Source organism: Methanobrevibacter oralis (assembly GCF_001639275.1).
Taxonomy (GTDB): domain Archaea; phylum Methanobacteriota; class Methanobacteria; order Methanobacteriales; family Methanobacteriaceae; genus Methanocatella; species Methanocatella oralis.
The window spans coordinates 1-57,671 of the sequence record NZ_LWMU01000081.1; the positions used below are offsets into that span (position 1 = coordinate 1).

A 57,671-nucleotide genomic window follows, 5' to 3' on the forward strand; every position below is an offset into this window, starting at 1 on the left:
GGAAATACAATGCCCAAAGCACACAAAAAGAAATTCAGAACATTAGAAGGAATATTCAATCAAATAATGCACCAAAAAGATGGCTGGATCGAAAAACGAAAACAAGAGCTAACAAATTGACAGTCCCGACAGTCCCAGATAACTAACAATTTTATATTAAAAAAGATATAACTATTTATATTATATCTTGGGGGATTATAACATGACTGATGTAAAAGCAGGTGTTGAATATAAAATTAATATAGATGATAATTCATTCTTATTAGATAATAAGAAGTTTAAACTACTAAATTCTATTTTAGATACAGGTTCTTTAACTAAATCTGCTGAAATTATTGATGTTTCATATAGGACAGCTTTAAATTATATTGAAAAAATTGAGGATGCTCTTGATGTAAAAATTGTCAATACTACAAAAGGAGGTAAAGGCGGTGGTGGAGGAACTTCTCTTACTCAAGAGGGTTATTCTATTTTAAAAGAATGTAAGAAGATTAATGCTATTATGGAACTTCATACCGATGTTAATGAAATTGAATGTGAAGTTTGTGAAATTGATGAATCTCGTGGAGTGATGTTAATTAAATTTAATGAATCTAAAATTAGTGCTCCATTAAATAGAAATTATGAGCTTGGAGATAAATTATTAGCATTAATTAGTTATGATAATATTTTTTTGATGTTAGAACCTCAAATTTCAAGTATTCGTAATATATTGAAGGGTAAAATTGTTGAGATGAAATTAGAACATGAAATTATCCGTGTTAAAATAGATGTAGGGGGTACTATTTTATGTTCGGATATTACTGTATCTGCAGAAAAGGAGTTAAATTTGAATATTGGTAAAGAAGTTTACATTGGATTTAAAGCTATGTCAGTTGCTACTTTAAAATTATAATAGGGGTGTTTTTATTTTAGAGATCACGGTTGATGAAGATAAATGTATTGGTTGTGGTAAATGTTATGAGATTTGTCCAAAAGCGGCTAAAATTTGGAAGATTGGTAGGGTTGCACGTATATTAGATTTGAGATATTGTCATGTTTGTACATTATGTGCTATGGAATGCCCTACAGATTGTATTATTATTACACGTGATGCTCCGCAACATTAAATTATTGAAGATAAAACTAATTATTATGTGGGTTATAATATGAATAGAAATTCAAATGTTTCAAGGTGTACCTCAGAAACTGATATTACTATAGAAATGAATCTTGATGGTGAAGGCGTATACGATATTTCAACTGGTGTGAACTTTTTTAATCACATGTTAGAAGCATTTTCAAAGCATAGTATGATAGATTTAAATATTGATGCTAAAGGAGATATTGCAGTTGATGATCACCATACGGTTGAAGATGTTGGAATATTAATGGGTGAAGCTTTCAGCCAAGCTGTTGGTGATAAGAAAGGAATTAAAAGAATGGCTAATGCTATTGTACCTATGGATGACTCAGTGGCTACTGTTGCAATTGATATTAGTGGGCGTAGCTATTGTAATCTTGAAATAGATTTTAAAAATGAAAAAATAGGAGACATGACTTCAGATATTGTTATTCACTTTTTTGAATCTTTTGCAAGTTCTGCTAAATTAAATTTTTATGGAACTGTTCAAGGTGCAAATGATCACCATAAAGCCGAAGCTCTTTTTAAAGCATTTGCTAAATCATTAAAAGAAGCTATAAAAATAGAACACAATCAAATTCCTTCAACAAAAGGAATTTTATGATATTTTTTAAAAATTAAAATTAAGTAGCAAAAATGCTACTTATTCTGGTTTTGAAATTAAACAGTTTTTATAACCAAGATTCCCTTCTTTCATGTGAGGAGTTCTTAAAACTGTATCATTTGCTTTTTCAATTTCTCTTGCTTCGTGTGCTAAACTAGCAGCAGCAGAAGCCATTTCGTGTGCAGCTGCAACTAATGGAATGAAGTTTTCATATCCTTTAGTCATGAAACAACCTTTCATATCAAGGTTTGCAACAGCACCTGCCATTTCGTATGCTGCAATAGCTTTTGCTTTTGCATATGGGTTAGTAAATTCAGCAGCAGCTACAGCTTTTTCAGCAGTAATAATGAGTTTTGGTAATTCAATGTTGTCTGCTTCAGCCCCTTCAATTACAGCATCAATAGTTTTTTGCACTAATCTTAATGCTCCGGTATTAGCTAATACTTTTAAAATGTCTGCATTGAAAATAGCCATTTCAGTTGGGTCTAACCATTCTCTTTTAGCACCAATCATTGGATCAGACATTACAATAATGTAACCTAATCCTTGTTCATCCATTTCATCTGTTTTACTTTTACCTGGTGCATCACCAATAATGATAGCTGGAATGCCTTTTTCAGATAAGATTTCTCTTGCTTTAGCAGGTCCAGGAGCTCCTGGGTTTGGACTAATAAATATTGCGAAATCAGGATTAAATTGGTCAAGTTTAGGAACAACGTCTTCAACTTGTTCTGGATTCATTTTAGCTCCAGATCCAAATACTCTCACATCTATGTTAGGTCTGTCTGCTCTTTCATCAAGTAATAAATCTATTACTGGTGAAGTACCAATATTTCCACTTTTTATAATACCTATTTTTACAACCATTATTTCACCTTTTGGTTGTTTTTTATTTTATTGTATTACTTATATTAAACTTTTCATTTAATTTTCATCGAATGAATAATAGTTAATATTGACTAAGAATAGCTTAAATTTTAATTTTAATGAATTATGTAGTATTATATAAAATTTGGTAATACTTGATTTAAATAAACATATTTTTTTGTTATTAAAAAATTTTCAATTTTAGTAATAATCATGTTAAGAAAATCCATAAAACAATAAAAAATAGAATTAAATGGTTCCGACGAGATTCGAACTCGTGATCCCCTCCTTGTAAGGGAGGTATCATACCACTAGACCACGGAACCAAATCAACATTTAATATTATTAGTTAAGTTAATATATAACTTTTTCGGTTAAATATTATTCTTTTATCTAAAAATATATTACTTAATAAAAATATAAAGTAATCTGTTTAAATTAATTATGTTGTGATAAAATGGCTTGGGATGATTCAGCAAGTAAAATATGGATAGATGGAAAAATGGTTAATTGGGAAGATGCACAAATTCATGTGCTTTCTCATGTAGTTCATTATGGTACAAGCATTTTTGAAGGTATTCGTGCATATAATAATGATAATGGAACTTGTGTTTTTCGTTTAAAAGAACATGTAAAACGTTTATTTGATTCAGCAAAAATTTATAAAATTGATATTCCTTTCACTCAAGAGGATATTGAAGAAGCTATTAAAGAAACAATTAAAATAAATGACTTAAAATCTTGTTATATACGCCCTGTTGTGTTTAGAGGATATGGAGAATTAGGAGTTACTCCATTAGGTTGTCCAGTCAATTCTGTTATTGCTGCTTGGCAGTGGGGTTCTTATTTAGGTGAAGATGGGATGGCGAAAGGGGTAAATATTGGGGTTTCTTCTTGGAGAAAACCTGCTCCAAATACTTTTCCTGCATTAGCTAAATGTGGAGCAAATTATATGAACTCTCAATTAGCTAAACTTGAAGCTATTGATAATGGTTTTGATGAAGCTATCATGTTAGATTATGCCGGAAATGTTTCTGAGGGAAGTGGGGAAAACATATTCCTTGTTGAAGATAATATTTTATACACCCCATCATTGTCTTCTTCTAATCTTAAAGGAATTACTCGTGATTCTATCATGAAAGTAGCTCGTGATTTAGGACACGATGTTGTTGAGGAAACTATTTCTCGTGAAAGATTATATTTGGCTGATGAGGTCTTTTTTACAGGAACTGCAGCTGAAGTTACTCCTATTCGTTCAATTGATCATAGACTTGTCGGTGAAGGTAAGAGAGGACCTATTTGTGAAAAAATACAAAAAACTTTCTTTGACATTGTTGAAGCTAAAATTGAAGATAAATATGGTTGGTTGTCTTATATTTAATGGTGTCGTTTATGAATATAATTCAAGGGATTATTATTGGAATTGTACAAGGTTTAACTGAATTTTTACCTGTTAGTAGTTCGGCTCATTTAGTATTTATTCAAAGGATTTTAGGTGTTAAAAGTTCCCTAGCTTTCGATACTTTCCTTCATTTAGGAACATTACTTGCAGTTTTATGGTTTTTCAGAGCAGATATTTATAAAATGCTAAAATCATGGTGGTTAAGTATTGGAGATATTTTACAAGGTAGATTTAGAGAAGGATTTAAAAATGATCCTTATAAAAGACTAGCTTGGTATGTTATTTTAGCTACTATTCCTGTTGGTGTCGTAGGCATATTATTTGAAAATCAGGTAGATGCACTATTTGCTGGTGCTCTTTATGTTCCTGCATTCTTTTTATTTGTAACTGGTACTATACTTTATTTATCTCAAAGAATGAATAGTGGTAATGTTAATTATGATACTATTACTAAAAAAGAAGCCTTGTTTATGGGATTAGGTCAAGCATGTGCAATTCTTCCAGGACTTTCTCGTTCTGGTACTACAATAGCTGCAGGTCTCACAATAGGTTTGAATAAGGAATTTGCTGCAAAATTCAGCTTTATTTTATCCATTCCAGCTATTTTAGGTGCTTTTCTAGTTCAAATTAAAGATATTGGCACGGCTTTAGATGTTAACTTTGCAGCAGTTATTTTAGGATTTATTGCATCATTTGTAGCAGGGTATGTTGCTATTAAATGGATGTTAGATTTAATTCAGAAAAAAAGTTTGGATATTTTTGCTTACTATTGTTGGATGGTGGGTATAATTGTATTTATGGGTTCAATCGCCCATATATTTTAAAAAAAGATTATAGAGATTTTTAATCTCTATTTACATACTCTTTCTATTTTTTTTCTTAGTTTTTCTACAGAACTTCCACGAACAAGTGCTGTAAACATACAACCTCCTGCTCCAGCTCCTTCTTTTACAAATCCTGTAAGATAGTTTTTGAGTCCTTCATGCTCTGTATCTTCAAAACGAGGATCTACAATATGGATTGTAATACTATTATCGATTTGTTTTAAAATTCCAAATAAATCAGCAGTTTTATCTTTTGCAACAAAAACTGTTGTTGCTATGTTAATTCTTGAAAAATCGAAATTAGGTTGGATTGACTTTATAACAGCACAAACTGCTGCCATTTGAGTTCCTCCACCTAGAATTATTGGAATGTCTGATCCAATAATTAATCCTGCCATTGCAGGAATTGTGGGATCACCAACAGCTCCAATAGCTTGCATTGCATCTACATCATCATTTTCAGGATCAATATTGGCATTTTTTAAGCCTTCATCAACGATTTTTCTTTTTAAATCATGGGGGTTATGGGGCATACTTCCACTAACTTTTTCATTAGCTTCGTAACCTAGAGCTTTTAATACTCCAAGAGCAGTAGTTGTACCTGCAGGTATGCTTTCACCAATAATGAGCATTTCATGTCTTCTAGATAATTCTGCACCTAAATCTTTTCCATTTTCAAATATTTCTAATGGATTTAAAACACCTTTTCCACTTCTAATATCTCTTCCATATTCTTTTCCAAAGCTTACATATTCTACATCAGGTCTTATTTTTGAACCTGCATTTATAATTACAAATGGGATATTAGCAAGTTCTAATGCTGCTTTTGAAAGCAGGGCCGGGGTTGGTGCAACAGATTCTCCAACAACAGTTTGTGGAACATTATCCATGCAATGTACATTATTTAAAATCATTAATTCAACATCTGCTGCTGGGGTGTATTCAGTTAAATCTTCTGATGCTCCAGCTCCAGAAAGTCCTGGAATTAATGAAGTTTCTGTTGTACCTATTGTACATAAGAACACAGGGTCTTCGGTTTGTTTTAGGGTATCTATTAGGCTATTATTACCGTAAGTAGTTATTCCATCTATCATATTATCTCCTTAACTTTTTTATCTCTTCAATAATAATTTTATTTTGATTAATAATTTTTTGGTTTTGAAGCATGATTTTGTTTAATAATTCTTTATCTTCACTATTAAAACTTTTAGCATCTCTAGCTCTTGGTGGGATTTTAATTTGTTCTTTTGGGGGGAGAGTACTGTCTCCTTTAGGCGGAATCATGTTCTTTTTTTGAGAATTTGCAATATTATACCTTTCAATATAGTCATGTGAAACTTCTTTTTTAGATTTTTCATTTAAAAGTTCCATTAATCTCTCATCAACCTTTTCGCTACCTTTTATTTGTTCTTCTTCAACTTCAAATCTTAATCTTTTTTGAATATTATAAGCATCCCAAATAGGGATTCCTCGCTCATTACATTCAGCTTTAAATGCATCTGAGATGTTAATATCTCCAGTTAACTTAGTAACTCTTTTTTGTTCTATCGTGTTTTCACTATAAAATCCCATAGTATCTACTTTATTTTTTAAATTAAAATATATTTTTATATTTATAAATAGTAATATAGTAATTAATAAAATTATTTTTAGTTGATTATTTTGATATGTTTAGGTATTGAGGGAACAGCAGAAAAAACTGGTGTAGGGGTTGTTGATAGTGATGGGAATATTCTAGCTATAACTGGAAAGCAGTTATTTCCCGAAGAAGGAGGTATTCATCCAAGAATCGCTGCTGAACATCATGCAAAATGGATTCCTAAGTTAATTCCCGAAGCTATAATGGAAGCAGGAATTAATTACGATGACATTGATTTAATTTCATTTTCACAGGGTCCAGGATTAGGTCCAGCTTTGAGAATTGTAGCTACATCTGCTAGATCACTTGCTTTATCTTTAAATAAACCAATTATTGGAGTTAATCATTGCATTGGGCATGTTGAAGTTGGAAAATTAGATACTGGTGCAGTTAATCCTGTTTCACTTTATGTTAGTGGTGGAAATAGTCAAGTTATTGCATATGAAAGTGGAAGATACAGGATTTTTGGTGAAACCCTGGATATAGCTATTGGTAATTGCTTAGACCATTTTAGTCGTGAATGTGGTTTAGGCCATCCTGGAGGACCTATTATTGAAAAATTAGCTAAAAATGGTTCTTATATTGATTTACCTTACATTGTCAAGGGAATGGATTTTTCATTTTCTGGATTGTTGTCTGCTGCATTAAGACAGGCACAAAAGGGAACTCCTATGGAAGATATTTGTTTTTCTCTTCAAGAAACTGCTTTTGCAATGCTTGTTGAGGTTACGGAAAGAGCACTTTCACATACACAAAAAGATGAGGTTATGTTGTGTGGAGGGGTTTCTGCAAATTCTAGGCTTCGAAAAATGATTAAGTCCATGGCATTTGAACATGGGGCTAAATTTTACATGCCTGAGATGAAATTATGTGGAGATAATGGTGTCATGATTGCATGGTTAGGTTTGTTAATGTATAATCAATTTGGGCCAATGAATATTAAAGATACAAATATTATTCAAAAGTTTAGAACTGATGAAGTAGATATTCCCTGGATTGATAATAATAAAAATTATTTAAAGCTAGATGATAACTTAATTGCAAAAGGAGCAGAATCCAACATTGTTAAAACTAGTTATTTAGGTTTAAATGCAGTTTTAAAAGATAGAATTCCTAAAAAATATAGAATTTCTGAGATTGATAATAAAATTAGAAAACAAAGATGTAAACTTGAAGCTAAATTATTATCTGATGCAAAAAGAGCAGGAGTAGTTACTCCAGTATTATATGATGTTGATTTAAAATTTAAAGCGATTTTAATGGAAAAAATTAATGGATCAATGCTTAAAGAGGTTATCAATGAAGATTTAGCATATAATCTGGGTAAATATATTGCTAGATTACATATGGCAAATATTATTCATGGAGATATAACCTCATCTAATATAATGCTTAATGATAAAAATCAGTTAGTTTTCCTTGATTTTGGTTTAGGTAGGTATTCAAATTTAGATGAAGATAAAGCCGTTGATTTACTTGTTTTAAAGAAATCACTACAAAGTATTAATTATGAACTTGCTTTAAAATATTTTAAAAGTGTTTTAAAAGGTTATGGGGATGATAAAATATTGAATAAAATTTTAGATATTGAATCTAGAGGGAGGTATACTCATTAAAATTTTAAAAAAATATATAAAAACTTTATTATATAATTAATTTCATGATAACATTTATAACTGGAAACAAACATAAAGTTATAGAAGCAGAGAATATTTTCAAAGATTATGACATTAACTTAGAGCATATTGATTTTGGTTACTGCGAACCTCAAGGAACACTTGAAGAGGTAGCTATATCAGGCGCAAAATATGCTAGTCGTAAACTTGATAGACCTGTGATAGTTGAAGATGCTGGTTTATTCATTAAAGCTTTAAAAGGTTTTCCTGGAACTTATTCATCATATGTTCAAGATACAATAGGAAATAAAGGTATTTTAAAGTTATTAACAGATACTGATAATCGTTGTGCCGAATTCAGGTCAGTTATTGGGTACTGTGCCCCCAATTCTGAGCCCAAGATCTTTTTAGGCAAAGTATCAGGTGAAATCGCAGTTGAAGAGAGAGGAAATTTAGGATTTGCTTTTGATCCGATTTTTTATGTTCCTAGTGAAGATAAAACATTTGGAGAATTAACAACTGATGAAAAAAACAGATTTTCACATAGAAAAAACTCTTTAGAAAAATTTATTAAATGGTATTCTAGCCAAAAGTAGATTTTTTTTCTAAGAATTTATTTATAATATTTATTGGGCTAATTAAATAAAAATATGAGGTAATTACATGGCAAGACCAGAATGGGTAACTTATAGTGATGAAGAAATTGAAGAAATGATTTTAAAATTTAACAGAGAAGGTAAAAGTACATCTCAAATAGGTATTTTATTAAGAGATCAATATGGAATTCCTAGTGTAAAAGATGTTACTGGTGAGAGAATCACAGAAATTTTAATTAGAAATAATCAAGCTGGATTGTATCCTGAAGATTTATTAAACTTAATTAGAAGAGCAGTAAACATTAGAGATCATTTAACTGAAAATCCTAAAGACTTACATTCTAAAAGAGGTTTAACAATTATTGAATCTAGAATTAGAAGATTAGCCTCTTACTATGTAAGTGAAGGTAAATTACCAGAAGGTTGGAGATACGATCCACAAGAAGCAGCACTCCTTGTTAAGTAGAGCTAGTGAAGCTACTAATATGCTTAAAGAGCATATGGAAAAGGATGAGGTTATAAGAATTATTTCTCATCATGATGCTGATGGAATTTCATCAGCGGCAGTGATAGCGAATGCTTTAGCCGAAGAAGGTGTTCAATATCACACAACTATTATTCCACGCTTAAAACCAGATATTGTAAATGAATTAAGGCATGAAAAATATAATTTATTTATTTTTTCAGACATGGGCAGTGCATTTATAAAAGATTTTAACACTTATAAAAGCGATGTAATTGTTGCAGATCACCATCAGGTATGTGGTAGCGAAGCAGAAAGCAATGTTGTTCATTTAAACCCACATTTATTTGGAATTGATGGAAGTAAAGATTTAAGTGGAGCAGGTTCTAGCTATTTAGTTATAAGAGATTTAAATAAAAAGCATTTAGCTCATTTTGCATTAATCGGTGCATTTGGAGATATGCAGGGTCAAAAAGGATTTACTGGAGTTAATAGATTAATTTTAGATGATGCTCTTGAAAGTGGCAGATTAGAGATTCATGAAGGTTTAAAAATTGTTTCTAAATCCTCAGAACCTCTTTACAAATCATTATCTTATACTTTTTCGCCACCTCTTCCTAAAATTAGTGGAGACTTTGAAGGTTCAATCGAGTTTTTAGAGAGAATGGGATTATCTTATGGTATTAAATTCTCTGATTTAGGTGAAGAAGAAAGAGATATTCTTAAAAACGAGCTTATTAAAATAAATCCAGATATTTTTGCTGATTGTTATACTCTTCCAAAAGAAATTCCATTTTTACGTGATTTAGAAGAGTATTCTTATATTCTTGATGCATGCGGTAAAAATAAGAAATTTGGTCTTGGGTTAAGTATAGCTCTTGGAGAACGCGAAAAAGCACTAGAAACTGCTATAGGCTTACAGAAAAAGTACCGTGATCAAATTGTTAAAGGACTTGAATGGGTTAAAAGAGAAGGCACTGTTCAACTTTCAAATTCACAATACTTGTATAGTGATGATAAAGTTTTAAAATCTGTTATGGGAACAATTGCAAGTATTGGATTATCTGTTGAGTTAATAGACAATTCAAAACCAGTTATTGGACTTTCTAGACTACATAATGATATAAAAATTTCTGGTAGGACAACAAGGTCTATGGTGGAAAAAGGAGTAGATTTAGGGAAAGCCTTACAAGACAGTTCTAATAACTTTGGTGGTCAAGGTGGAGGTCATGATATAGCTGCTGGAGCGTTAATTCCTTATGAAAGTAAACATAACTTTTTACATTTAGTGGATGATATGATTGGATTCCAACTAGGCAATGATTAATATGTTTTTAACAAAAGATGAAGAGAAAATGTGTGATGGGGAGTTTGGAGAAACTGTCCGTAAAAGCATGGATATTTTAGTTGCTTTAGGAGATATTTATGGGGCATCTAAACTAGTAGATATTACTTCAGCTCAAGTATCTGGTGTTTCTTATAAGACAATAGGAGATGCAGGTTTGGAATATCTTGAAGACTTAGCCAAAGGAGATTTAATAGATTCTAATATTAATGCATCACTAAATCCTCCAGGAACAGATTTAAATAATTGGAAAGAACTTGGTTTTCCAGAGGAGTTTTCAATTAAACAAAATCAAATAGTAGATGCATATGCTAAACTTGGAATCTCAAAAACCTGTACCTGCACGCCTTATCTTGTAGGAAACGTTCCAAGATTTGGCGACCATGTTTCATGGTCTGAATCATCAGCAGTTGCATATGTAAACTCGGTTATTGGTGCAAAAACAAATCGTGAAGGAGGACCTGCTGCTTTAGCTGCAGCTATTGTTGGGAAAACTCCTTTATATGGTTTTCATTTAGATTATAATAGAAAAGCTAATTTAATTGTTAATGTTGAATGTGGGCTTAAAGGTGCTGATTTTGGAGCATTAGGATATATCATTGGCAAAGCTGTTGGAGGAGGCGTTCCATATTTTAAACTTAAAAACACTCCAAATAATAATGATTTAAAAACATTAGGAGCAGCATTAGCTTCATCTGGTTCAGTAGCACTTTATCACATGGAAAATATCACACCAGAGTTTAAAAATGCTAATAAAAAAGAAGTTGAAGACATCATTTTTATTTCTAAAAAAGACATTTTAGAAACAAGAGATAATTTATCTACTACAAATAAAGAAGCAGATTTAATTTGTCTTGGTTGTCCTCATGCCTCTCTTGAAGAGATTAAACAAGTAGCTAATATAGTTCAAGGAAAAACTATTAAAAACAAACTATGGATTTGTACATCAATTAGTGTAAAAGCTACAGCAGATAGAATGGGATATACAGACATTATTGAAAAAGCTGGAGGTAATGTTGTCTGTGATACTTGTATGGTTGTAGCTCCTATTGAAGATATGGGCTTTGAAGTTATTGGTGTAAATTCAGCAAAAGCAGCAAATTATGTTCCGTCAATGTGTGGACTTGATGTTGTTTATGATGATACAGAAAATCTAATTCAATTTGAATAGATTTTTTATTTTCAAACATGTAAAAAATACAAATCAATTTATATCGGAAAAGACATTCTTAAAAAGAATACAAATCCAGTAAATATTGAAAATTAATTCTCCCAACTTTTTTTTCATTTTTAAAATTTAAATTTTCTTTAAATGATAATAAGATGCTATTTCATCTGAAGATTTTTTTAATGAGATATAAAAACTTATATATGATTTTTTTCATTAATTTAATTATATCGGAGTGAAAGTATGATATATAAATGTCTTATTTGTGGCCACATTCATAATGAAGAAGCAACTGGAGTATTGTTGAAAGATTTAGATAAATGTCCTACTTGTAAACAGGACATATCTAATTTTGTTGAAGTTGAAAATTCAGATTCAATTTCTGAAATTCAAAAAGAAACTTTAGATCTATCTTATCCAAAAGAATTTGCTAAAAGTGATAAAGATATTAGACAAATGGATGCTATTCATCAAATGGCTATTTCTGGTCAATCATTAATAGCTGCAATGTATACAGACTTACCAATGCCCAATTGGGATGATATTTTACTTTTAGGATGCCAACTAAATCCACAACCGTTAGAATCTGATATTGATGTTAACACAACAACAGTAATTGGGAAAACAGCTAAAAAGCCATTAGTTATTGAAAGTCCAATTTATATAACTCACATGTCTTTTGGTGCTTTATCAAGAGAAAGTAAAATAGCTCTTTCAAAGGGAAGTGCAGGTATTAAAACAGCTCAATGCAGTGGTGAAGGGGGCATTTTACCTGAAGAAATGGAAAATGCTTACAAGTATATTTTTGAATATGTTCCAAACAAATACTCATTAAGTGATGAGAATTTGAAAAATTCCGATGCTATTGAAATAAAGATAGGACAATCTACAAAACCAGGCTTGGGTGGACAACTACAAGGAGAAAAAGTAACCTCTGAAATTGCAAATATTAGAAATAAATCTGTAGGTCAAGATATTCATTCTCCAGCTACAATCCCTGAAGTCAATTCTAAGGAAGATTTAAAAGAATTAGTTTCACATTTAAGAAAAAAATCTGAAGGTCGCCCAATTGGGTTAAAATTTGCAGCAGGAAGAATTGAAGATGATTTAGAATATGCATGTTATGCTAAACCTGATTTTATTACTATTGATGGTAGGGGTGGATCAACTGGTGCAAGTCCTAAAATTATTCGTGATTCAACATCAGTTCCTACAATTTATGCATTAAGTAGAGCTAGAGAGTACCTAGACAATCATAATAGTAATATTACACTAACAATCACTGGTGGTTTACGTATTTCATCGGATTTTGCTAAAGCATTGGCATTGGGTGCAGATGCGATAGCTATTGGAACAGGGGCATTAATTGCATCAGCATGTCAACAATATAAAGTTTGCCACACTGGATATTGTCCAGTTGGTGTTGCAACTCAAAATCCTGAAAATCGTAAAAGATTAAAAATTGAATCCTCTGCAAAAAGAGTTGAAAACTATTTAAAAGTTTCTACAGAAGAATTAAAACAATTCGCAAGAATTACTGGACATAATAATGTTCATGATTTGGATATTAATGATTTATGCACAATAAACTCTGAAATTTCTAACTATACAAACATTAAACATGCGTAATTAATCTTGTTAATAAACATAAATCTTTATTTTTAAGAAAATTTATTCTCTCTTAGATTTAAAGGCGATTATAATTAAACTTATAAATTTAATAAAGTCAATATATTAATATATTAATTTATTTTTTGAGGAAATTTCATGAATTATTTAGTTGTAGGTGCGGGAAATGCTGGAAGACCGGTTGCAAGGTTGCTTAATAATCAAGGCCATAAAGTTATAATTACAGATCCAAAAGAATTATCTGATTTTAAAGTAGAATTTCAAAGATTTCTAATACAAATGGAAAAAGAAGGAGTTATCCTAGATTTAGGTAATCCAGATCCTTCTTTAGATGGAATTGACATTGTTTATAAGGCTCCTACTTTACCAGATAGTGCTCCTATTGCTAAAAAAATAGCTGAAGCTAATGTGGATGTTTTATCAAATGAAGAGTTTTCAATAATGCTTAATGATTTAATTCCTGTTGATATTATTGGAATAACTGGCACTATGGGTAAAACAACAACAACATTTATTACTACTAGCTTATTTAAACAAGCAGGTTATAAAGTTTGGTCATGTTCTTCTTTAGTTAATAATTTAGTTAGTGAGGCTATTATCGACGGTGTTGTTAAAGGTGAAGCAGAAAATTGTGATATAGCTATTTTTGAACTTCCTCATGGAACTATTGGACTTTTAAATAAATTGGATTTAAAAATAGGTCTTTTAACTAATATTGCTGAGGATCATTTATCTGAGTTTGATGGTTCTCTTGAAAAGTATCAACAACGTAAACTGATTTTAGAGGCGATGAGTGAAACATTTATTTCAAATGATTCTTGTAGGAGCATTATTTCAAAAGTAAGAAATGATGCTATTTACTATGCATTAGATAAGGATGTTGACTTTAAAGGTATTGTTGGAGATGAGTCATTAACTATTGAGTATGGTGAAGATAAATTCACAGCCCCTTTTAATATGATGAGTTATTTCTTTGAAAATGCACTTGCAGCATCAGCTTTGGCTTTAACATATGGTATTAAAAAAGAGGATATTATTACTGCATTAACAGAATTTAGAGGACTGCCTGCTCATATGGAATATGTTGGTGATTATAATGGAAGAGATGTAATTCTAGATTCTGCATTTTTATATGATGGTATGAAAATTACATTAGAATATTTTAAAGACGATAACGTGATTTTATTTTTAGATCACTTTGACACGCTTTCTAAAAGGGATAAAGCCGAAGTTGGCAAGCTAGTAGGAGAATATGTGGATGTTATAATAGCTAGTGGATTTAATGAGGTTACTCAGGAAGTGGAGATTGAAGCAGCACATGAAATATTGGATGCTATTGAAAATCCTAATGCTATAAAAGTTGCTGTAGAAACAATAGAAAAAGCAGCAGAGCTTACTTTTAAATATTCTAAACCAGGAGATATTATTTTACATATGGGTCCACTTATAGCTTATGATAGACTAACTACTGTTGATAAAATTATGAAAGGGCTTGAAGAGGGAAGTAGGAAATATGAATGAGTCTGATTTTGATAAAAACACTATTTTTGGTGTAATTGGTGTTTGTGGAGCAAATAATAATCTAATAGCTAGAATACTTTGTGAAAGAGGTTTCAAAGTTATTGGAACCGATTTGTCTCAAAAAAAAGATTGTAAGTTTGCAAATGCTTTAAATGCATATGATATAGATGTTTTTTATGGTAAAACACCAAATGCATTTTTCAATAAGGCAGATTATATTATTCCACCAGCAAGTTTACCTAAGGATTCTGATATTTTTAAAAGAATAAATAAACCAATTTTAGAATTAAATGACATAATTGAAATATTTAAACCAAACAAAGCAGTTTTTGGAATAACTGGTACTAATGGTAAAACAACATCAACAACATTGCTTAAAAAAATAGCTTTTGATAATGGTATTGTTCCTTGTGAACATAATTTAGATGGAATGCAAGGTAATGCAGAATTTATCCCGATTTTGCAATCAAGATTAAATGCGGATGTGGGAATTTTGGAAGTTGGAACATTCGGAGTACCTGGCACAGTTGGCAGAATAGTAAAAAGTTCTGACATGTGCGGTGGTTTGATTACCAATATTACTCCAGATCATTTAAATGACCTGGGAAGTTTTATGGATTATGCAAATGTAAAAGGAGAATTTATATCTGAATTAAATAATCGTAAATTAATAGTAAATGGAAATGATCCAACAATAATTGGACTTTTAAGAGAATTAAATTATCAAGGAGAACTTATTACATTTGGAGTTGATGAACTTCCAGATTCTCTAGGAATTAAAGAATGTGTTTGTGGAGAAGATATTGCCGTTAAAGAAATTATTTCCGGTTGTGGATATTACTACTGCCAATGTGGAATTACAACTCCTCAATTTGATTATGTTGCAACAAATGTTGATTTAACAAACAGGACTTTTGATTTATACACTCCAAGTGAAAAACTAACAGTAAAAATGGGAATCGATGGACTTCACAATGTATATAATATTACTGGAGTTATTATAGCTGCTCATGAATTCTTAAAGTTACCTTTTGATAAAATTTTAAAATCAGTTGCAACTTTCACAGGTGTTAAAGGCAGAATGGAAAAAGTAGCAAAAATAAATTCAAAAAACATTTTCATAGATTATGCTCACAATCCTGCAGGAGTCCAAACAGTTTTAGGGGAATTTAAAAAATTATTCGGGGACTTTACAACAGTTATTACAGTTTCTTCTGAATCAGGTCTTGAAGGAGATTTAGAGATTTTTAATAGTGTAGTTAAATTTTCAAAATTTATTGTTCCAGCATCATCTGCTTCTCAAAAAATTGCAAGTGAAAAATTAAAAGAAAACCCAAAATTAAACGATAAAATATTTTTAAATCATATAAGCGAATTTGAAAAAAAAGGAACTCTTGGAGCTAGCGAAAATAATGTGCGGGATGGAATAAAAAAAGCTTTAAATTTAGATTGTGACATGATTGTAGCTATTGGAGAGGCAGCTATTAAGTTTAAAAATGTTATTTATGAGTTATAATTTACGTAATGGATAAAAAAAGAAAAAGATGGAAGTTTATAAACTTCCTTATTTTTTAACTTTTATAGTTACTTTTTTACTTAATGCTTGGTAGTATGCATTACCTGCAAATTTAACAGTAGCTTTGTAAGAACCTTTTTTAGTTAATTTAGTTAATTTGAAAGTAGCTTGACCTTTACTGTTTGTTTTAGCAGAATATGTTTTTTTACCTAATTTTATAGTAACTTTAACTTTACTTAAAGCTTTGTTTTCGTTGGTTTTTAATACAATAGAGTATTTTTTAGTTTTCTTTTTAGCTTTAAAGGTTACTTTTTTAGCATTCATTTTAGGAGTTGCTTTTTTAACAGTTAATTTTGCAGTTTTAAAAGTTTCATTATAATTGGAAGTTGATGCAAATATAACTTTAACATTGTAGTTACCTGGTTTTAAATTATTAACACTAACTGTACCTTTACCATTAGTAACTTTAACATTAACTTTTTGAGATCCAATAATAACACTAACAGTACCTGATATTGGGTTAGCTAAGGTTATAGTTAAAGTTTTAGCTACATTATAAATTTTAGAACCACCTGAAATAGTGATGGTAGGAGTAGCTTTAGCTACAGTAAAAGTAGTATTAGCAGTACTTGAGTAAGTAGTAACATTATCGCCAACAAAGTTAGCTACAGCAATATAATTGCTGGCATCTAAAATATCACTAACTTTTAAAGATCCACTGCCATTAACAACGGTTATACTATAATTTTTATTATTAATATTTACAGTAACATTACCCGAAACATTATTTAATAAAGTAACATCAATAGTAAATCCGTTACCATAAGTAATGTCTGCAATTTTAACTGTTAAATTAGTGTCAACAGCAGTAACTTTAAGTTTAGTAGCATTAACATAAAAATGACCATTAATTTCAGTAGTGCCTATAGCAACAGCACTGTCATATGTACAATCTTCAATAGCAATAGCATCATCAAAATTAGCAGCAGAATCAACTACACCATTAAATTTAGAATTAGTGAAAGTACAATTTTTAAAGTAAATGCCATCATCTTCAAAATAACCAGTACCCTCACGGTAAACTAAAGAATCAGCAGTAATATTCTCAAAAATACAATTATTAAGATTTACAGCATAGTATTTATATAAATTAACTACATTATTTGCATCAATATCTTTAAAAATACAATTGTTAAAGGTCATTGAATTTGTTTTTGCATATCCATATTCCAAAAACATTCTCGGATCCATAGTAGTACTATAATACTTTGTCTCATTACCGAATCTCATAGGTGCAGTAAATGTACAATTAATAAAAGTAGAATTAATATTTATACCTGTATCAATACTTGTACCTGCAGCTATTGTTAAATTAACAAGTTTATGAATAACATTTGTTACACCAGCAGCACCTGATTCAAGAGGTAATTTAAGTATAACTTTGCTACCTAGACCAATTACAGTAATATTTCTGCTACACTCTAGAGGAAAATAATTGTAGTCCTCTGCAGTATATTCTCCATCTGCTACATAAATTACTCCATTATTTAGAATATCCCGGAAAGCTCTAAGAAGTGAATCTTTTCCTCCATATGCATTTTCCCAACTTTGACCATCAACAGATTCTGGATCATTAGGAGATGAAGCATTAACATAAATAATATTGTGCCACTCTGTTAAAACATTATCATTTGACATTCTTAATAAAGATTTTACAGAAGATTTAGGAGAATTACATATGCAAGTTTCATTATATGGGGTGGCTTGATAACTGTTGATAAATACATTATTACAGAAACAGTAATCATTACCAGTAATTACAACAGTATCAATTCCAGTTGCGGTGTGATTGACAAATAGGTTATGACAAATTTTAATATGGGGATTTCCACCAGTACCATTTTCATATGTATAAGTTGCAGCAGCAATTGCTTGGCCTATTCTTGCATAGTTTCCAGTGAAATTAGAATTACATACGGTTAAGTAACCTCCATTCAATACAGAGATGGCTCCTCCGCGACCAAGAGAAGTAGTTGAAATGTTGGTGTAAGCCTCACATAGGTTTTTGTTATAGTTAAATCTACAGGAATCTATGGTTATATTGTATTCAGAGCCATAGTTGTATGCTCCGATTGCTCCACCACCATTATTGGTAGTACAGTTGTTATTTTCAAAAGTAGAATTATATATTTTTAATTTACTGTAGGTGTATAATGCTCCACCATTCCATCCAGCTGTATTTCTTTTAAAAATAGAATTTTGAATTTCAGTTTGAGCATTTGTATGAGTATGTATTGCTCCAGCCCACCAATTAGCATGGTTGCCGTCAAACAGAGTATTATTTACATATAAAATTCCACAATTATTAATTGCACCAGGTTCAACACTGGCACTATTATTAACAAAATTACAATCATCAACATACATTACAACACTTGTAGTACTTCCAAAAACATAATTAGAAACTGCACCATAACCAGTATTACAATTAGTAATATTGCATCCAGAAATATACATCAAATTATTAGTATTATATATAACTGAATTACGTCCTGTTGCAGTTTGAATATTATTAAAAGTACAATTTTCTAAATAAACTGTACCATCAAGTTGTAATAAATTGTTAGCATTAACATTTAAAAATTTAACATTAATAAAATGTAAGGTTAATGCAGGATTAATGTTTAAAAACGGTGTTTTAGAAGTAGAACCTCCAGTAATATAACTGACATTACTACCAACGATGGTAGCACTATTTTTGAACTTTATTACTTCGCCAATGGTATAAGTAGTTCCAGTTAAAGTAATATATTGACTAGTTGGGGCTTCACATTTATTTTTCAATGTATTCCAATCATATGCAGTAGTGGGTGTTCCACTAGTAGATGATATTTTAGAGTTTTCTGAAGCTAAATCATCATCTAAATTTTTTATAGTTTGAATATCATCATTTGAATCATCAACATTATCAATAGATACAGAATTATCATCAAGTGTTGATTCTGCAACTACTGTATCATTAATATCTTCCGTAGCACTTGCTGTTCCAATAAAACAGAGTAGCATCATGAGTAATGATAATATTGCTATCTTATTTAATTTAATTTTTATTCCTCCCATTTAATTAAATTTTGAATTTTTTTTAGAAAAAAATAATTTAGTTAATCATTTGAATTTGATTTATACTAAATCATTAAAACTTGAATAAAATGCAATTTTATTAAATTATAGATAATTATTTATCAATGCTATTTTACTCAATATTATATGATGTATTTAAGTAATATAAACCTAACGATTATTTGCTTTTAAAAAATAGTAAAAAAAGGTCTATTTTTAGACCTATACTGTTTAAATTAAGTTTTATAATTCATTTTTCTTGTTTTTTGTTTTATATCCTATGATTGAGAAAATTAATATAATAATAACTATTGTAATCATTTGAATATAATTAATTCCATCTAAAGTATCTATTTTTTTACTTACCTCATAAGATTTCGAATTAGAAGCATCTAATTGACTACTTCCTTCAATTGAACCTGAAGAGGAAGAAGCACTTGTAATATCAACACCAGAAGTACCATAAGTATAATGTGATGAATTTAAATTTCCATTATGGGTTTGTGATTTAGTATTATTGGGGTTTCTTCCAAAAACATTGTTTTTATTAGTACCACCATTTCCAGAATTAATAGATTTTCCACCATTATCTCCATTTCCACTAATAGAATTTCCTTTAGTATTCATCCAACTTAATGACAAACCTTTTCCTTTATATGGATTATCAAAATAATATTTCAACGAATTAGGGTATTCATTAGCACTCATTTTACGCACAGGTTTAGAACCATCAGTATTATTAACGACAACATTTCTCGGTCCAATTGCATCTACTGCACGGTTTCCACAATATTTTCTAGTCTTTAAAATATTATTTGCAACAATAGAATCTGATACTATAGAATTACCACCGCCTCTAAGTGCAACTGCACGATCACTGTTAGTTGAAACATTGTTGTATTGAATATTATATTTATGATTCCCATTAGTAGGTTGAGTGTAACTTATACCATAAACATTAAATCCTTTTTCAAATTTATTTACAGTATTAACAATAATTGTATTATTAAATATTCTATCGTCAGAATCTTGTACTTCAATTCCACTTACTAAAGCCCAATAATGCTTACTTGCGACTCCAGTAACATTAATAAAATTACTAACAATATCTAATTGGGTTATACCATTGTAATTTTGTGAATAAATACCAATATTAGGACCGTTACTATAACTACTAATGTTATTAAAAGCTATTAGTACATTTTCAGCATGACCTGTTACTTGAATTGGATAAGCAGTACCATGTGCTTCTTTACCACCAGTAGTGCGGATATGAATATTATTGCCAACAATCATAACATCACTAGAAAAATACACATCTAAACCATACAAATAATTATCAGTACCATTTTTAGTAATATAATCACTTTCAAGGATAATATTTCTCTCAATTGTCGAATTATTGCATGCATAAATTAGTACAGCATCTAATGTTGGATATCCTTTCTTTAAACTATTAATAACACTACATTTTATATAATTATCAGATAATCTTAGGTTGTAACATGACTCTGCTGCTAATGCTGCAACTGCATCCATACGAATACCTACAGTTCCCCAATTAACAGATCTTAAAGGAAGAGAACAAATAATATTATTACCTGAAATAAATGCATCACGAGTGTTTGTTAAAACAACACCATAATTATAACCATTTGTAATAGCGTTTCCATAGAGTTTAACTGTATTATTTATGAGTTGTAAATTAGATAATTTATAATTTAACCCATTAGAATAAATTCCATAACCTATAATATTTTTAGGAACAGTATAATTAATGTTGACATTATAAATTGTAACATTATTTGAATTTATTAAAATACAAGCTCCTTCATTATAGCTAAAATCATCATTACAAACAAAGTTTAAATTAGTTAACATCACGCCATTAGCATTTATATTAAAAACAGTATTGTAAAATAAAGTATTTTTTCCAGTAATCTTGGTATCTGTTGAATTTATAGTAAACGCGCCTAAATCATTAAAATCACCATAAAATGTGAGTTTGCTTCCACCATAATTACTTTTTAAAACTTTATTATCATCAAAATATATTTTATAGTTTTTTTGATTGATAACATAATTTTTATCAATGTTAGATGCTTTTTTAGAATCATCAGAAGAATAAGAAATTAAATTCGTATTTTCCACATCATCATTAATAGTTAATAAATTAGCATCATTTGTGGATGTTAAATTGTTATTTACATCTTCAAAAGCAGAAACATAACTAATACTAACTAAAAATATAATGGATAGTGAAAATAATAATAAATATTTATTCATTTTCAATTTCAACCCTCTTTATTATTCTAATTGCCATATTTCATGACATTATTTAAATATTAAAGTGAATCAAAATAATATTAATTTTTAATATATTTCAACTAACTTTAATAATATTATTTCACATTTAAATAGTTAATAAAGATAACTATTAATTATAATATAATGGCACTTTCAAAAACTTAAGTGATTTTTAGAAAATCACATTATATTTTTATTCTAATACTTAAGTTTTAGATTAAATCTTTTTAAAATTCCTTCATCTGTTTTAAATAATTTTTTAATGTATTGCTATTTTTGAGTCATTGAAGTAATTAGTGAGTTTTTTTTTGAATTCTGGAATTCTGTTATGATGCATTTTTTTTCTCTTGGTTGCGTAGTGATTGGTTTAAAGAAGTTGTATACGTTTATCTAATTGTCTCTGAATCGACCAATTCTTTTAGCCAATATTGTATTTAATTTTAAGTCGAATAAAGCTAAAAAGATACTTTCCAATTATCCATTCTCTTTTTAATCCAAAGGCTATTCCTAAATATAATAATATCCTGAAAAAGTCCATTTCATGCTTAATTTCATAATCAGACTTTAAAAATGATGTTTTCTACGTTTTGATGTGATTTCGATGTTATGTTCTTTTTTCAATAATTTACGAATTTTTATGAAGACTTCCATTAAAATAACTATACAAAAACTCAATATGCTCAATTACAGGAATAGTAATATTTGAGTTTCCATTAACAATACTAGAAAGATCCGTATAAATTATATGGCCACATTTATTACATTTATATTTCTGAACAACACAATTCTTTTCTCCAATTTCTAAAAAAATTAATTTTCTAGAATAAGTTCCATTTTTAACAACATCACGTGAATTATACTCCTGACAAACTACATTAACTGGCTTAAAATATTTTTTCACCTTTTCTTGTTGAAACAAACAAAGAATTATCAATAGAATTGCACCCAATTCGAATTTTATCTTCATTGGTTCGATCGAGAAAACTCTGGAATCCATTCGTAAAGTTTAAATTGTTTATCCAATATAATAACTATTTGAAGTTTTTATATTTTTATTATTCATGTTAATATATTAGATTCACTTAATATATTAATTTTACTTCTTTTAAATTAAAAATAAAGAAAAATAAGAAAAGAAAAAAAGTTACTCCAAAAAATAAATAAGTTAAAACCAAATCACTTAAGTTTTTGAAAGAGCCCTTTACTAAGTATAATTCCAAGTATAATAAAAATTCAAGCTGTATAAAAATTTTTTTGCATCAAATGAAATTTCAAATAGAATAATAAATCCACCTTAAAAGAAACTATTATTAAAATAGGAAATTCTATAATGTTTATTTGATTAAAATGGTAAAAAAATTTTGATATTAAGCTAAGTTTTACTATGGTTTATACAAAATTGGATTTTTATTAAATTATTAAGAGTAAGATTTCAATATTTGATATAAATAGTCAAATCAGATTTTCCGATAGATATAAATATTATCTGATTAAATAATAATATTCATATTATAAAAGAACATGATTATTATGACTTTAGCAACTAGTAAATTATATGGAAATGATGAGTTACATTTACCAAAAATAATAAAAGACGAATTTAAAGACTTTCCTATTGATAAAAATACTATATTTGATTGGGATATTCAAGATAATAATATAATAATAACTCCTAGACAAAAAACAACATTTGATGATGTATTTGGAATGATAGATGATGATGGAGAAGATTGGAATATAGATGAGTTGATTTATGATGAATAAAATATTCATTGATACTTCATTTATCATACCTATTTTTAAAAAGAATGACAAGTCTAGATTAATCATTGAAAAAAATAAAGACATATTATTTGAAAATGAGTGTTATATTAGTAATGGTGTTTTAAATGAAGTAATAACTGTAGTTATGATGAAAACCAAGAATATTAAATTAACTGAAAAAGCTTATTATTTCTTAAATGATAATTTTAATATTATCAATGAATTTGAAATAGAAAAATATAATGATAGGGTTTTTACATTATTTAAAAAATATAATGAAAAAAATTATAAAGCTAGTTTTATTGATTGTTCAAGCATTATTATTGTTAATAACCTTGATTTGGACTATGTTGTTTCATTAGATAAATTTTTCAATAAATTTAAAGAAATTGAGTTATTAAAATTGGAATAGATATATTATTGCGTATTTTATTTTTAACTAATAAAATTTTTGATTTAAATGCTCTTATTAAAAAATTAACAGAAACACAACATCTATAACTAATTATTGAGGGAATTTCATTCTAAAATTGTAATTGAAAAATTAAATGATAATATATTTTTAAATCACGATCCGATAAAAAAACTCTTGGAGCTATAAAATAATGTTATTTATGAATTATAATGAAAGATATTACTTAGCAAATGCTCTTTGTTAATATATTAATAATGCTTTAAATAATAATTAAATATATAAAATGTTAATATGCAGGTTTAATCATGACTAGTTATATAAAACATCCTTTAATTAAAGAAAACTCTATAGAATCAAGGTTATACCAACAAGTTTTAGCGGGGGATGTTTTAAAAAAAGGAAATACTATGGTTGTTGCACCTACCGCATTAGGTAAAACTATCGTAGCTATTCTAGTTGCAGCAGATAGATTGAATAAAGTTAAAAATTCAAAAGTTCTTGTTTTAGCTCCGAGTAAACCACTAGCAATTCAACACGAAGCTAGTTTTAAAGAATTTTTAATGGTGCCTTGTGCATCAATTACAGGGGCGGTTAAAACTGATGAGAGAACTAAACGGTGGGAAGAATCAAGAGTTGTTTGTGCTACTCCTCAAACTGTTGAATCAGATTTGCTAAAAGGTCGATATGATTTAAATAATGTTTCTTTAATAGTTTTTGATGAATGCCATCATGGAGTAGGTTCTTATTCTTATGTTTATTTGGCATCTAGATATGTTCAAAAATCAAATTATAATTTGATTTTAGCTTTAACTGCTTCTCCAGGTTCTGATAAAGAAAAAATAAAAGAAGTTTGTGAGAATTTATTTATTCAAAATATTGTAATTAAAACTGAGGAGGATCATGATGTAAAACCATATTTTAATCCAGTTGAAATAGATTGGGTTAAGGTAAAAATGAGCAGTGAACTTGAAAAAATTAAAAAATACGTTGATAAGGCATTAAAAATCCGACTTAAAGCTTTAAAAAATATGGGTATTATTAAAACTGTTTCTGTAAACAAAGGGGATATTTTAAAAGCTAGAGCCAAAATTCAAAGTGAAATTGGAAGAACTGCAAATCCTTCTAAAGAATCTTTTCAAGCAATTTCAATATTAAGTGCTGTTATTAACATTCAACATGCACAAGGCCTTATTGAAACTCAAGGAATCCAAACTTTTAATAAATATATAGGGCGTTTACGTAAAAAGAAAACTAAAGCAGCTAAATCATTAATTTATGATGATAATTTTGGACGTGCTGTTAAACTTGCTCGTGATGCTGAAAAACATGGTTGGGAACATCCAAAACTTAGAAAAGTAACTGAAATTCTTAAAAAAGAGTTGGCTACTAGTGATGGTCAAACTAAATTACAATCTAAACGATACGAAAAAGAAGATTCTAAATCTTCTAAAATTATGGTTTTCACACAATACAGAGATACACTTGAAATGATTCATCAAAAACTAGAAAAAGAAGGAATCAAATCTGTTAAATTTTATGGACAAGCTTCTAGGGATGGGGAAAAAGGATTAACTCAAAAAGAACAAAAAGAAATCATAAAAGCCTTTAAAATGGGCGAATATGATGTTTTATTATCTACAAGTGTAGCTGAAGAAGGTATTGATATTCCTGCAGTTGATTTGGTCATATTATATGAACCGGTTCCTTCTGAAGTTAGGATGATTCAAAGAAGGGGGAGAACTGGACGTAAAAGAACTGGTCGTGTAAAAGTTCTTATAACTACGGGAACAATGGATGAGGGGTATTATTATTCTTCAATTTACAAAGAAAGTAGGATGAAAAATCAATTAATAGATCCTGTTGTTTTAGCCGAACTTAATGAATCTGCAGTTGAAAGAATGGAAAATGAAAAAAAGATTAAAGTCATTGATAAGCCTGAAAATGAAAAATTACCTTTGGTTTTTGCTGATTCAAGAGAAGGTAATTCTAAAGTTATTAGACATTTAAGTGAAATGGAAATTGATGTTAAAATCCAATCAATGGCAGTTGCCGATTATCAGGTAAGTGATGAAGTAGCTATTGAGAGAAAAACTGCTAAAGATTTTGTTGATTCAATTGTTGATAAAAGATTATTCAAACAGGCTCGTGAATTATCCGAAGAGTTTAAACGTCCTTTGATGATTCTTGAAGGCGATGACTTATATTCGGGTATGATTAATCCTAATGCTATTAGAGGTTCTATAGCTTCAATTGCACTTGACTTTGGTATTAGTATTATTCCAACAAGAAACGCTCAGGATACTGCAGCTATGATTAAAAGAATAGCTATTCGTGAACAAAGTGGTGAGAAAGTTCCTATTCAAATAAGAACAGATAAAAAACCAGTGAGTTTGTTTGAACAACAGCTATTTATTATAGAATCCCTTCCAAACATTGGGCCTGTTAATGCTAAAAATTTATTGGAGCATTTTGGCTCTGTATCTAATGTTATTAATGCATCTGAAAGTGAACTTCAAGAAGTTGAAGGAATTGGTTTAAAAACAGCTAAAAGTATTAGGAATGTTATTGATTCCAAATATTTATATTTTAAAAATGAAATAAAAGAAAAGCGTCTTATTTAAAAGTTTTCTTTTATATACTCATAACTTTTTTTAATGGAATCATTATCATTTACTTCGATGATGTAATGCCATCATATTTTTTATCTTCAAAAGTATTGATGATACTTTTTAAATCAATAGATCCATCACCTAAAGCAAGGTGGGAGTCATCATCACCAAAATTATCATGCATGTGGATGTGTTTAATACAATCAAAATACATTTGGTTTGTAGCATATCCAATATGATTAGCATGACCAATATCTAAAGTCATGAACATGTCAAGTGAAGTTAATGTTTCATTTAAATCCTCTAATTTTTGATACATCATGGATTCAAAAGAAGGCATATTCTCAATAGCTACCATTACTCCTAAATCTTGCCCATATTCTCCAAGTTCTTTTATAGATTCATTAGATAAGTCATAAACAACTTCTTCAAAACCTCTGGCTAAAAAGGGAATTAAACCTGGATGAACAACAACACATTCAGCATTAATTTTATTAGCAGTATCTATTGTTTGTTTAATCTGTTTAATTGAGTTTTCTCTACTAAATTTGTTTAAAGAAGCAATATTAACATCCATAAATGGAGCATGCATAGAATATTTTAAATTAAAGCTTTCTACATTGGCTATATTAATATCTTGATTAGGGTACTGGTGTAGAATTTCAGCATATTCAAGTCCTAACTCTTCAATAAATTCTAAGCTATCTTCTAATTTGTCATTTATCCCTGCTAATGTTGATGCACCAATTTTCATATCATCACTATTTTTTAATTGCTGTAATTTCTAATCCCATTTCTATAGCTTCTATAATAAAATTAGATAGTTCAATTCCTTGTTTAATTTTAATTTCTCCTTTTTTAGAGGTGGTGGCAGTAAGTAAATATTCACCACCTATACAAATATCAAAGTTTTTTCTACCATTGTCACGACCTAAATCTAAAATTAATTGTTTTTTTGTGTGAATTATGTCAATTTCAAAGGATTTTCTATTTTGAATATTTTTTTCAAGCACTTCAACACCAATACTTATTCCGATATCTTTTTCAATTTCAGCTATTCGCCTACCATTTTTACCAATGATTTCTGGGATGTGTTGTTCTTCAAAATAGATTTTAGCTCTTTCAGGTGATATTACTTCAACTTCTACTTTTGCTTTTTTAGGTAGTATCCTTTTTATTTTCCTTAAAATTTCTTTTTCAGCTATTTTTTCAACTGATGATTTTTGTAATTGTAAATCAGTATCTTGATTTACTAAATCAACATCCATAACAATTGTTTGTTCACCATAAGTGTAGATTTCATTTTTAAGTTTTCCACTTTCAAAATCTCTAACTTCAATAACAGGCCTTGCAAGATCTGCTTCTTTCATACCAGTTGGAACTTTAACGGTTATTTTTGTTTCATAAACATTTTTAACAGCACCATCTTCAATATAGATGCTAGTATCAACAATTGAAGGTATCACACCAAGTTCTACTCTTGAAGCTATTCTTTGAATTGCATCAATTGGTCTAGTTGCATGCACAACGCCAATCATTCCAACACCAGCTAATCTCATATCTGCAAATATATTAAAATCATTATTTTTTCTTAGTTCATCATAAATAGTATAATCTGGACGAACAAGAAGTAAAACATCGGCAGTATTCTCCATACTTCCTTCAAGGGGACTGTATTGTGTAATTTCATTGGGTAATTGCAAATCTCTTGGCGATTCCATTGTTTTTACAACTTTATTTAGTTCTTCTGAGTAAAATTTAGCAATAGATTGTACAAAAGTACTTTTTCCTGCTCCTGGTGAACCGGATATTAATATTCCTTCTGCATTAGTTCTTATCCTATCCATTAGTTTATCAGATAAATGATAATCACTTAATTCAATATTAACAACAGGTTTAACTGCGGTTATTTCTAAACTTTCAGAAAAAGGCACTTCTGCTATCGAAATTCTATATTCTCTTGATTGAACTATATATGATCCAATTTTTTCTGATTCTAAATAAGTTTTTGAATCGTTTTTAGCCTTATCAAGAATTTCATCAACAATTTTTCTAAGTTCTTTATAAGAATAGGTGTTATCACTAAGTTTTACGAATTTTACATTACCGGGAGTTCCTTTTTTAGCCATTGGACAAACATTTTCCTTTAAATGAATAGACATTGTATTTTCATCAAAATATTTTTCAATTGATAAAGGTTTATTGATGTATTTTTGTTCAATATACTTAACAGAAATTCCTTGAGCCTTAGCAGTTTCAGCTTGAACTTTATCATTAGTAATAAGGGTTCCAAATTCGCTACGTGCTAAATCTCGGATAATATTATCTATTTCACCACTTTTAGCATATTTTATATCATAATTACTTGGTCGTTTTCCTTTAAAGCTTATGGCTACTTCACCTTCAAATTGAAGATTTTGTAATTTTTGAAGTTCCTTAAGTCCTTTATATCCTTCAATTCTACCTGCATTAGCTTGATGTTCTAGTTCACAAACAACTGCCTCAGGTACAATAACTTCTGGATATTCTAAATCGGATTTTTTAATAATTTCTGAAATTGCACCTATTATAATAGCACTAGTGTCTGGAATTAGAGTATTCATTTTAATACACATCTTCTGGATTGAAAACTCGTTTTAGAATTATCTCAAAGTCTTCATCATTAATATTTTCAATATTAATATTGTTTTCGAGTTTCAATTTTCTATAAAAGCATGATGGGTAACCTTTGTGACAAGCGGCAACATGTTGTTTTACTTTTAATATAATTGCGTCCATATCACAGTCAATAAAAATTTCTTTAACTTCCTGGATATTTCCAGAGCTTTCTCCTTTTAGCCATTGTTTATTTCGAGATGTACTCCAATAATGAGCTTTACCAGTTTTTAATGTTTTAATTAAAGCTTCTTTATTCATATTACCTACCATTAAAATTTGATTACTTTTAAAATCCTGTGCAATGGCAGTAATAAGTTTTTCACCATTAATTTCATGTTTAAAATTAATTTTCATCTTTAATTCCTCTTAAATAATAAACAACATTGTCAACATCAATTAATTCCTGATTACCACTTTTCATATCTTTAATTGTAATTTTACCGTCATTTAAATCATTTTCGCCAATAATAGCTATTTTGTCAACATTAATTTTATTAGCATAATTAATTAATTTCTTGAATTTACGAGCATTTAAATCAACATCAGCTTTAATATTGTTTCTTCTAAGATTTTGTGTTATTTCATAAGCTTTAGCACTTACATTATCGGAAATAGGAGCAACATAAATATCTAAATGGGATTTTTTCTCTTTTTTCTCACATAATTCATCTAAGGCATTCATTAATCTATCAAAACCCAAGGCAAAACCAGTTGATTCAACTTCTTTTCCTCCAAAGACTTTAATTAAACTATATGATCCTCCACCACAGATTTGTTTTTGAGCACCAAGTTCAGGAACATAAATTTCAAAGACAATTCCTGTGTAATAATCAAGTCCTCTAGCTACTCCTAAGTTTAAAGTGTAATTTTCAACTTCAAAGCTTTCTAGTAGATTAACAAGTTCTTTAAGTTGATTAAATGATTCTTGAGTCTCTGCATAATCTTTTATTAAATTTTCTACTTTGTTGAGAATACTTTTATCTCCAACCAAATCAATTAATTGTAACAGTATTTGATTTAATTCATCATTATCAATAACAGGGTTGTCACCACTTAAAGATTCTTTTAATAAATCTTTATCTCCTTTATCAATAACAACCATTAGTTCTCTTTGAGTTTCTTCGGTTATATTGAAATGTTTAAATAACCCTCTAATGATTCCTAAATGATTAATGTTTACATCAGCAGTAGTAATTCCTAAACTGTTAACTGCATCATTACATAAAGCTATAACTTCAGCTTCACCTTGAGGAGAGTTAGCACCAATTAATTCACATCCAAATTGCCAAAATTGCCTAAATCTTCCTTTTTGTGGTCTTTCATATCTAAAACAACTTCCATAATAATAAAGCTTAATAGGTTTTATGGCTGTTTTTTCAAGTTCATTTAAGTATAATCTAGCTATTGGGGCGGTAATTTCAGGTCTTAAAGTTAATTCTCTATTGGATTTATCTTTAAAGTTGTATAGCTGGTCAACAATTTCTTCTCCAGATTTAGTTGTAAATAATTTTAATTCTTCAAATAATGGGGTCTTTACTTCCCTATAACCATAATTTTCAAATATATTTCTTAAGATACTCTGAGCTTCCTTTCTTTCTTGCATTTCATCAAATAAAAAATCCCGTGTACCTCTTGGTTTTGTAAATTCCATTTTACATCTCCACTTCTTTAACCAATTATAGTAAAGTTTTGTATATACAAATTTATATAATCTTTGATAATCTATTAAATTATATATGAATATTCAAGGTAGTACAAAAATCGTTGGTTTAATTGGTCAACCTATTGAACACACTTTTTCACCACCGATGCATAATGCAGCTTTTATGAAATTAGGATTAGATTATGTTTATCTTCCATTTAGTGTTAATCCTATTAATTTAAAATCTGCAATAAGCGGTGCTAAATCATTAAGTATTCAGGGACTAAATGTAACAATTCCACATAAAATAGATGTAATTAAGTATCTAGATGAATTAGATGAAATCGCAAAGCTAATTGGTGCAGTAAATACGATCGATTTTAAAAATTTAAAAGGATACAATACAGATGGGATTGGGGCTATTAAAGCTATTGAAGAAGTATCTAATGTTAAAAATAAAAATGTTATTGTTTCAGGTGCTGGTGGTGCTTCAAGAGCTATTTCATTTTATTTAGCTAAATTTGGTGTTGAATCATTAACAATTTTAAATAGAAATGTTGTAAAAGCAGAAAAATTAGCTAATGATATTTTAAATTCCGATTTGATTGGAAATATTAAAACAGATTCACTTGAAAATATTAGCAAATATTTAACTAAAAGTGATATTTTAATTAACACAACACCGCTAGGAATGAACCCGAGTTTAGAGGCTGTTTCAATAGCTAATGCGAATGATATGCATGAAGATTTAGTAGTATTTGATGCGGTTTATAATCCTAATGAAACAGTTCTATTAAAAGAAGCAATTAAAGCTGGAGCAAAACCTGTTTATGGGATAAAAATGTTATTATATCAAGGTGCAGAAAGTTTTGAGATATGGACAGGTAAAAAAGCACCAATAAAAGCAATGTATGAAAGCCTAATAAAAACACTTAATTTATGATGATATTATGGATTTATTTTTAGATTTAGCAAATATGACAGAGTCGAATGAATTTTCAAAGTCTAAAAAAGGTGTGTTGAAATTTCTTAAAATTATTGGAGTGGATAGTCGCTTTATAAGTTACACTCCAGAAAAAATTTATATTAACAATCTACGTTTTTCTAAATTTTCAAGAAAACGAGAAGATATTTTTAAAAAACAATTTAGTGATATTGAAGTTGTAAGGAACTCCTTATTTCAAAAAATATGCTCAAAATCATCGAAAGTATTATCTGATATTGAACCAAACAGTGTTATTTTAATTCCAAAAAACAATGAATTAATGGAAATTATTTTAGAGCCATATACTCGTAAATACGGTGTTAAATTAGTTTATAGTGGAGGTCATGATTTAATAGCCAATCCTTTAATATTGGATGATGAAGTAAATTCAATTTTTTCAAGTATTTTTAAAGGAGAAGGCATTAATTTTGGAAAAAAAGAAGGTGAAATTTATCCATTTATTAACGTTTCAAAAAAATGGATCAATTCCTTTTTAGAAATGGATAATAAGGAGTGTATTAACGGGTCAAATGGAGATGAGCTAGCTAATTCATTCATGAAATTTTTAGAAGATGTAGTCCCTCAATATAGGGAAAATGTCCTTAAAGCTTCTGAATTTATAGAAGAAAAATTAAAAATTAAACAATGAAGTTTGTTTTGTTGCTTTCTCTTTAGCTTTTTCTTCTTTTATTTCTTCACCCTTATCTTCAGCGACTGGTTCGGCTGAAATAAATCCTTGCATTTGAATTTCTAATTCTTTAGCTCTTTTATCTCTCTCTTCAATTCTCATTTTTCCTTTTTGTTTTTCCATCTTAGTTATAACTTTTTTAGGGATTTTTTTAGATCTAAAACGTTTTATGTCATCATTGTCAAATTCTAAAAAGTCAGAAATTTCCCAAGCTAGTTCATCATTTTTAAACATTATTTCTAAATATGGAAACATAGAAATGGCTATTGAATGTGAAATGTGCATTTTTTGAGACATTTTCTCAGCAATTTTGTCTCTAAGGTTTCTTTTTACCCTATTACGTCCCATTAAAGTGAAAGTTGTTGGAGATGTAATTTTTGTGAATTTTTTATAAGTGTCATGTTTTGAACTGCTAACGCCAATTCCCATAAAATCACTAGCATATTTCCAATAGCCATAGTTTCTAGTGTGCTGTGCTCTTCCAAAATATAAATCTGCCTTTGAAATATTTTCATAAGCTTTTTTAATTTCATCTTTTTTTGTGTATTCTCTAGGAATATTCTCTGCAATATATTCCATTACAAGTGTTGGGTCTTCTTCAACTCTTAAAGCATCTTTAACATGTTTGGGATTTTTACTTTTTAAAACAGCAGTAACTCCATTTATTATTGTTGAGCGATCATCTTTAGTTGTTATGTTTTCCACATCTTGAACTTCTAAAACTTCTTCTTTATTAGCTAATGATTGTAGGGTATTTATTGCAGAACGCATATCTCCATTAGCCTTTTTAGACAATTCTTTTAAAGCAGCAGGGTTTACTTTAACCTCCTCATTTTGAGCTATTTCTCGTAAAAGTTTATTAATACTTGGTGATCTAACTTTGCTCATTTTTAAAACAGTACATTTTGTTTTAAGCGAAGTTAGTCTTTTAGAATAGAAATCATTGGCTATTAATATTAGTGGGTGTTTAGAGGATTTTATAATCTCACCAATAGCTTTAACACCACCACGATCATTGGTTCCGTGAATTCCATCAACCTCATCAAGAATTATTAACTTGTAATCATCTCCAAAAAGAGATCTTGAAGATGAGGATTCACCGATAGTTCTTTTGATAATGTCATGTGAACGTTTATCACTTGCATTAAGTTCAACGTATTCTGAAAATTCTTTAGCTATAACTTGTGCAAGTGTTGTTTTTCCAATTCCAGGTGGACCAACTAAAAGTAAGGGGTTTTGAGGATCACCTCTTTTCCAATTATTAATCCACTCTAAAATTGTTTTTTTCTCTTTATTGTTACCAACTACTTCATCTAAGCTTTGTGGTCGGTATTTGTCAGTCCATAACATTTATATACCTTATAAGAATTTAGTTAAAAGAGCTTCAAGTTGTATTCTTGGATTAGCTCCTTCTCTTATTCTAAAATCACAATTAGCAATTGATTCTATTAAATCTATGTAGAATTCAGGATCCATTTTTCCATCAACTATTCTTTTAGAAACTTCTTGATAAATTTGTGTAACCATATCTTCTCCACTAGTGCCTTGTAAAACCATTGTTTCTCTTAAGATTGTTCTAGCTCCCATGAAATCTCCAGTTAGTGCTTTGGTTATAAGATTACTAATGTCTTGTGGTTTTGCTTTAGAAACAACTTCATAAACGGATTCTTCATTAACTATTTCTCCTTCTGAGGTTGCTGCTTGTAAAACATTTACAGCTTTACGCATATCTCCTTCTGCAAAGTAAACGATAGTTTCAAGACCTTTTTCATCATATTCAAACTTTTCATTTTCACAGATGTATTTTAATCTAGCTACTATATCTTCTCCTTTAATTGGAGCAAATCTGAATATTGCACATCTTGATTGGATAGGGTCAATAATTTTAGAAGAATAATTACATGAAAGGATAAATGATGCTGTTTTTGTATACATTTCCATTTCACGTCTAAGTGCATGCTGCGCATCTTTTGTCATGTTATCTACTTCATCTAGAAAAATTATTCTAAATGGAGCACCAACAGGTTTTAATCTACAGAAATTTTTAATATTATTCCTTACTGTTTCAATTCCTCTTGCATCGGATGCATTAAGTTCTAAGAAGTTTTGCCTCCAGTATTCCCCAAGAATTGACTTTACAAGAGCTAATGCAGTAGTTGTTTTTCCAACACCTGCAGGTCCAGTAAACATTAAATTAGGCATGCTTTCTTCGCCTACATATTTTTGGAGTCTTGTTATTATTTGTTTTTGCCCTACGATATCTTCTAGTTTTTGTGGCCTATATTTTTCTACCCAAGGTCCGCTCATTAAATCACCATTTTTTTACTAGTAGAATATTTGTAATTTTTAATTAAATTATCTTTTGGTTAATATTTTTAATTTTTTCCTTAACTTTTTTTTTAAGAGGGGGCTGCCAAATTTAATTTTATATAAAGAAGCTTTAGGAACTTCAAAAATTAACACTCCTAATCTTTCACTAAGTTTATCTTTCCCATCTAATTTATAAATCCATGTTTTGTTCGTTTAAATCAATCTTTAGAATACTAATATGTTCAGCTAATTTAAAAACATTTTCACAGTTAAATTCATAATCAGAAAATTTATTTTAGGTAATGCATTTCATCCATTAATTCTAAAAAAGTTTTTATTTATATGGAATTTTTAATTCCTAATGTTAATTTAGAGAATTTTTTATAGAATAAGTTTTCATTTTGTTTCATTATAATACAGTTGTTTGGAATTTTTTTACTTTTAGAAAATTCATGATATTATTATCTATAAAAAATTTATTCAATGAAAAATTTCATTTTTTTAATAATGAAACTATAGCTATAAATAGCTAGTGAGTATAAGAATAGTAATATAAATTATTGTACTAAAATTAATTAGGTGGTATTGTATGAGAGGAACTTGGAAACTCAAATTAAGAATGTGGCTTACAACAATTTTAATGTTTACTATTGTTTATTTTTTAGTATCATTAGCTGGAGCTTATTTAGGGATTAGTGGAGGATACTTTTTTTTAATTGTTAGTTTAATCATTGTATTTTTACAATATTGGTTTGGTCCTTCAATCGTAAAACGTTCAATGAATGTTAGACCACTTTCACCACAAGAAGCACCACATATTCATCAAATGGTGGAAGAATTATCACAAGCCGCTGGAATACCAAAACCTGAAATTGGTCTTTCAGAAATTAATATTCCAAATGCTTTTGCATATGGTAGAACTAGTAGAAGTGGACATATTGCAATTACCCATCCAATTTTAGGATTGTTGGATAGGGATGAGCTAAAAGCGGTTTTAGGTCATGAAATGGGACATTTAAAACATAATGACATGGCTATTACTGCAATGGTAAGTGTTATTCCTATGATATGTTACTATATTGCATTATCATTCATGTTCTCAAGAAACAATAATAATGGAGGATTTATAATAGGCATTGTTGGTTATGTATTTTATTTAATTGGACAGTTACTTGTTCTATTTATTTCAAGGATCAGAGAATATTATGCTGATGAAGCTAGTGTTGAGTTTGGAAATCGTCCTGCAGCATTAGTATCTGCATTATATAAATTGTCTTATGGAGCTGCTAAAGTTGATAGTCAAATAATTAATGAAGTAAACACAACACGTGCTTTCTTTATAAATGATGTGAATAATGCTCAAAGCGATATTAATGAATTTAGACAAATTGATTATAATGGTGATGGGTCTATTTCAGATGATGAGTTAAGAAGACTTAATAATGCTCGTATTGAAGTTTCAACTTCAAAGAAATTGATGGAAATATTATCTACTCATCCAGATACTTTAAAAAGAGTTAAAAGATTATCAGAATTAGAAAATTAGGTGATCTAGTTGAAAATGATTTTAGATGAACGTGGAAAAAAGTATATTCTTAAAAAAGATTCAGATTTTCAAAGTGATTTAGGAATAATTTCACAAGAACAATTAGCTAATTGTGAAATTGGTGATGAGCTTGAAAGTCATTTAGGTCACGCATTTAAAATCGTAAAACCTAATATTAATGATTTCATAGATTTAATGGATCGGCATTGTTCAATATTACTTAAAAAAGACATTGGACTTGTGCTTGCTCATACTGGATTAGGTGCAGGATGTCGCGTTGTTGATGCTGGAACTGGTGCAGGAGCTATTGCACTTAATTTTGGTAATGTTGTTGGTGAAGATGGTAGAGTATTTACTTATGAGATAAGGGAAGACTTTGCAGAAATTGCAAAAAACAACATTGAAAAATTTGGTATTAAAAACATTGAAGTTAAAAATAAGAATATTAAAGACGGAATTGATGAAGATAATATTGATTTAATCTTTTTAGACTTACCAAAGCCATTTGAACTCTTTGAAGAGGTATATAGATCTTTAAATGTTGGAGGTTTTTTAGCTGTTTATGCTCCGTATATAGATCAAGCTGAAATTTCTTATAGAATAGCTAAAAAGCTTAATTTTTATGGTGTTGAAATTATTGAAATTTTAGAGCGAGGTCTTGAGGTTAGACCTCAAGGTGTAAGACCAAAAACTCGCATGGTAGGCCATAGTGGATACTTGGTATTTGCACGTAAACTATAAAAAAAGAAAAAATGGGATTATTTATTCCATAAAAATTGCTGGTTTATAAGGCATTGCATTTTTAGCCTTATTTTCAGGGTCATAGCTATCATCATTGTGGATAATAACCTCATTTCCACATTCTTCTTTAATATAATCGATAGCATCAGTTAATATTTGATTTTCATTGATTTTACCAATATATCTTGTTTTAGTTATTTCACGACCTATTTTTTTAGCTACTTGAGCTATTTCTTTTTTATCATCGTAAATTTTAGCTCCAATAGCTCTACCCATGATTTGACCAATATCTGGTTTTCCAACATCGTTGGCTATTTTGTATAAATCCCATTTCCATTCAGGAGCTAGGTAAATATGAACTTTTTCAACATTTTTACCAAGCATTTTTTTAATTTGTTTTATGTCATTGATTGTATTTTGAACTAATTCTTCAGATTTTTCAATTTCTAAGCTTACTCTGTTTTCATCATATTTAGGCCATTCAGCTTCACTTACAAAAGCATTGCCTCCATATTTGGCCCATAATTCTTCAGATGTGTGTGGAGTAAATGGTGCGAGTAATCTAATCCATGATTCTAAAACAACAGATAAAACATATATTATTGCAGGATCTTGTGAATTAATTAAATGCTTAATTCTGTATAGATAATGGTCAATATCTTTTTTAAGTAAGAATAATGATTCTTGAAGGGCTTTCCTTGTTTGAAAAGCTTCTAATGCTTTAGTTGCATCTTTAACGTGTTTATTAAGTTGACTTAACATCCACATATCAATAGTACGTGTGAGTTCAACTTTTTTGATATTGTTTAAATCTAGAGGTGAACCTTTAATTTCTTCTACTTTGGATGCAAAATCTTTAAACCATTCTAATCTTCTTTTAGTTCCAAGCACTTCTTTTTCTCTCCAATCAAAATCTTGCCATGGTTCAGCTGATGCCATTAAAAAGAGTCTTACAACATCTGCACTATATTCCCTAATTGCATCTTTTAATAAAATAACATTTCCTTTTGAGGATGACATTTTATTTCCTTCTAAAAGACCCATTCCAAATACTACAGTTCCTTTAGGCCATTTATCTTTAGGATAAATTGCACTGTGGTGGAACATTAAGAAACTTAAGTGGTTTCCAACTAAATCTTTAGCAGATAATCTCCAATCAAGAGGATACCAATAATTAAATTCGTTTTGGATTTTTTCAACGAGTTCATCATCTACATTGATTTTTCCTGATTCTTTATTTAATAAAACTTTATCAAAGAAAGCAATGTTTAAATCATCAGGATTCATGTCTTTTAGGTATTTAGCTATTGTATAATATGACATGTAAATTGTAGAGTCAGTAAGTGGTTCAATTAGCCATTGTTTATCCCAAGGGAGTCTAGTTCCAAGCCCCACATTTCTAGAACACGCCCAATCATCTAACCAATCAATATAATATTCAAAATTATTTTTAACTTCAGGAGGAATTATTGTTTCACCATCAAGAACTTTTAATGTTTTTTCTGTCCATTTAGGATTTCCATAATTCATAAACCATTGATTGTCCATTATTTTAACAACACAGTTTTCACCACATCTACAAATAATTGGACGTTCTGCAAAGTCATACATTATTGTAGCTATATTTTTAGCTATTAACTCTTCCTTTAATTCTTCACGTGCAATTGATACTTTTTTACCACCATAATTTGGAATAGATTTAATAATCCTTCCTTTACTATGTTCTATTTTATAAAGTTCATTTGTTGCATCTTGTAATTTTTCATCATTTTGATTTTTTATTTGTAGTTTTTCAATAATGTCTGCGGCAGGAATTTCTCCATATCCTTTAACGCTACATACAGGAATTGGATTAACATCTTTGATGATATCTTCTAAATTATATTTTGATAATATTTCATGATTATTTTTCAAATCCTGAAGAGCAATATAATCTGCAGGTGCATCAGCAGGTTCTGAGAAAACAACTCCACTTCCATAAGATCCACTGACGAAACTAGCAGGCAAGATTGGAAGTTTGTCTCCAGTAAATGGGTTTTTTACAAATTTTCCAATTAAATCATTTGGATTAATTTCACTAACGATTGTTAAATCTTTAACTTGATGTTTTAAGTTATGATACGCTTCTTTTGTAATAATCCAATGTTCACCATTTGAATTGACTTCAATATATTTAATATCTGGGTTTAACCAAATATTTGTTGCTCCAACAATCGTTTCTGGTCTAAGTGTAGCAGTCACGAAAATTTTATCTTCCATTTTAAATTTAAGTAAAGTAAGCTCATTTATTCCAACTCCTTCACCTTCAAGCAGATCATGGTCTCCTACAGGATTACCACATCTTGGACAATATTTAACTGGATGTTTTCCTTTGATAACCAATCCTTTTTCTTTTAAAGTTGTTATTTGCCATTCTATGAATTTTTTATAAGTTGGATCGATTGTTTTGAATTCTCTTCTCCAATCTATTGAATATCCCATTTCATGCATTACTTCATTATATTCGCTACTAAAGTATTTTACAATATATTCAGGGTCTTCTAACTTATGAAGTTCTTCTTTAGGCACTCCATGAACATTTTCATATAAATTAAGAGTCCAAGGATCTTTTCTTTTAATCCTATCTGCAATTCCAATAACTGGTGCTCCAGTTACATGCCATGCCATGGGGAATAATACGTTAAATCCTTTCATTCTTTTAAATCTTGCATAAACATCTGGAACAGTATATGTACGGCCGTGTCCAATATGCATAGCTCCACTAGGGTATGGAAAAGCTACAGTTAAATATAACTTTTCTTTATCATTTGGATTTGATTCAAATAGCTTGCTTTCTTCCCATTTTTTCTGCCATTTTTTTTCTATATTTTCGTTCACTCAATCACCATTATAATATTGTTTTTTTAGGACTTTCAGGAAGTTTAGTTTTATGTTCATTTGTTTGAACTTTTTTAATAATCATTTCAACTTCATCTACATCAATACTTAATTCATTAGCTATTTTTTTACTTATTTGATTTTTTTCTGTAAATGAATATAATATTTTATCAAGTAATTCGTAAGTCATTCCAATTTCATCTTCATCAGTTTGGTTATTCCATAATCCAGCACGAGGAGGTTTATCAATGAGTTCTTGTGGAATGTTTAGATATTTACTTAATTCATAAACATTAGTTTTGTATAAATCACCAATTGGTTCAATATCACATGCACCATCTCCGTATTTGGTAAAATATCCAATTAAGTTTTCACTTTTATTGCCTGTTCCACAAACAAGGTAATTTTTAGAATTTGCAAAGTAATAAATGATTGACATTCTAATTCTAGCTTTTAAGTTTCCAATAGGCTTAATATCTCCTTTTATTTGACTAACAATTAAAAATTCATTTAAGATACTATCAATTGCTATTTCTTTGTATTGTATGCCTAATTTTTGAGCAATGTCGGTGCCGTGAAGTTTATCTTCTGTTGGTGTTGTGGATGAAGGCATTATAATTCCAAATACTTTATCACTACCAACAGCCTCACAAGCTAAATATGCAGCTAATGTGGAGTCAATTCCCCCACTTAATCCTATAACAAGTCCATCAACATTAGCTTTGGATACCTTATTCTGGATAAATTTAACAATATTGTTTTTTGTCTGTTTGGTATTTATTTTGGGAATTTCGCTCATATCATCACAACTCCTAATCATTTATTAGTAACTATTATAATTTTTTTAATTTAAATAGTATGTTATATTTGGATGAATTTGATTTCTACAAGTTTGGAAATAATTGTATCTAGCTAATATTTATATATTAAAAAAATTTAATATAACATAAAGTTACTAAAAGTATGTGGAGGTAAAATATTGGCATTTAAAGATTATTTCAAATTTAATAAAGACAAAACTACATTTATTTTTGTAGGTGGAAAGGGAGGTGTTGGTAAAACTTCAATTTCATCTGCTACAGCATTATGGTTAGCCAAACAAGGTAAAAAAACATTAATTGTTTCAACAGATCCTGCTCATTCTTTATCTGATTCACTTGAAGTTCCAATTGGACATCAACCTCGTGAGATTAAAACTAATCTATTTGCAATAGAAATTGATCCAGACGAAGCAATGGCTCAAAAACAAGTAGCTCTTGAAACTCAAAAAACTAACTCTACTTCAGATAAACTAATGGGTTTGGATTTCTTATCTGACCAAATGGACATTGCATCTTCTGCTCCAGGTGCTGATGAAGCTGCTGCATTTGAGGTGTTTTTATCTGTAATGACCTCAGATGAATATGATGTAGTTGTATTTGATACTGCTCCAACTGGGCATACTTTAAGATTATTGTCCTTTCCAGAAGTAATGGATTCATGGGTTGGAAAAATGATGTTGATAAAAACGAAATTAGGTAGTGCTGCTAATTCTTTAAAAAATCTTATACCCTTTATGGATGCAGCTGATGATCCACAAACTACTGAAGATTTAAAAAGAACCAAGGAACAGATAGATCAAGCAAAAGAAGTTTTATCTAATCCTGAAAGAACCACATTTAAAATGGTTGTTATTCCAGAAGAAATGTCAATTTATGAATCTGAAAGAGCGATTGAAGCTTTAAAAAAATACAATATAACTGTTGATAGTATTATAGTTAATCAAGTAATGCCAGATATTTCTGATTGTGATTTTTGCCATTCAAGACATAAATTACAACAAAAACGTTTAGCATTAATCTCTCAAAAATTCAAAGAACAAATTATAGCTCAAGTTCCTTTATTTAAAGATGAAGTTAAAGGCCAAGAAAAATTATTAACTCTTGCTGAAATTTTATATGAAGATAAAAACAATGATGAAGTTTCTCAAGAAGCTATTCAACTTTAAAAAATAAAAATAAGTTAAAATATTAATTTATTTTAACTATTCTCTATTTTTAAATAATTCAATAAATGTAGCTATCCATAGCAATGAAACCAATACTATGCTCCATTCATGAGAACTAGGAACTCTAGTTTCATAGATTATCGCTATGAAAAATAGTATTAGTAATATTTTTATTATAATGTTTTGTTTTTTAACTTGTTCAATAAAAGCTGATAGTTCCATTGGAATTAGTTTTTTTAAAAGGAAATAATATATTATAACTAGTAAAATACAACTAATTGTACATATTAACCAATTTTCGATACTAAGACACATAACAAATAATATCATAAACAAAATTATACCTATAAATAATTTTAAGGCATTTTTTTTAGTAAATTTCATTTATTCCAACTCTTTTTTAGATATTTTTCAGGAACATTTAGAAGGGTATAATATTCTTCATCAAAATATTCATATGTCTCTTGTCTAGTTAATTTTCTTACAGAGCCTTTACTTATATATTTCGCATTATCTCTATCAAGACTATTGTCATTATTTATTGGAACTTCAATATAATCAACGCTACCGTCAGATTTAGGTATGTTGAATATTTTTCTATCTTGGAAGTATCCCGGTCTTGTTATAGTTAATCTGTCATATGTATCGTATAAATCTTCATCATCAATGTAATGATCTTTATAATAAACTCCTGTGGAATGTATTATTGAAACAGCTCCAATAAATGAAAATCCAGCTGCTAATCCTTCTAATTTTATTATTGAACTTGCTGCCCAAATTCCACATGTTAAAAATTTATAACTCATTACTATTGTTGAGTGTAAATTCTTCATAAAATCATCTAATCCTTTTTTAAGATTATTCAAATCGTTATTTAGGCTTTTAACTACATCATTAATCATTAATGATATTCCACAGAATGTACAACCAGATTCTATTTTTGAACCTTTATATGCAAAACCATCTTCAATCATCAATACACTTGCAACACCGCTTTGCTCATCAATAATTATAGTAGAATTTTTATCTTCACAAAGAATCATCACACTTCTATTTATATAAATAATACTGTAATTATTGTTATTAATTGATTCAATAACTTCTTCTAGGGAGCTTCTAGCATCATTTCCTACCCTATTTGTTAAAATCGATAAACAATATTTTTCAAATTCAGGTAAATAAAGGGAATTCATTAGTCTAAATGTTTTAGCATTTTTTCCAATAACATTTAATCCCATTAATGGATTTAGTACATGTAAATACACTTTATCTCGTGTTACACCACTCATAATTACTGTTGTATTTTCACGTTTATAGGTCACATTTAGTTTATTTGAAAGTTTATTTGCTAGATTATCACTAAGTAATGCCGTATTTAGGGAAATTAAAAAAATTGAATTTAAATTTTGTATTGGATTTAAAATATTATTTTGTATATTGGCTATTTTGTTTTTAGTATTTGACTCTCTTACATTCTCATCAATTATTGTATAGCATTGTACAAATTCAAATCCAGCAGCGGGATTATAGGATTTATTTAAACCATAATTAATAATCTCTTGCTTTTCAACAAAATTATCCTGAGCTTTAAAACATGTATTTAAATGTTCTTTTGTTAGATAACCTGCTATATAATTTTCAAAATAGCTTAAAGTTACACTTTCTCCAGTATTCACAAATTTTATTTTATCTGCATTGTTATTTGTTATTTGATTGTAGTTTTTAGTGTTGAAGTCATAGATGGTTTTTCCATAATATTTTGCAAGATTAATTTTTAAACCCAATTCATCATACATTAGTGTTTGAAAACTAATTCCAGCTATGGATTTGCCATTTTGCATAAAGATTATTTTTTCACTTTTATCTACACCTTTGTCTGCATAAACTCCAAATTGCTCAATATTGTCACCACATGTATTTTTATAATCAATTTGAAGATAATCATCTACATTTGTTAAAATCAACCCATTTCCAGTTAATTTTCCAATATTATAATCGTTTTTTATTTCACTTCCATCAAATGGAATTAAATAGCTTTTATATCCAATATTTATAGAATCAATTTCATCCATTTTGTGTGTGGTAAATAAGTAATTTTTAGAACCTACTTGGACTTGAATTGCTTGTTTTTTTGGCATTTTAATAATACCATCTAAACCTGTTTTTAAGGAGTATATTGAGTTAGAAAAAACATAAGGAAATGTTACATTGACATAACTTGGAATTCGAATAGAATAGTGAAAAGGAGTGTGTTTTATCACTTTATTTACTATAATACTGTTTATAGATTTAAGACCTTTATATTCACATGTTATTTTATATTTTCCAACATCTAAATTGAGTTTAAGACTAGCTATTCCATTTTTATCAGTGGTTTTGGTGTATGTTTTTCCATCGACTTTTAATGTTACTTTTACATTGGATTGGATTTTACCTGCACTAGTTAATATTTTAACTTTATATTCGCTTCCATCACCATAATTCATATTAACGTCATTTGTTTGAATTATGCTTTTTATGGTGATTTTGTTATTAACATGACAATCATCATATTTTGTTGTAATTGTGTAGGTTCCTGGATTTAAATCAATATTAATTTTTGCATAACCTTTTTTATCAGTTGTTTTTTTGTAAGTTTTGCTATTTATTTTAAAGAATACACTTTTTCCTGCTCCAACAGCTTTTCCATTAGATTGAATTATTTTAACTTTAAACTCAGATGGACTTTTGTAGTATTTTGTTAAATCGCTATTTTCTTTAATCAAAGCCTTTATATTGATTTTTTTAGAAATTTTTTCATTTGTTTTAAGATTGTGTATTAAAATTGGGTAATTTCCTTGTTTTAAGTTAATTTCAACTTTTGCAACTCCAGATTTGTCCGTTGTTTGAATATAACTTTTACCATTGATTATGAATTTTATTTTGGTGTTTTTAAGTAGCTTTCCTTTTTGATTATAAAATTTAGCACTATACTTTTTTGAATTTTTATAATACTTATTTAAATCATTGGATTTTATTGTGCTTTTTATATTCACAGTTTTTTTAAGAATTTTACTTTGATATTTATTTGTTCCTTCAAAATTAATTAAAACAGAATATTTTCCACTTTTAAAATTTAAATCAATCAAAATTTTACCTTTTGAATCCGTAGTTTTTATTTGTGTTTTTCCATTTAATGTAATTTTAAGTTTAACTTTGCTTATTGCCTTTGAATTTTTGTCAGTTATTGATACACTAAGTTTATGCCCATCTTTGTAGTACATATTTACATTTGAGGCTTTTATATTGACTTTCTCTTTGGTTAATTTGGAATTTGTGTTTACTTGTCCAATCTCTCCATTAATTGAACAGAGATTTTGGGCGTTATTTTCAAGGTTTATTGCTTTAAGTTTTGATGTGTCATTTAAATTTTCTTTTAGAGTTTTATTTTCGTTATCAACTGCAGACACAGCTGAAATTAAAAAAAGAAATAAGAAAATAAAACATATAATTTTTATTTTTTTAATCATAGTATCTACCAAATGCTTTTAATCAGCACTTAAACTATGATATTTCAATTATTTATCTTTTATTTTTAAAATTAAAAAGTAAATGACTTTTAAAATGATTTTTAAAAGTAAATAAATTTAATATAGTATCATAATGCACATGTAGGTAAATTCACTATTGGCAATATCTTTTAATGTAGCTTCAACAATTCTTTCGTCAGGGTAGCTAAGTCTTTCACAAACCACAACTTTTCTTGACTCATCAACATTATTATCAAGTAAAAATTGTGCCATGTCCTTTACTTTTCTTGAAGGAAGTGCAATTGTAGTTTTACCATTGTTAATGACTTTTAAAATATCTTCAATATTTTCTCTTCCATGAAACGTCATTACATTAGCGTTATCCCACTGTATTTTGTTTTTAGCTGCTGCTAATTGAAGAGAACTGATTCCAGGTATTACTTCTATATTTTTTTTAGGAAAGTTTTTATCTAAAGAGATTCTTAAAACAGTATTTAAAACCCCTGAAAAACCGGGATCTCCAGTTGATAAAATTGAAACAACATAACCTTTAATAGCAAGTTCAACTGCTTCTTCTAATTTATTTAATAACTCTTTTACATTAAAAGGAACTTTGTTTTTGACATCATCAAATAGTGCAATTGCTCTTGTGCTTCCAACGGTATAATCACTTTTTTTAACAGTGTCTATGGCTATTTTAGTTAAATATTCACTAGATCCAGGTCCAATGCCTATAATGTAAATTTTACCAGTCATTTTAATCCTCAATATCTAAAATTTCTCTAAATTGCTTTTTTAAGTTATTTTTTTCTTCTTTTGTGTAGTTATTTTCATTATCTAAAGTAAACATTGCTAGTTCATATATTATTTTTTTCATTGATTTTCCATAATCTGTTAAAAAATATGTTGTACTTGTGGGTTTTGTAGCTGATACTTTTTTTTCAATTAAACCATTATTTTCAAGTTCTTTTAAACAATTTGACAACACTTTATTGCTTAAATTTGGTTTGTCTTCTTGAAACTCTTTAAAATGTCTTTTGCCAAAGAAAATATCGCGAATAATTTGAATGCTCCATTTTTTATTTATTAAATTCAGTGTTCTATCAACAGGACAGGTAGGCAATTTATTAGTCATATTTGATAATTGATTAATTAACTTATATATTTTTTATTGGTAACTTTTAAGTTACAAAAATAATTTAAATAGCATGAATCTATTTTAATATTAATTATAGAGGAGGTTTAGATGAATAATGATGAACAGTTAGAGTTCTTAATTAATTATTTGCTTGATGAAAGATCAGAGTCAATAGATATTCCAAAAACTTTTAGTGAAAAAAGAAATCTGCTTAGATCACTTATGAACATGAGACATCCATCTAATATTTCAGAGGAGTTTTTAAGAATTCAAGATGAATTTTTATCTAGAGAAACAGCCAATAAAAACTTAACATCGGTTGAGGATATTTCCCTATCATCTGGTAAAATCATGTTGTGGCAAGGAGACATTACCACTTTATCTGCAGATGCTATTGTAAATGCTGCTAATTCTAAACTATTAGGTTGTTTTATTCCAATGCATAATTGTATTGATAATATTATTCATTCAGCTTCTGGATTGCAACTTAGAGAAGAATGTAATAGAATGATAATGTTACAAGGAGGAGATGAAGATGTAGGTAAAGCTAAAATTACTAATGCATATAATTTACCTTCTAAATACGTTGTTCACACAGTGGGGCCTTCAATTGAACGGGGCATGAGAGTATCTAGTGATGATGTAAAAAAATTAGAACGCTGCTATAATTCTTGTTTAGAATTAGCTAGTGAATATAAATTGAATTCAATTGCTTTTTGTTGCATTTCAACAGGAGTCTTTAACTTTCCTCAAAAGAAAGCTGCTGAAATAGCTATTAGAACAGTAAAAGATTTTTTAAATTCAAATGAAACTTCTTTAAATCATATTATTTTCGATGTATTTACAGATAAAGACTACGATATTTATAAAAAATTATTGTTTGGTAATTAGTATGGATAGTTTTGTTTTAAGATTGGATAATGCAAAAAAAGCCCTTGATGAATCTGATTATATTTTAATCGGAGCTGGAGCTGGACTTTCTTCGGCTGCTGGAATTTTATATGGTGGTGAGAGATTTACAAGTAATTTTCAAGATTTCATTGAAAAATATGCGATGAAAGACATGTATTCATCAGGATTTTATCCTTTTAAAACTTCAGAAGAAAAATGGGCTTATTGGGCAAGACACATTGATGTTAATAGATATTCAGTAGGTAAAACTGATGTATATCAAAAATTATTAAATTTAGTTAAAGATAAGGATTATTTTGTATTAACAACTAATGTGGAGCACCAATTTTGGATAAATGATTTTGAAGATGAAAGAATATTTGCAACCCAGGGTGATTATGGATTATTCCAGTGTAGTAAAGCTTGTCATAATAAGTTATATCCTAATAAGAACATTATTTCAGAAATGCTTTTTAAAACTAAAGATTGTAAAATCCCTACAAAGTTAATTCCTAAATGTCCGGTGTGTGGAGCTGAAATGGATATTAATTTAAGGAAAGATAATTTATTTGTTCAAGATAAAAAATGGCATGAAATGAATAAGAATTACTCTAGATTTTTAGATAAAATCAATGATTCAAAAGTAGTATTTTTAGAGATGGGCGTAGGTTATAACACCCCGAGTATTATTAGATTTCCTTTTGAACAAATGACTTTTAATAATCCTAATGCAACTCTTATTAGATTAAATCTTGATTATCCTCAATCAACAGAAGAGAATATGGATAAAACTATTGGTTTTGATGAGAAAATTGAAGAAATTTTAGATTATTGGCTATCAAGGATTTAAATCATCAATTTCTCTTTTTAAAAAATTATATACCGAGGCTGCACCAATTAACTCTCCTGGATCTTTCCAATAAGAGGGATATAATATAAATGGTTTACATTGATCTCCTCCCATTCCCCCATGACTTCCAATTAATTCTTCAAATGCACATACTTCATCACATTCAGGATCATAAAAACTATTTACTAAAATATCTGGCATGTTATTAAATGAATTATGTCTTTTTAAATGCATTGGAGCATTTTTACCAAAATTAGCTAATGGATTTTGCCCAATTATTTTATCTGTATTTAAATAATAAATTCCTTGTGATCCTATAACCATTGGTCCATTAGTTATTGATTCAACCAATATAAACCCTATACCTGGATGATTTACAAGACCTGGAATTAAATCAGGGAACAATAAAATAATTTCTTCATAGTTCAAACGTTCCATCCATTGTGTTAAATATATTAAAGCTAGGTTTCCAGAACCTAACACGATTAATTCAGAATCTTTTGCTTTTTTAGTACTTTGATTAGTAGGATTGTGTTTTTTAATATAATCTAGATTGCTTCCATATCTCCCTGCTAATTTTTCAAGTTGTTCATTTTCTGAAATAAGTTTAATTCCTTTTTCTTTTAAATTTTGGATAATTTCGATTTCTTCAAAAATATCGATATTTTTTAAATCTTCTACTTTTTCCTTAATATTTTTTAAATTTTTACTTTCAGGAATAAAAACATCTCTGAAGTGATCTATATTGTATTCATTTTTAAACATGGTTAAATCATCTGGAAGCAATTTTCTAACATAATTTCCTAAGCTAAGTCCGTATCTTTGTTTAAATGTAGCACCATTAACTTGTCCGTGGTCAGATAGAACTACAATTTCATATTTTCGTTCATTATCTTCAATAGTTTTTTGAAGTCTATAAAATTGTTTATCAATTTGCTTTAAAACACCCCAAACATCTGGATCCATCACTCCAGAGTGATGAGCAACTTCATCATAACCCATATATGTTGCATAAGCAGTATCTTCATTTCCATGTATGATTGTAGCAGCTAAAATTTCTGTTGTTGTTTCTCTTAGAATAACATTAGCTCCCGCTCTTATTGCAGCATATATAATTGTTCTTCTAATTCTAGGTTGTATATTTTTAAGAACATGGAGTATTTGGGATTTTAATTCTACTAAAATATCCCATAAAAATAAAACAATAATTCTTGGGAAGTTGTAAGCATCTTCAAAAATCGTATTTAAAGAGGTATTATATAGTCTAAGTACATTTTGAATTTTAGATGAAGTTAAAGGTGCAGTTTTACTATCCCCTGAAAACATATTTGTTATACTGATTCCATCTTTTAAAAGTCCATTTCCATCTGAAATTCTCTTTTCAATTAAAGGGGCATGGCTTAATTTACCAGATACAATGATTCTATTATCATTTTCTTTTTCAACCCACCTATAAGCAACAATATTTTCATTGTTCCCATGTAATATTCCGGCTTGACTAGCTCCGGTTTGACTTGAAAGGTCAGTTTCCCATCCTTTTAATGTATGGGTATTTTCTAACCAATTTTTAAGTGTTGGCATCACTCCTTTATCAAGAGCCTTTTGAAGTATGTTTTTGGATAATCCATCAATTTCAAGCATTATAATTCCAGGATACCTTTTATAAGATCTATTTTCTTTGTATTTATTCCTTAAAGTTTTTTCATAATTTTCAAAATAATCAGTGTTTGTTAAAGAAAACATGCTTGTAGTAACTATTGATGACAATAATGGAATTTCTAATAATCCCCAAATTCCAATTGAAGCATCTGGAATAATTAGTATGACTAAAAAATATATTAACGAGTTAACAAATAATGCAGAAATACCTAATGTAAAAAGGATTAATTTTATAAAAATCTTTCTAAAAATAGGCCATAAAATAATATTAGCTATTGAAACTCCAATAATGATAAATATTGAATTATAATATGGGCCCAAATGAAAATCTGAGCAGATAGTTGGCATTCCAATTAATAAAAGACAATTTGCCACTATGATTAAGAGGGTAGTTATTGCACTTTTTAAAAATTTAATGACGGTGTTTTTAATCATTTATTTCATCTTCAACATTAATTTTTTTCTTTTTTGTAGTTTTAAGAGTAAATATTGTAATTTCAGGTTTACAATTAATTCTAAGTCTAAACGAATTAGTACCAAGCCCACGACTTGTGTATTGAATCATATTTCCAACTTTATATTTTCCAACAGGATATTTTTGAGAATTGGCACCTCTAAATGGGGTTGTTTCAATCATGGGTATTATTAATTGTCCTCCATGTGAATGCCCAGAAATTTGAAGATCAAATTTATTTGTCTTCGATGATTTTTCAGCAAAATCTGGTTCGTGAACAAGTAATATACATGGATTATCATCAGGTATTTTAGCTATAACTTTATTCAAGTCATCTTTACCCACTGTGCAACTATCAACCCCTGCAATATTAATTGAGGAATCTCCTTTTTCTAAAATATAAACATCATTACTTAAATCGATTATATCAGCGTTTTTAAGAATTTTTCTTATTTTTTCAGCACCCATCCAATGGTCATGATTTCCTAAAACGGCTAATTTGGCATCTTTAGCTTTTAATTTTTTCAGCGATTTTTCCAAATCGTTTTCATATCCGTCTAAAATATATGAAACATAATCTCCAGTTAAAACAATCATGTCACTATTTAATGTATTAATATATTCCACAAGATTATCTAAATATTCAGGCTGAATCCATTGTCCTATATGGATGTCTGTTAAGTTAATAATTTTATAATTATGAAAAACCCAATCTAGATTATCTAATTCAATGTCAACATTAATCAATTCAACATCATCTTCATTGAACTCCTTATCTGTTATTGTGTAAGTCATGAATTCTTGAATATTTTGACGAATTTTCATTGCGGAGGGCTGTTCATTATTTTGCAATATTTCACCTTTATATTATATTATCTATAAACTCTGAAACTATTTATATTTTAAAAAGCAAATATTTCATGTGATTATTATGCTTCAAATTGCAGTTACTGGAAAACCAAATGTTGGAAAATCATCTTTTTTCAATTCAGCAACTTCATCAACGGTAGAAATGGCAAACTATCCATTTACAACTATTGATGCCAATAAAGCTGTTGCTCATGTAATAAGTGATTGCCCATGTAAAGAATTAGATGTTACTTGTAATCCTAGAAATTCAATTTGTATTGATGGAAAAAGATTGCTTCCTATAGAGTTAATTGATGTTGCGGGGTTAGTGCCAGGAGCACATGAAGGAAAGGGATTAGGTAATAAGTTTTTAGATGACTTAATGCAGGCTAAAGTTTTCATTCATGTCATTGATGCTTCTGGTTCAACTGATATTGAAGGTCAACCAGTTGAAGCAGGTTCTCATGATCCATTAGAAGACATAGAATTTTTAGAAGAAGAAATTGTAATGTGGATGTATGGTATTTTAAGCAGAAACTGGATTAGGCTGGTACGCAAAATTGAAGCTGAAAAGTTAGACATTGCCAAAGTAATTTTTGATCAACTATCCGGTACTGGAATTTCATTAGAAGATATAATTGAAGCTAAAAGACACATGAGCAATCAGGAATATAATAAATGGGAAAAAGAAGATTTCATTGAATTAACACGTAATATATTAGATATTGCAAAACCAATGTTGATTGTAGCAAATAAAGCCGATTTACCAACGGCTGCTGAAAATATTAAAAAAATCAAAGAAAAATATCCAAATGTTATTCCTGCATCTGCAGAATCTGAAATTGCACTTGTAAGGGCGTCTGAAGCTGGTTTAATTAGTTATGTTTCTGGAGATTCTTCATTTGAAATATTAAAAGAGAAAAAATTGTCTACTAATCAATTAAAAGCTTTAAATTATATAAAAACAAATATTTTGGATGTTTATGGAAGTACTGGAATCCAAAAAGCTTTAAATGAAGGAATTTTTGGACTTTTAAATAGGATCGTTGTTTATCCGGTTCAGGATGAACACAAATACACGGATCAAAAGGGAAATATTTTGCCTGATGGAATTTTAGTTCCCAAAGGAGCTAATCCTCGTGATTTGGCTTATCTTGTTCACTCTGATATTGGGGATAAATTTATGCATGCTGTGGATGCTAGAACTAACATGAGGGTGGCCAGTGACTATGAACTGAAAGATAGAGATATTATTAGTATTATTACTAAAGGATAATTTTTATCTTTTTTTTATCATGTTTCATTTGATGGAACGTGTTCGATTTAATAATTTTTTTATTTTTGTTCGATTTGGTGGAACGTGTTCGATTTAATGAAACATATTTATACTTTGATTTTAAATATATGATTAATTAAATTATGGAGTGTTTCAAATGGATTTAATGCCAATTTCAATGCCAAAAGATATTGATAAGTATTTTTTTAATAGGGTTAAAGATATTGAAATGATTACTACTCAATTAAGCATGTTAGAAAAGGATATTCCTCCTCAGTTACTTATTACGGGGTATAGGGGTGTTGGCAAAACATTTCTTTTAAGAAAAATATTAAATGATTTACCTAGTCAATATTTAAGTGTTTTTATAGATTTATCTGAAATCACTGGTCGAAAAAAGGGAAAAATAACCGAAGAAGAAGTTCTGAAAATTATTTTAAATAGGATATATGGGATTCTTGATGAAAAAAATATGAGAAAGTTAAAAGATAAAATTTTATCTAATTTTAAAAAATTACTATTAAAAAACTATGATTTTTCAAATGATGTTAATTTTTTAGATATTCCAATACCCGTAATTTTTGATAATTATAAGGAGTTAAGTAAATTTGTTATGGAGTTACCTCAAAATATTGTTGATTCATCTGAGGATATTAAAGGTTTTGTAATTGTTTTTGATGAGTTTCAACTGCTTAAAAATTTAAAAAACCCAGATGCATTTTTTTGGTTAATTAGAAGTTTTACACAAAAGCAATTTAATGTAAGTTATATATTCACTGGTTCTATTTCAAAAACTTCAGATATAATAAACATGGTTAATGGCCAAGAGGGAGCTTTTGGGGGACGATTAATACAAATCAATATTGATCCGTTTACTATGGATGAAACAGAAAAATACCTTAATGAAAAATCAAACAATTTAAAATTCACTAAGGAAGGTTTTAAAAGGTTTTATTCATGTACACGAGGTATTCCATTGTATATTAATAGTTTATCTTCAATTTTACCAAATAACAAGCTTTGTGATGATGAACTGATTAAAGAAATGTTATATGAAAAAATAGATCAGGTTGCATTTATGTGGATTTATGTATGGGGTAGATTAAATCCTGGTGAAAAGAAGTTTATTATTTATTTATTAGAATCTGATGGTGCGAACAGGTTTAATCTGGATAAAAATCTAGGTTATGCAAAATCAAGTATTTCCAGATTCATTGATTCTCTTTCAAATAAAGGAATTATAGAATTTAATGGGGAAAAATTCATATTAGCAGATAAAATGTTGGAGAGATGGTTAAAAACTAAATGTGATAATATTGGATATTATCCATTTTAAAAAGTTTATCTATTTAATAAATCAACATAATGGATTATCCGCATCATTTTTACTTAATATTTATACTAGATATTTTTATTTAAATTAACTCGAATTTTTGAAAGTGCCATATTCATTGATTAAAAAATAATAAAAAGACATGGCTTTGACTAATATATTCATCTTAACAGTTAATTATTTTCAATACTTCGGCAATATATTTTTAATAAAGAAAAATAAAAAAATTGTTTAAAAAAGAAATTATATGGCGGTTAAATATGAATGATGAATTTGTGTTTCATAATAATAATAGCAAATTATTGGACAATTTTTTAAATAATGATTATCCCGAAATTTCAAAAGCAATAAAAAAAGAAGGTTATAATCTTGATTTTTTAGAATATGATTTTTTTCATGAAATCCACTTTGAAAATCATATTGTTGGTTTTATAACCTTAAAGAAATTTCCATTAGTTGATAATCAATTTTCAATTATGGATGCTTATATTATTCCAGAATACCGGGGCAATAATCTACTTTTTGAAACATTATCTTTTTTGTTAACATTTGATAATTTTGAGTTTTATCCACGAAAACCAACAAAGGCATTTATTAAGGTGTTATTAAAAAATGATTTTGCATTTGAGTTGGCTTCTAATTTTGTTGTGAGTTATTTTAAATTCATTGTGGATGTTAATAGTGAAATTTATAAAAATCCTAAAATTAAACGTTTTTACAAAAAACCAGATATTCTATTTCCATATAAAGCTAATCTTTTTGATATGGATTTATGTAGTGTGATGTTTAGAGATCCTGTATTAGAACTTGTTAAGTATGGTGATTTTTTTGCTTTAACTGAACCTCGCAAATTCGATTTTAAGAGATATAAATGCCGTAAAAAACTTAAACGTGTTAGTGAAAAGTATATTGATGAAAAATTCTCAATATGGGAAAATAACGGCGATGAAATAGATAATTTTATTCAAAGAAAGAATGATGAAATTGCCGAACAGTTCCTTGTCGAGAATATGATTGGAAATGAATATGAACTAAGGGATGATTTCATCCAACAATTAGAGAAATTTAATTTAAGTATTGATGATGGTTTTAAAATAAGAAAACATATTGTCAATAAATTAGAATCAGGTGAGCTAAACGAAAAATCTCATTATCAAAGATTATTATATTTACTAAGTCATTTCGAGGTCATCGATAAAGAAATTACGGAGTTTGATGAATCTGTTGAGGAGTGTCCTTTTTGTGGAAATTATATTCCTGATTTTGTAAGATCTTGTCGTGTATGCGGTTTACATATAAGAGAAATTGATTTTGAACAACATGCAGTAAATAAATTAAATGAATCTATGGAAGAATTAGTCAGGGGTTTTTCCGATTATCTTGAATCTAATGTTTTCAATGATGTTATTCCTATTGAAAACAGAGATGATGAATTAATGGAGTTAGAATACTTTTTCAATGATAATATGATAGATTATGATTTCGATGAATTTTTAGCTTTTTATAATTCTTGTAATGAAGATCTTAGCATTGAAGAAATTAAAGACTTGTTTGTTGATGATAAATTAAATAATTCATTAGGTACTAAAGAAGAATTTAATACTTATTTCACATATTTACTTCATCATTTCTATTATAATGAACGCATAGGTAAATATGATGATGCGTTTATTAAGTTAGTGCAAATGGCCATACTGGCTTCAAATAAAGCTAAAAATAAAAATGAAATTTTAGAATCAACCCCTCATTCAATTGATGTTTTTTTCGCTATTGAAGATATGGAATATCTTAATTATTCATTTGATGTTTCTAAATTATTTGATGATGCTGTAAATACTTTTAAAATTAAAAAATATAATAAAAATCATGATAAAATTTTAAATGAATTAAAAGAAATTTTTGATTAAGAGCTTTCTCAACAATTTAGATTTTTGATATTTTTTCTTATTTTATTTATTTTAATTGTCTTGTCATGTTTTGGCAGTTTTTTGCTTTGTAAATGTATAATTTTATTAACAAAGAATTTTAAATGTTTATCTTATAGGTGAAGAAATATGCATCCACGACCAAGTCCAATTGCAGCATCTCTTTATACTTTAAGAGACATGAATGTAGAGGTCATTGTCATGCATGGACCAACCGGCTGTTGTTTTAGAACTGCTAGGCTTTTAGAAAGTGATGGTGTGCGTGTACTGACTACTGGAATGTCTGAAAACGATTTTATTTTAGGTGCTGGTGAAAAATTAGAAAAAACTTTAATTGAAGCTTATGAAATGTTTAAACCAAAGCTAATGGGTATTGTCGGGACCTGTGCAAGCATGATAATCGGTGAAGATTTAAAGGAAGCCATAGCTAACGCTGACTTAGATTGCACAGTAATCCCTGTAGAATCTCATGGAGGATCTGGTGAAGGCGACAATACTGTGGGGGCAATTATGGTTTTAGATGCTGCTGCTGAATGTGGTGTAATTGAAAGAAGTGAAGCGGACAGGCAAATCGAAATGCTTGAAAAGGCAACCGAAATAGAAAAAACCCGTGGAATGGCTCAAGGCAAATACATTAAACCTAACTTCGGTGATTCAAAAGAAGAGGTTGCAAAAATACTTGTGAATGCCTTAAAAGATAATAAAAAAGTAGCTTTTGTGTTAAATGTTAAAAAAGAAACTTCTTATTTATTTGCAGACATTATTAATTTTGATTACAGGGAGATTAATCCAGACAATAAACCTTTAGTTGTAGCTAATTTAGATGAGAATATTGGTCTTGAGAGAATCAGACAACATGCAACTAATATTAAAAAAGAACTTCCATGCGATATAGATTATATTACTGGAGGACTGGATGAATATCCAATTACTGGCAAGATAGCTAGCGAATACTTAAAAGATAAAGATTTAGATTTAATAGTTGTATTTGGTGTTCCACATTCATTTCCTATTGAAGAATTTGAAACAGAATCAATTGCCATTACTGATGGGCCACGTTTAGTAGAGCCACTGCGAGAACTTGGATACACACATGTTGTTGCAGAATTGGATGCTCACTCAAAAACATTAGGAACAGATGAAATAGTATTTTCAGACTTTGGATTAATGATTAGATCAGCTATTGGATGGTTAAAATGATAACGATTATTGATTATAAAAGTGGAAATTTAAAAAGTATTTCAAACGGATTTAAAAAGATTGGTTCTAAGTATCAAATAACTAACGACATTGAAATAATAGCAAATAGTGATTATTTAGTTTTACCTGGTGTTGGAGCATTTGGAAGTGCAATGAAAAATCTTGAAAGTTTTCGTGATGTCATATGTGAACATGTAAATGATGATAAACCATTTTTAGGAGTGTGTTTAGGTCAACAAGTCTTAATGAGTGAAAGTGCCGAAAGTCCTAATATTAAAGGCCTAGATTTATTTAAAGGAAGTGTTGAATACTTACCACAAGGATTAAAAGTTCCACATATGGGATGGAATAAAGTAAATGTTTGTAATGATTCACCAATATTAAAAGGTATTGATAAAGAGTATTTTTACTTTGTTCATTCCTATCATGCTGTTCCAACAGATGATGATATAATAGCAGGAGTATGCAATTATGGAGGAGAAATTGTAGCTTCTCTAAGTCGCAATAATTTATTTTCAACACAATTTCATCCAGAAAAAAGTGGAATAGCAGGTCTTAAAATTTTAAAAAATTTTGTAAATTTGGAGTTAGAATAAAATGGATATAGAAGGGTTTGTAAGAAAAA

49 protein-coding genes and 1 tRNA gene (1 of these 50 running past the window's edge) are annotated in these 57,671 nt (G+C 28.8%); 30 read left to right on the forward strand and 20 right to left on the reverse strand.

The window, feature by feature from the left end; translation table 11 throughout:
* Positions 1–202: 202 nt before the first annotated feature.
* Genes MBORA_RS06730 through hisB form a run of 3 tightly spaced genes read left to right on the forward strand, consistent with a single transcriptional unit; the run spans position 203 to position 1,727 of the window.
* On the forward strand, positions 203–895 hold the full coding sequence (locus tag MBORA_RS06730) for a TOBE domain-containing protein (RefSeq protein WP_042692093.1): 693 nt from the start codon (positions 203–205) through the stop codon (positions 893–895).
* A gap of 22 nt (positions 896–917) precedes the next feature.
* Positions 918–1,109 carry a 4Fe-4S binding protein gene (locus MBORA_RS10310; RefSeq protein ID WP_261795574.1) on the forward strand — a complete coding sequence of 64 codons (192 nt, stop codon included), beginning with the start codon at positions 918–920 and terminating at the stop codon, positions 1,107–1,109.
* A gap of 39 nt (positions 1,110–1,148) precedes the next feature.
* Positions 1,149–1,727 (forward strand): imidazoleglycerol-phosphate dehydratase HisB, encoded by a 579-nt coding sequence (hisB, locus tag MBORA_RS06735; RefSeq protein WP_042692090.1) that lies wholly within the window; start codon positions 1,149–1,151, stop codon positions 1,725–1,727.
* Positions 1,728–1,766: 39 nt separating this feature from the next.
* On the opposite strand, the gene MBORA_RS06740 is transcribed toward hisB, so the two are convergent.
* Both MBORA_RS06740 and MBORA_RS06745 read right to left on the reverse strand, forming a co-directional pair.
* Positions 1,767–2,594, reverse strand: a complete 828-nt coding sequence (locus MBORA_RS06740) for a F420-dependent methylenetetrahydromethanopterin dehydrogenase (protein ID WP_042692088.1) — start codon at positions 2,592–2,594, stop codon at positions 1,767–1,769.
* Between the two features lie 254 nt (positions 2,595–2,848).
* Positions 2,849–2,920, reverse strand: a tRNA-Val gene (locus MBORA_RS06745).
* A 131-nt stretch (positions 2,921–3,051) separates the two neighbouring features.
* Here MBORA_RS06745 and MBORA_RS06750 point away from each other — a divergent pair.
* Together MBORA_RS06750 and uppP are read left to right on the forward strand one after the other, a co-directional pair.
* Positions 3,052–3,975: a branched-chain amino acid transaminase gene (locus MBORA_RS06750; RefSeq protein WP_042692085.1), complete on the forward strand. Its 924-nt coding sequence runs from the start codon at positions 3,052–3,054 to the stop codon at positions 3,973–3,975.
* Positions 3,976–3,986: 11 nt separating this feature from the next.
* Positions 3,987–4,820 carry an undecaprenyl-diphosphatase UppP gene (gene uppP, locus MBORA_RS06755; RefSeq protein ID WP_042692081.1) on the forward strand — a complete coding sequence of 278 codons (834 nt, stop codon included), beginning with the start codon at positions 3,987–3,989 and terminating at the stop codon, positions 4,818–4,820.
* A gap of 26 nt (positions 4,821–4,846) precedes the next feature.
* Here the strand turns inward: uppP and cobT are convergent, their stop codons facing one another.
* Together cobT and MBORA_RS06765 are read right to left on the reverse strand one after the other, a co-directional pair.
* Positions 4,847–5,914, reverse strand: a complete 1,068-nt coding sequence (gene cobT, locus MBORA_RS06760) for a nicotinate mononucleotide-dependent phosphoribosyltransferase CobT (protein WP_063720429.1) — start codon at positions 5,912–5,914, stop codon at positions 4,847–4,849.
* A gap of 1 nt (position 5,915) precedes the next feature.
* The gene (locus MBORA_RS06765) at positions 5,916–6,392 is read right to left on the reverse strand and encodes a hypothetical protein (protein ID WP_063720430.1); all 477 of its coding nucleotides are present in this window, start codon (positions 6,390–6,392) and stop codon (positions 5,916–5,918) included.
* Positions 6,393–6,473: 81 nt separating this feature from the next.
* On the opposite strand from MBORA_RS06765, the gene MBORA_RS06770 reads away from it, so the two are divergent.
* From MBORA_RS06770 to MBORA_RS06805, 8 genes are all read left to right on the forward strand, one after another.
* Positions 6,474–8,075 carry a bifunctional N(6)-L-threonylcarbamoyladenine synthase/serine/threonine protein kinase gene (locus tag MBORA_RS06770; protein ID WP_081738317.1) on the forward strand — a complete coding sequence of 534 codons (1,602 nt, stop codon included), beginning with the start codon at positions 6,474–6,476 and terminating at the stop codon, positions 8,073–8,075.
* A 44-nt stretch (positions 8,076–8,119) separates the two neighbouring features.
* Positions 8,120–8,671, forward strand: coding sequence for an XTP/dITP diphosphatase (locus MBORA_RS06775; RefSeq protein WP_042692069.1), 552 nt, complete (start codon positions 8,120–8,122; stop codon positions 8,669–8,671).
* Positions 8,672–8,738: 67 nt separating this feature from the next.
* The gene (locus tag MBORA_RS06780) at positions 8,739–9,137 is read left to right on the forward strand and encodes a 30S ribosomal protein S15 (RefSeq protein ID WP_042692065.1); all 399 of its coding nucleotides are present in this window, start codon (positions 8,739–8,741) and stop codon (positions 9,135–9,137) included.
* Positions 9,127–10,461 carry a single-stranded-DNA-specific exonuclease RecJ gene (locus MBORA_RS06785; RefSeq protein ID WP_042692063.1) on the forward strand — a complete coding sequence of 445 codons (1,335 nt, stop codon included), beginning with the start codon at positions 9,127–9,129 and terminating at the stop codon, positions 10,459–10,461. The genes MBORA_RS06780 and MBORA_RS06785 overlap by 11 nt, the downstream gene beginning before the upstream one ends.
* Position 10,462: 1 nt before the next feature.
* Complete coding sequence (locus MBORA_RS06790) at positions 10,463–11,650, forward strand: aconitase X catalytic domain-containing protein (protein ID WP_280634312.1); 1,188 nt, start codon at positions 10,463–10,465, stop codon at positions 11,648–11,650.
* Between the two features lie 240 nt (positions 11,651–11,890).
* Positions 11,891–13,276 carry a glutamate synthase-related protein gene (locus MBORA_RS06795; RefSeq protein ID WP_042692055.1) on the forward strand — a complete coding sequence of 462 codons (1,386 nt, stop codon included), beginning with the start codon at positions 11,891–11,893 and terminating at the stop codon, positions 13,274–13,276.
* 138 nt (positions 13,277–13,414) lie between these two features.
* A complete protein-coding gene (locus MBORA_RS06800) occupies positions 13,415–14,797 on the forward strand; it encodes a Mur ligase family protein (RefSeq protein ID WP_042692051.1) in 1,383 nt (460 codons plus the stop codon).
* Positions 14,790–16,313 (forward strand): Mur ligase family protein, encoded by a 1,524-nt coding sequence (locus MBORA_RS06805; RefSeq protein ID WP_063720431.1) that lies wholly within the window; start codon positions 14,790–14,792, stop codon positions 16,311–16,313. The genes MBORA_RS06800 and MBORA_RS06805 overlap by 8 nt, the downstream gene beginning before the upstream one ends.
* Before the next feature lie 48 nt (positions 16,314–16,361).
* Here MBORA_RS06805 and MBORA_RS06810 read toward each other — a convergent pair whose 3' ends face one another.
* The 3 genes from MBORA_RS06810 to MBORA_RS06820 all read right to left on the reverse strand — a co-directional run bounded on the left by MBORA_RS06810 (position 16,362) and on the right by MBORA_RS06820 (position 22,674).
* Complete coding sequence (locus tag MBORA_RS06810; RefSeq protein WP_063720432.1) at positions 16,362–19,433, reverse strand: Ig-like domain-containing protein; 3,072 nt, start codon at positions 19,431–19,433, stop codon at positions 16,362–16,364.
* Positions 19,434–19,676: 243 nt separating this feature from the next.
* Positions 19,677–21,725, reverse strand: a complete 2,049-nt coding sequence (locus MBORA_RS06815) for a right-handed parallel beta-helix repeat-containing protein (RefSeq protein ID WP_063720433.1) — start codon at positions 21,723–21,725, stop codon at positions 19,677–19,679.
* A gap of 640 nt (positions 21,726–22,365) precedes the next feature.
* Positions 22,366–22,674 carry a hypothetical protein gene (locus MBORA_RS06820; RefSeq protein ID WP_147659465.1) on the reverse strand — a complete coding sequence of 103 codons (309 nt, stop codon included), beginning with the start codon at positions 22,672–22,674 and terminating at the stop codon, positions 22,366–22,368.
* 596 nt (positions 22,675–23,270) lie between these two features.
* Between MBORA_RS06820 and MBORA_RS06825 the strand changes: the two genes are divergently transcribed.
* The 3 genes from MBORA_RS06825 to MBORA_RS06835 all read left to right on the forward strand — a co-directional run bounded on the left by MBORA_RS06825 (position 23,271) and on the right by MBORA_RS06835 (position 26,540).
* Positions 23,271–23,504 (forward strand): hypothetical protein, encoded by a 234-nt coding sequence (locus tag MBORA_RS06825; protein ID WP_042692044.1) that lies wholly within the window; start codon positions 23,271–23,273, stop codon positions 23,502–23,504.
* Positions 23,494–23,916, forward strand: coding sequence for a PIN domain-containing protein (locus MBORA_RS06830; RefSeq protein WP_081738316.1), 423 nt, complete (start codon positions 23,494–23,496; stop codon positions 23,914–23,916). The genes MBORA_RS06825 and MBORA_RS06830 overlap by 11 nt, the downstream gene beginning before the upstream one ends.
* A 308-nt stretch (positions 23,917–24,224) precedes the next feature.
* A complete protein-coding gene (locus tag MBORA_RS06835) occupies positions 24,225–26,540 on the forward strand; it encodes a DEAD/DEAH box helicase (RefSeq protein WP_063720435.1) in 2,316 nt (771 codons plus the stop codon).
* 49 nt (positions 26,541–26,589) lie between these two features.
* Here MBORA_RS06835 and MBORA_RS06840 read toward each other — a convergent pair whose 3' ends face one another.
* Genes MBORA_RS06840 through hisS form a run of 4 tightly spaced genes read right to left on the reverse strand, consistent with a single transcriptional unit; the run spans position 26,590 to position 30,837 of the window.
* Positions 26,590–27,282 (reverse strand): sugar phosphate isomerase/epimerase family protein, encoded by a 693-nt coding sequence (locus tag MBORA_RS06840; protein WP_231475755.1) that lies wholly within the window; start codon positions 27,280–27,282, stop codon positions 26,590–26,592.
* A gap of 7 nt (positions 27,283–27,289) precedes the next feature.
* On the reverse strand, positions 27,290–29,131 hold the full coding sequence (locus MBORA_RS06845) for a PINc/VapC family ATPase (protein WP_042692193.1): 1,842 nt from the start codon (positions 29,129–29,131) through the stop codon (positions 27,290–27,292).
* A 1-nt stretch (position 29,132) separates the two neighbouring features.
* Positions 29,133–29,540 (reverse strand): phosphoribosyl-AMP cyclohydrolase, encoded by a 408-nt coding sequence (gene hisI / locus MBORA_RS06850; protein ID WP_042692038.1) that lies wholly within the window; start codon positions 29,538–29,540, stop codon positions 29,133–29,135.
* Positions 29,530–30,837, reverse strand: a complete 1,308-nt coding sequence (hisS, locus tag MBORA_RS06855) for a histidine--tRNA ligase (RefSeq protein ID WP_042692034.1) — start codon at positions 30,835–30,837, stop codon at positions 29,530–29,532. Before hisS ends, hisI begins: the two co-directional genes overlap by 11 nt.
* 85 nt (positions 30,838–30,922) lie before the next feature.
* Here hisS and MBORA_RS06860 point away from each other — a divergent pair, with 85 nt between their 5' ends.
* Both MBORA_RS06860 and MBORA_RS06865 read left to right on the forward strand, forming a co-directional pair.
* Positions 30,923–31,771, forward strand: a complete 849-nt coding sequence (locus MBORA_RS06860; protein ID WP_042692029.1) for a shikimate dehydrogenase — start codon at positions 30,923–30,925, stop codon at positions 31,769–31,771.
* 34 nt (positions 31,772–31,805) lie between these two features.
* Complete coding sequence (locus MBORA_RS06865; protein WP_248845838.1) at positions 31,806–32,462, forward strand: ATPase; 657 nt, start codon at positions 31,806–31,808, stop codon at positions 32,460–32,462.
* Here MBORA_RS06865 and MBORA_RS06870 read toward each other — a convergent pair.
* Positions 32,445–33,851 (reverse strand): replication factor C large subunit, encoded by a 1,407-nt coding sequence (locus tag MBORA_RS06870; RefSeq protein WP_063720436.1) that lies wholly within the window; start codon positions 33,849–33,851, stop codon positions 32,445–32,447. The genes MBORA_RS06865 and MBORA_RS06870 overlap by 18 nt on opposite strands.
* Before the next feature lie 9 nt (positions 33,852–33,860).
* Positions 33,861–34,808 carry a replication factor C small subunit gene (locus MBORA_RS06875; RefSeq protein WP_042692021.1) on the reverse strand — a complete coding sequence of 316 codons (948 nt, stop codon included), beginning with the start codon at positions 34,806–34,808 and terminating at the stop codon, positions 33,861–33,863.
* A gap of 592 nt (positions 34,809–35,400) precedes the next feature.
* Here MBORA_RS06875 and MBORA_RS06880 point away from each other — a divergent pair.
* The gene (locus tag MBORA_RS06880) at positions 35,401–36,357 is read left to right on the forward strand and encodes a zinc metalloprotease HtpX (protein WP_063720437.1); all 957 of its coding nucleotides are present in this window, start codon (positions 35,401–35,403) and stop codon (positions 36,355–36,357) included.
* Between the two features lie 15 nt (positions 36,358–36,372).
* Positions 36,373–37,098 carry a tRNA (adenine-N1)-methyltransferase gene (locus MBORA_RS06885; RefSeq protein WP_081738327.1) on the forward strand — a complete coding sequence of 242 codons (726 nt, stop codon included), beginning with the start codon at positions 36,373–36,375 and terminating at the stop codon, positions 37,096–37,098.
* 21 nt (positions 37,099–37,119) lie between these two features.
* Here MBORA_RS06885 and leuS read toward each other — a convergent pair whose 3' ends face one another.
* The gene (leuS, locus tag MBORA_RS06890; protein ID WP_042692012.1) at positions 37,120–39,975 is read right to left on the reverse strand and encodes a leucine--tRNA ligase; all 2,856 of its coding nucleotides are present in this window, start codon (positions 39,973–39,975) and stop codon (positions 37,120–37,122) included.
* A 10-nt stretch (positions 39,976–39,985) separates the two neighbouring features.
* Complete coding sequence (locus MBORA_RS06895) at positions 39,986–40,774, reverse strand: NAD+ synthase (RefSeq protein WP_063720438.1); 789 nt, start codon at positions 40,772–40,774, stop codon at positions 39,986–39,988.
* A 180-nt stretch (positions 40,775–40,954) separates the two neighbouring features.
* Between MBORA_RS06895 and MBORA_RS06900 the strand changes: the two genes are divergently transcribed.
* Positions 40,955–41,962 carry an ArsA family ATPase gene (locus MBORA_RS06900; RefSeq protein ID WP_042692008.1) on the forward strand — a complete coding sequence of 336 codons (1,008 nt, stop codon included), beginning with the start codon at positions 40,955–40,957 and terminating at the stop codon, positions 41,960–41,962.
* A gap of 380 nt (positions 41,963–42,342) precedes the next feature.
* Here the strand turns inward: MBORA_RS06900 and MBORA_RS06910 are convergent, their stop codons facing one another.
* The 3 genes from MBORA_RS06910 to MBORA_RS06920 form a co-directional block, all read right to left on the reverse strand.
* Entirely contained in the window at positions 42,343–45,471 is a 3,129-nt protein-coding gene (locus MBORA_RS06910) for an Ig-like domain repeat protein (protein WP_063720440.1), read from the reverse strand.
* 117 nt (positions 45,472–45,588) lie between these two features.
* Complete coding sequence (locus MBORA_RS06915; protein WP_063720441.1) at positions 45,589–46,227, reverse strand: cobalt-precorrin-7 (C(5))-methyltransferase; 639 nt, start codon at positions 46,225–46,227, stop codon at positions 45,589–45,591.
* 1 nt (position 46,228) lies between these two features.
* Positions 46,229–46,606 carry a winged helix-turn-helix transcriptional regulator gene (locus MBORA_RS06920; protein ID WP_042691998.1) on the reverse strand — a complete coding sequence of 126 codons (378 nt, stop codon included), beginning with the start codon at positions 46,604–46,606 and terminating at the stop codon, positions 46,229–46,231.
* 111 nt (positions 46,607–46,717) lie between these two features.
* Here MBORA_RS06920 and MBORA_RS06925 point away from each other — a divergent pair, with 111 nt between their 5' ends.
* Positions 46,718–47,500, forward strand: a complete 783-nt coding sequence (locus MBORA_RS06925; RefSeq protein WP_042691995.1) for a protein-ADP-ribose hydrolase — start codon at positions 46,718–46,720, stop codon at positions 47,498–47,500.
* A gap of 1 nt (position 47,501) precedes the next feature.
* On the forward strand, positions 47,502–48,350 hold the full coding sequence (locus MBORA_RS06930) for an SIR2 family NAD-dependent protein deacylase (protein WP_042691992.1): 849 nt from the start codon (positions 47,502–47,504) through the stop codon (positions 48,348–48,350).
* Here the strand turns inward: MBORA_RS06930 and MBORA_RS06935 are convergent.
* Positions 48,339–50,093: an alkaline phosphatase family protein gene (locus MBORA_RS06935; protein ID WP_231475750.1), complete on the reverse strand. Its 1,755-nt coding sequence runs from the start codon at positions 50,091–50,093 to the stop codon at positions 48,339–48,341. The genes MBORA_RS06930 and MBORA_RS06935 overlap by 12 nt on opposite strands.
* Between MBORA_RS06935 and MBORA_RS11190 the strand changes: the two genes are divergently transcribed.
* The gene (locus MBORA_RS11190) at positions 50,092–50,319 is read left to right on the forward strand and encodes a hypothetical protein (RefSeq protein ID WP_231475749.1); all 228 of its coding nucleotides are present in this window, start codon (positions 50,092–50,094) and stop codon (positions 50,317–50,319) included. The genes MBORA_RS06935 and MBORA_RS11190 overlap by 2 nt on opposite strands.
* A 117-nt stretch (positions 50,320–50,436) precedes the next feature.
* On the opposite strand, the gene MBORA_RS06940 is transcribed toward MBORA_RS11190, so the two are convergent.
* Complete coding sequence (locus MBORA_RS06940) at positions 50,437–51,288, reverse strand: metallophosphoesterase (RefSeq protein WP_063720442.1); 852 nt, start codon at positions 51,286–51,288, stop codon at positions 50,437–50,439.
* A gap of 106 nt (positions 51,289–51,394) precedes the next feature.
* Here MBORA_RS06940 and MBORA_RS06945 point away from each other — a divergent pair, with 106 nt between their 5' ends.
* The 6 genes from MBORA_RS06945 to MBORA_RS06970 form a co-directional block, all read left to right on the forward strand.
* A complete protein-coding gene (locus MBORA_RS06945; RefSeq protein WP_042691988.1) occupies positions 51,395–52,588 on the forward strand; it encodes a redox-regulated ATPase YchF in 1,194 nt (397 codons plus the stop codon).
* 157 nt (positions 52,589–52,745) lie between these two features.
* A complete protein-coding gene (locus MBORA_RS06950; protein ID WP_042691984.1) occupies positions 52,746–53,924 on the forward strand; it encodes an AAA family ATPase in 1,179 nt (392 codons plus the stop codon).
* 257 nt (positions 53,925–54,181) lie between these two features.
* On the forward strand, positions 54,182–55,828 hold the full coding sequence (locus MBORA_RS06955) for a hypothetical protein (protein ID WP_063720443.1): 1,647 nt from the start codon (positions 54,182–54,184) through the stop codon (positions 55,826–55,828).
* Between the two features lie 147 nt (positions 55,829–55,975).
* Entirely contained in the window at positions 55,976–57,046 is a 1,071-nt protein-coding gene (gene cfbD / locus MBORA_RS06960) for a Ni-sirohydrochlorin a,c-diamide reductive cyclase catalytic subunit (RefSeq protein WP_042691978.1), read from the forward strand.
* The gene (hisH, locus tag MBORA_RS06965; protein WP_042691975.1) at positions 57,043–57,642 is read left to right on the forward strand and encodes an imidazole glycerol phosphate synthase subunit HisH; all 600 of its coding nucleotides are present in this window, start codon (positions 57,043–57,045) and stop codon (positions 57,640–57,642) included. Before cfbD ends, hisH begins: the two co-directional genes overlap by 4 nt.
* Position 57,643: 1 nt before the next feature.
* Positions 57,644–57,671 carry the start of an AIR synthase-related protein gene (locus MBORA_RS06970; RefSeq protein ID WP_063720444.1) on the forward strand. It continues 1,337 nt past the right edge of the window, so the window shows 28 of its 1,365 coding nt (coding positions 1–28); its start codon is at positions 57,644–57,646; its stop codon lies off the right edge, out of view.

Excerpts from the sequence above, each read along its gene's own strand:
- MBORA_RS06790 (WP_280634312.1), top strand. The coding sequence starts at position 10,463 with ATGTTTTTAACAAAAGATGAAGAGAAAATGTGTGATGGGGAGTTTGGA.
- MBORA_RS06750 (WP_042692085.1), top strand. The coding sequence starts at position 3,052 with ATGGCTTGGGATGATTCAGCAAGTAAAATATGGATAGATGGAAAAATG.
- MBORA_RS06885 (WP_081738327.1), top strand. The coding sequence starts at position 36,373 with ATGATTTTAGATGAACGTGGAAAAAAGTATATTCTTAAAAAAGATTCA.
- MBORA_RS06920 (WP_042691998.1), bottom strand. The coding sequence starts at position 46,606 with ATGACTAATAAATTGCCTACCTGTCCTGTTGATAGAACACTGAATTTA.
- hisS (WP_042692034.1), bottom strand. The coding sequence starts at position 30,837 with ATGGAATTTACAAAACCAAGAGGTACACGGGATTTTTTATTTGATGAA.
- MBORA_RS06740 (WP_042692088.1), bottom strand. The coding sequence starts at position 2,594 with ATGGTTGTAAAAATAGGTATTATAAAAAGTGGAAATATTGGTACTTCA.
- MBORA_RS06940 (WP_063720442.1), bottom strand. The coding sequence starts at position 51,288 with ATGAAAATTCGTCAAAATATTCAAGAATTCATGACTTACACAATAACA.
- MBORA_RS06945 (WP_042691988.1), top strand. The coding sequence starts at position 51,395 with ATGCTTCAAATTGCAGTTACTGGAAAACCAAATGTTGGAAAATCATCT.
- MBORA_RS06950 (WP_042691984.1), top strand. The coding sequence starts at position 52,746 with ATGGATTTAATGCCAATTTCAATGCCAAAAGATATTGATAAGTATTTT.
- cfbD (WP_042691978.1), top strand. The coding sequence starts at position 55,976 with ATGCATCCACGACCAAGTCCAATTGCAGCATCTCTTTATACTTTAAGA.
- MBORA_RS06860 (WP_042692029.1), top strand. The coding sequence starts at position 30,923 with ATGAATATTCAAGGTAGTACAAAAATCGTTGGTTTAATTGGTCAACCT.
- hisI (WP_042692038.1), bottom strand. The coding sequence starts at position 29,540 with ATGAAAATTAATTTTAAACATGAAATTAATGGTGAAAAACTTATTACT.
- MBORA_RS06795 (WP_042692055.1), top strand. The coding sequence starts at position 11,891 with ATGATATATAAATGTCTTATTTGTGGCCACATTCATAATGAAGAAGCA.
- MBORA_RS06840 (WP_231475755.1), bottom strand. The coding sequence starts at position 27,282 with ATGAAAATTGGTGCATCAACATTAGCAGGGATAAATGACAAATTAGAA.
- MBORA_RS06780 (WP_042692065.1), top strand. The coding sequence starts at position 8,739 with ATGGCAAGACCAGAATGGGTAACTTATAGTGATGAAGAAATTGAAGAA.
- uppP (WP_042692081.1), top strand. The coding sequence starts at position 3,987 with ATGAATATAATTCAAGGGATTATTATTGGAATTGTACAAGGTTTAACT.
- MBORA_RS06845 (WP_042692193.1), bottom strand. The coding sequence starts at position 29,131 with ATGAATACTCTAATTCCAGACACTAGTGCTATTATAATAGGTGCAATT.
- MBORA_RS06810 (WP_063720432.1), bottom strand. The coding sequence starts at position 19,433 with ATGGGAGGAATAAAAATTAAATTAAATAAGATAGCAATATTATCATTA.
- MBORA_RS06930 (WP_042691992.1), top strand. The coding sequence starts at position 47,502 with ATGGATAGTTTTGTTTTAAGATTGGATAATGCAAAAAAAGCCCTTGAT.
- MBORA_RS06910 (WP_063720440.1), bottom strand. The coding sequence starts at position 45,471 with ATGATTAAAAAAATAAAAATTATATGTTTTATTTTCTTATTTCTTTTT.
- MBORA_RS06895 (WP_063720438.1), bottom strand. The coding sequence starts at position 40,774 with ATGAGCGAAATTCCCAAAATAAATACCAAACAGACAAAAAACAATATT.
- hisB (WP_042692090.1), top strand. The coding sequence starts at position 1,149 with ATGAATAGAAATTCAAATGTTTCAAGGTGTACCTCAGAAACTGATATT.
- MBORA_RS06955 (WP_063720443.1), top strand. The coding sequence starts at position 54,182 with ATGAATGATGAATTTGTGTTTCATAATAATAATAGCAAATTATTGGAC.
- MBORA_RS06870 (WP_063720436.1), bottom strand. The coding sequence starts at position 33,851 with ATGTTATGGACTGACAAATACCGACCACAAAGCTTAGATGAAGTAGTT.
- cobT (WP_063720429.1), bottom strand. The coding sequence starts at position 5,914 with ATGATAGATGGAATAACTACTTACGGTAATAATAGCCTAATAGATACC.
- MBORA_RS06835 (WP_063720435.1), top strand. The coding sequence starts at position 24,225 with ATGACTAGTTATATAAAACATCCTTTAATTAAAGAAAACTCTATAGAA.
- MBORA_RS06825 (WP_042692044.1), top strand. The coding sequence starts at position 23,271 with ATGACTTTAGCAACTAGTAAATTATATGGAAATGATGAGTTACATTTA.
- MBORA_RS06775 (WP_042692069.1), top strand. The coding sequence starts at position 8,120 with ATGATAACATTTATAACTGGAAACAAACATAAAGTTATAGAAGCAGAG.
- MBORA_RS06830 (WP_081738316.1), top strand. The coding sequence starts at position 23,494 with ATGATGAATAAAATATTCATTGATACTTCATTTATCATACCTATTTTT.
- MBORA_RS06865 (WP_248845838.1), top strand. The coding sequence starts at position 31,806 with ATGACAGAGTCGAATGAATTTTCAAAGTCTAAAAAAGGTGTGTTGAAA.
- MBORA_RS06800 (WP_042692051.1), top strand. The coding sequence starts at position 13,415 with ATGAATTATTTAGTTGTAGGTGCGGGAAATGCTGGAAGACCGGTTGCA.
- MBORA_RS06730 (WP_042692093.1), top strand. The coding sequence starts at position 203 with ATGACTGATGTAAAAGCAGGTGTTGAATATAAAATTAATATAGATGAT.
- MBORA_RS06935 (WP_231475750.1), bottom strand. The coding sequence starts at position 50,093 with ATGTTTTCTTTAACAAACACTGATTATTTTGAAAATTATGAAAAAACT.
- MBORA_RS06880 (WP_063720437.1), top strand. The coding sequence starts at position 35,401 with ATGAGAGGAACTTGGAAACTCAAATTAAGAATGTGGCTTACAACAATT.
- MBORA_RS06925 (WP_042691995.1), top strand. The coding sequence starts at position 46,718 with ATGAATAATGATGAACAGTTAGAGTTCTTAATTAATTATTTGCTTGAT.
- MBORA_RS06765 (WP_063720430.1), bottom strand. The coding sequence starts at position 6,392 with ATGGGATTTTATAGTGAAAACACGATAGAACAAAAAAGAGTTACTAAG.
- MBORA_RS06805 (WP_063720431.1), top strand. The coding sequence starts at position 14,790 with ATGAATGAGTCTGATTTTGATAAAAACACTATTTTTGGTGTAATTGGT.
- MBORA_RS11190 (WP_231475749.1), top strand. The coding sequence starts at position 50,092 with ATGCTTGTAGTAACTATTGATGACAATAATGGAATTTCTAATAATCCC.
- MBORA_RS06875 (WP_042692021.1), bottom strand. The coding sequence starts at position 34,808 with ATGAGCGGACCTTGGGTAGAAAAATATAGGCCACAAAAACTAGAAGAT.
- hisH (WP_042691975.1), top strand. The coding sequence starts at position 57,043 with ATGATAACGATTATTGATTATAAAAGTGGAAATTTAAAAAGTATTTCA.
- MBORA_RS06915 (WP_063720441.1), bottom strand. The coding sequence starts at position 46,227 with ATGACTGGTAAAATTTACATTATAGGCATTGGACCTGGATCTAGTGAA.